52 protein-coding genes (1 of these 52 running past the window's edge) are annotated in these 57,671 nt (G+C 35.5%); 19 read left to right on the top strand and 33 right to left on the bottom strand.

Going from position 1 to position 57,671, the window contains the following annotated elements:
* A partial coding sequence (locus tag QXQ25_01480) for an APC family permease (protein MEM0160376.1) occupies positions 1 to 1,761 on the top strand: 1,761 nt, incomplete at its 5' end.
* A 17-nt stretch (positions 1,762 to 1,778) separates the two neighbouring features.
* On the opposite strand, the gene QXQ25_01485 is transcribed toward QXQ25_01480, so the two are convergent.
* Positions 1,779 to 2,006, bottom strand: coding sequence for a hypothetical protein (locus QXQ25_01485; protein ID MEM0160377.1), 228 nt, complete (start codon positions 2,004 to 2,006; stop codon positions 1,779 to 1,781).
* Positions 2,007 to 2,199: 193 nt separating this feature from the next.
* Between QXQ25_01485 and QXQ25_01490 the strand changes: the two genes are divergently transcribed.
* Together QXQ25_01490 and QXQ25_01495 are read left to right on the top strand one after the other, a co-directional pair.
* Positions 2,200 to 3,027: a zinc ribbon domain-containing protein gene (locus tag QXQ25_01490; GenBank protein MEM0160378.1), complete on the top strand. Its 828-nt coding sequence runs from the start codon at positions 2,200 to 2,202 to the stop codon at positions 3,025 to 3,027.
* The gene (locus QXQ25_01495; GenBank protein ID MEM0160379.1) at positions 3,024 to 3,401 is read left to right on the top strand and encodes a DUF131 domain-containing protein; all 378 of its coding nucleotides are present in this window, start codon (positions 3,024 to 3,026) and stop codon (positions 3,399 to 3,401) included. The genes QXQ25_01490 and QXQ25_01495 overlap by 4 nt, the downstream gene beginning before the upstream one ends.
* Here the strand turns inward: QXQ25_01495 and QXQ25_01500 are convergent.
* From QXQ25_01500 to QXQ25_01520, 5 genes are read right to left on the bottom strand one after another with little or no spacing between them, the layout of a single operon-like run.
* Positions 3,372 to 4,151 (bottom strand): hypothetical protein, encoded by a 780-nt coding sequence (locus QXQ25_01500; protein ID MEM0160380.1) that lies wholly within the window; start codon positions 4,149 to 4,151, stop codon positions 3,372 to 3,374. The two genes, QXQ25_01495 and QXQ25_01500, sit on opposite strands and share 30 nt — an antisense overlap.
* Positions 4,144 to 4,791 (bottom strand): 2-phosphosulfolactate phosphatase, encoded by a 648-nt coding sequence (locus tag QXQ25_01505; GenBank protein ID MEM0160381.1) that lies wholly within the window; start codon positions 4,789 to 4,791, stop codon positions 4,144 to 4,146. Before QXQ25_01505 ends, QXQ25_01500 begins: the two co-directional genes overlap by 8 nt.
* Positions 4,788 to 5,150, bottom strand: coding sequence for a Mov34/MPN/PAD-1 family protein (locus tag QXQ25_01510; GenBank protein ID MEM0160382.1), 363 nt, complete (start codon positions 5,148 to 5,150; stop codon positions 4,788 to 4,790). Before QXQ25_01510 ends, QXQ25_01505 begins: the two co-directional genes overlap by 4 nt.
* 2 nt (positions 5,151 to 5,152) lie before the next feature.
* Positions 5,153 to 5,956: an NAD(+)/NADH kinase gene (locus QXQ25_01515; GenBank protein MEM0160383.1), complete on the bottom strand. Its 804-nt coding sequence runs from the start codon at positions 5,954 to 5,956 to the stop codon at positions 5,153 to 5,155.
* A 4-nt stretch (positions 5,957 to 5,960) separates the two neighbouring features.
* Positions 5,961 to 6,755, bottom strand: a complete 795-nt coding sequence (locus QXQ25_01520) for an inositol monophosphatase family protein (GenBank protein ID MEM0160384.1) — start codon at positions 6,753 to 6,755, stop codon at positions 5,961 to 5,963.
* A 126-nt stretch (positions 6,756 to 6,881) separates the two neighbouring features.
* Between QXQ25_01520 and QXQ25_01525 the strand changes: the two genes are divergently transcribed.
* The gene (locus QXQ25_01525; protein ID MEM0160385.1) at positions 6,882 to 7,142 is read left to right on the top strand and encodes a PRC-barrel domain-containing protein; all 261 of its coding nucleotides are present in this window, start codon (positions 6,882 to 6,884) and stop codon (positions 7,140 to 7,142) included.
* Between the two features lie 5 nt (positions 7,143 to 7,147).
* On the opposite strand, the gene QXQ25_01530 is transcribed toward QXQ25_01525, so the two are convergent.
* From QXQ25_01530 to QXQ25_01540, 3 genes are read right to left on the bottom strand one after another with little or no spacing between them, the layout of a single operon-like run.
* Positions 7,148 to 8,821 carry a glutamate--tRNA ligase gene (locus QXQ25_01530; GenBank protein MEM0160386.1) on the bottom strand — a complete coding sequence of 558 codons (1,674 nt, stop codon included), beginning with the start codon at positions 8,819 to 8,821 and terminating at the stop codon, positions 7,148 to 7,150.
* Positions 8,814 to 9,782 carry a GTPase gene (locus tag QXQ25_01535; protein ID MEM0160387.1) on the bottom strand — a complete coding sequence of 323 codons (969 nt, stop codon included), beginning with the start codon at positions 9,780 to 9,782 and terminating at the stop codon, positions 8,814 to 8,816. Before QXQ25_01535 ends, QXQ25_01530 begins: the two co-directional genes overlap by 8 nt.
* A 48-nt stretch (positions 9,783 to 9,830) precedes the next feature.
* Complete coding sequence (locus QXQ25_01540; protein ID MEM0160388.1) at positions 9,831 to 11,165, bottom strand: glycerate kinase; 1,335 nt, start codon at positions 11,163 to 11,165, stop codon at positions 9,831 to 9,833.
* A gap of 167 nt (positions 11,166 to 11,332) precedes the next feature.
* On the opposite strand from QXQ25_01540, the gene pyk reads away from it, so the two are divergent.
* Positions 11,333 to 13,003, top strand: coding sequence for a pyruvate kinase (pyk, locus tag QXQ25_01545; protein ID MEM0160389.1), 1,671 nt, complete (start codon positions 11,333 to 11,335; stop codon positions 13,001 to 13,003).
* On the opposite strand, the gene QXQ25_01550 is transcribed toward pyk, so the two are convergent.
* The gene (locus QXQ25_01550) at positions 13,004 to 14,479 is read right to left on the bottom strand and encodes a D-glyceraldehyde dehydrogenase (protein ID MEM0160390.1); all 1,476 of its coding nucleotides are present in this window, start codon (positions 14,477 to 14,479) and stop codon (positions 13,004 to 13,006) included.
* 69 nt (positions 14,480 to 14,548) lie between these two features.
* Positions 14,549 to 16,447, bottom strand: a complete 1,899-nt coding sequence (locus tag QXQ25_01555; protein ID MEM0160391.1) for a glycoside hydrolase family 15 protein — start codon at positions 16,445 to 16,447, stop codon at positions 14,549 to 14,551.
* A gap of 103 nt (positions 16,448 to 16,550) precedes the next feature.
* Here QXQ25_01555 and QXQ25_01560 point away from each other — a divergent pair, with 103 nt between their 5' ends.
* From QXQ25_01560 to QXQ25_01575, 4 genes are read left to right on the top strand one after another with little or no spacing between them, the layout of a single operon-like run.
* Positions 16,551 to 18,353 carry an amylo-alpha-1,6-glucosidase gene (locus tag QXQ25_01560; protein ID MEM0160392.1) on the top strand — a complete coding sequence of 601 codons (1,803 nt, stop codon included), beginning with the start codon at positions 16,551 to 16,553 and terminating at the stop codon, positions 18,351 to 18,353.
* A 3-nt stretch (positions 18,354 to 18,356) separates the two neighbouring features.
* Positions 18,357 to 19,472 (top strand): glycosyltransferase family 4 protein, encoded by a 1,116-nt coding sequence (locus QXQ25_01565; protein ID MEM0160393.1) that lies wholly within the window; start codon positions 18,357 to 18,359, stop codon positions 19,470 to 19,472.
* Positions 19,469 to 20,599: a glycoside hydrolase family 57 protein gene (locus QXQ25_01570; GenBank protein MEM0160394.1), complete on the top strand. Its 1,131-nt coding sequence runs from the start codon at positions 19,469 to 19,471 to the stop codon at positions 20,597 to 20,599. The genes QXQ25_01565 and QXQ25_01570 overlap by 4 nt, the downstream gene beginning before the upstream one ends.
* A 50-nt stretch (positions 20,600 to 20,649) precedes the next feature.
* Entirely contained in the window at positions 20,650 to 21,840 is a 1,191-nt protein-coding gene (locus QXQ25_01575; protein ID MEM0160395.1) for a mandelate racemase/muconate lactonizing enzyme family protein, read from the top strand.
* On the opposite strand, the gene QXQ25_01580 is transcribed toward QXQ25_01575, so the two are convergent.
* Together QXQ25_01580 and QXQ25_01585 are read right to left on the bottom strand one after the other, a co-directional pair.
* Complete coding sequence (locus QXQ25_01580) at positions 21,821 to 22,900, bottom strand: glucose 1-dehydrogenase (GenBank protein ID MEM0160396.1); 1,080 nt, start codon at positions 22,898 to 22,900, stop codon at positions 21,821 to 21,823. The two genes, QXQ25_01575 and QXQ25_01580, sit on opposite strands and share 20 nt — an antisense overlap.
* Positions 22,897 to 23,529: a cyclase family protein gene (locus tag QXQ25_01585; protein MEM0160397.1), complete on the bottom strand. Its 633-nt coding sequence runs from the start codon at positions 23,527 to 23,529 to the stop codon at positions 22,897 to 22,899. The genes QXQ25_01580 and QXQ25_01585 overlap by 4 nt, the downstream gene beginning before the upstream one ends.
* A 93-nt stretch (positions 23,530 to 23,622) precedes the next feature.
* Here QXQ25_01585 and QXQ25_01590 point away from each other — a divergent pair, with 93 nt between their 5' ends.
* From QXQ25_01590 to QXQ25_01610, 5 genes are all read left to right on the top strand, one after another.
* Positions 23,623 to 25,458, top strand: a complete 1,836-nt coding sequence (locus tag QXQ25_01590) for a glycoside hydrolase family 15 protein (GenBank protein ID MEM0160398.1) — start codon at positions 23,623 to 23,625, stop codon at positions 25,456 to 25,458.
* 32 nt (positions 25,459 to 25,490) lie between these two features.
* Positions 25,491 to 26,354 carry a dihydrodipicolinate synthase family protein gene (locus QXQ25_01595; GenBank protein ID MEM0160399.1) on the top strand — a complete coding sequence of 288 codons (864 nt, stop codon included), beginning with the start codon at positions 25,491 to 25,493 and terminating at the stop codon, positions 26,352 to 26,354.
* Position 26,355: 1 nt separating this feature from the next.
* Positions 26,356 to 27,033: an HAD family hydrolase gene (locus QXQ25_01600; protein ID MEM0160400.1), complete on the top strand. Its 678-nt coding sequence runs from the start codon at positions 26,356 to 26,358 to the stop codon at positions 27,031 to 27,033.
* Positions 27,030 to 28,364, top strand: a complete 1,335-nt coding sequence (locus tag QXQ25_01605) for a glycosyltransferase family 4 protein (GenBank protein ID MEM0160401.1) — start codon at positions 27,030 to 27,032, stop codon at positions 28,362 to 28,364. The genes QXQ25_01600 and QXQ25_01605 overlap by 4 nt, the downstream gene beginning before the upstream one ends.
* 81 nt (positions 28,365 to 28,445) lie before the next feature.
* A complete protein-coding gene (locus QXQ25_01610) occupies positions 28,446 to 29,309 on the top strand; it encodes an A24 family peptidase C-terminal domain-containing protein (GenBank protein MEM0160402.1) in 864 nt (287 codons plus the stop codon).
* Here the strand turns inward: QXQ25_01610 and QXQ25_01615 are convergent.
* Both QXQ25_01615 and ftsZ read right to left on the bottom strand, forming a co-directional pair.
* Positions 29,306 to 30,757, bottom strand: a complete 1,452-nt coding sequence (locus QXQ25_01615) for an RtcB family protein (protein ID MEM0160403.1) — start codon at positions 30,755 to 30,757, stop codon at positions 29,306 to 29,308. The two genes, QXQ25_01610 and QXQ25_01615, sit on opposite strands and share 4 nt — an antisense overlap.
* 27 nt (positions 30,758 to 30,784) lie before the next feature.
* Complete coding sequence (gene ftsZ / locus QXQ25_01620; protein MEM0160404.1) at positions 30,785 to 31,909, bottom strand: cell division protein FtsZ; 1,125 nt, start codon at positions 31,907 to 31,909, stop codon at positions 30,785 to 30,787.
* 202 nt (positions 31,910 to 32,111) lie between these two features.
* Between ftsZ and QXQ25_01625 the strand changes: the two genes are divergently transcribed.
* Positions 32,112 to 36,491: a zinc ribbon domain-containing protein gene (locus tag QXQ25_01625; GenBank protein MEM0160405.1), complete on the top strand. Its 4,380-nt coding sequence runs from the start codon at positions 32,112 to 32,114 to the stop codon at positions 36,489 to 36,491.
* Between the two features lie 29 nt (positions 36,492 to 36,520).
* Here QXQ25_01625 and QXQ25_01630 read toward each other — a convergent pair whose 3' ends face one another.
* The 14 genes from QXQ25_01630 to QXQ25_01695 all read right to left on the bottom strand — a co-directional run bounded on the left by QXQ25_01630 (position 36,521) and on the right by QXQ25_01695 (position 52,473).
* A complete protein-coding gene (locus QXQ25_01630) occupies positions 36,521 to 38,149 on the bottom strand; it encodes a type II/IV secretion system ATPase subunit (GenBank protein MEM0160406.1) in 1,629 nt (542 codons plus the stop codon).
* Entirely contained in the window at positions 38,150 to 39,019 is an 870-nt protein-coding gene (locus QXQ25_01635) for a type II secretion system F family protein (protein MEM0160407.1), read from the bottom strand.
* On the bottom strand, positions 39,019 to 40,029 hold the full coding sequence (locus QXQ25_01640; GenBank protein ID MEM0160408.1) for a type II secretion system F family protein: 1,011 nt from the start codon (positions 40,027 to 40,029) through the stop codon (positions 39,019 to 39,021). The genes QXQ25_01635 and QXQ25_01640 overlap by 1 nt, the downstream gene beginning before the upstream one ends.
* A 1-nt stretch (position 40,030) precedes the next feature.
* The gene (locus QXQ25_01645; protein MEM0160409.1) at positions 40,031 to 41,680 is read right to left on the bottom strand and encodes a type II/IV secretion system ATPase subunit; all 1,650 of its coding nucleotides are present in this window, start codon (positions 41,678 to 41,680) and stop codon (positions 40,031 to 40,033) included.
* Positions 41,681 to 41,701: 21 nt separating this feature from the next.
* On the bottom strand, positions 41,702 to 42,541 hold the full coding sequence (locus tag QXQ25_01650) for a hypothetical protein (GenBank protein ID MEM0160410.1): 840 nt from the start codon (positions 42,539 to 42,541) through the stop codon (positions 41,702 to 41,704).
* A gap of 156 nt (positions 42,542 to 42,697) precedes the next feature.
* Positions 42,698 to 45,280 carry a valine--tRNA ligase gene (locus tag QXQ25_01655; GenBank protein MEM0160411.1) on the bottom strand — a complete coding sequence of 861 codons (2,583 nt, stop codon included), beginning with the start codon at positions 45,278 to 45,280 and terminating at the stop codon, positions 42,698 to 42,700.
* Between the two features lie 56 nt (positions 45,281 to 45,336).
* On the bottom strand, positions 45,337 to 45,651 hold the full coding sequence (gene rpsJ, locus QXQ25_01660; GenBank protein MEM0160412.1) for a 30S ribosomal protein S10: 315 nt from the start codon (positions 45,649 to 45,651) through the stop codon (positions 45,337 to 45,339).
* 32 nt (positions 45,652 to 45,683) lie between these two features.
* Positions 45,684 to 46,958 (bottom strand): translation elongation factor EF-1 subunit alpha, encoded by a 1,275-nt coding sequence (tuf, locus tag QXQ25_01665; protein ID MEM0160413.1) that lies wholly within the window; start codon positions 46,956 to 46,958, stop codon positions 45,684 to 45,686.
* Positions 46,959 to 47,041: 83 nt separating this feature from the next.
* Positions 47,042 to 49,246: an elongation factor EF-2 gene (locus tag QXQ25_01670; protein MEM0160414.1), complete on the bottom strand. Its 2,205-nt coding sequence runs from the start codon at positions 49,244 to 49,246 to the stop codon at positions 47,042 to 47,044.
* A 24-nt stretch (positions 49,247 to 49,270) separates the two neighbouring features.
* Entirely contained in the window at positions 49,271 to 49,834 is a 564-nt protein-coding gene (locus tag QXQ25_01675) for a 30S ribosomal protein S7 (protein MEM0160415.1), read from the bottom strand.
* An 8-nt stretch (positions 49,835 to 49,842) separates the two neighbouring features.
* Complete coding sequence (locus QXQ25_01680; GenBank protein ID MEM0160416.1) at positions 49,843 to 50,271, bottom strand: 30S ribosomal protein S12; 429 nt, start codon at positions 50,269 to 50,271, stop codon at positions 49,843 to 49,845.
* A 264-nt stretch (positions 50,272 to 50,535) separates the two neighbouring features.
* Entirely contained in the window at positions 50,536 to 51,546 is a 1,011-nt protein-coding gene (locus QXQ25_01685; protein ID MEM0160417.1) for an HDIG domain-containing protein, read from the bottom strand.
* Complete coding sequence (locus QXQ25_01690) at positions 51,543 to 51,971, bottom strand: hypothetical protein (protein MEM0160418.1); 429 nt, start codon at positions 51,969 to 51,971, stop codon at positions 51,543 to 51,545. Before QXQ25_01690 ends, QXQ25_01685 begins: the two co-directional genes overlap by 4 nt.
* A 7-nt stretch (positions 51,972 to 51,978) precedes the next feature.
* Positions 51,979 to 52,473: an ArsR family transcriptional regulator gene (locus QXQ25_01695; protein ID MEM0160419.1), complete on the bottom strand. Its 495-nt coding sequence runs from the start codon at positions 52,471 to 52,473 to the stop codon at positions 51,979 to 51,981.
* A gap of 207 nt (positions 52,474 to 52,680) precedes the next feature.
* On the opposite strand from QXQ25_01695, the gene QXQ25_01700 reads away from it, so the two are divergent.
* From QXQ25_01700 to QXQ25_01715, 4 genes are read left to right on the top strand one after another with little or no spacing between them, the layout of a single operon-like run.
* Positions 52,681 to 53,253: a CDP-2,3-bis-(O-geranylgeranyl)-sn-glycerol synthase gene (locus QXQ25_01700; GenBank protein ID MEM0160420.1), complete on the top strand. Its 573-nt coding sequence runs from the start codon at positions 52,681 to 52,683 to the stop codon at positions 53,251 to 53,253.
* Positions 53,253 to 53,939: a metallophosphoesterase family protein gene (locus QXQ25_01705; GenBank protein MEM0160421.1), complete on the top strand. Its 687-nt coding sequence runs from the start codon at positions 53,253 to 53,255 to the stop codon at positions 53,937 to 53,939. Before QXQ25_01700 ends, QXQ25_01705 begins: the two co-directional genes overlap by 1 nt.
* On the top strand, positions 53,929 to 54,450 hold the full coding sequence (gene pyrE / locus QXQ25_01710; protein MEM0160422.1) for an orotate phosphoribosyltransferase: 522 nt from the start codon (positions 53,929 to 53,931) through the stop codon (positions 54,448 to 54,450). Before QXQ25_01705 ends, pyrE begins: the two co-directional genes overlap by 11 nt.
* A gap of 5 nt (positions 54,451 to 54,455) precedes the next feature.
* Entirely contained in the window at positions 54,456 to 55,649 is a 1,194-nt protein-coding gene (locus QXQ25_01715; GenBank protein MEM0160423.1) for a serine hydroxymethyltransferase, read from the top strand.
* Between the two features lie 60 nt (positions 55,650 to 55,709).
* Here QXQ25_01715 and ftsY read toward each other — a convergent pair whose 3' ends face one another.
* The 4 genes in view from ftsY to QXQ25_01735 are tightly spaced (at most 2 nt apart) and all read right to left on the bottom strand, a layout consistent with a single transcriptional unit that may run on beyond the window.
* A complete protein-coding gene (ftsY, locus tag QXQ25_01720; GenBank protein MEM0160424.1) occupies positions 55,710 to 56,642 on the bottom strand; it encodes a signal recognition particle-docking protein FtsY in 933 nt (310 codons plus the stop codon).
* A gap of 2 nt (positions 56,643 to 56,644) precedes the next feature.
* The gene (gene pfdA, locus QXQ25_01725) at positions 56,645 to 57,058 is read right to left on the bottom strand and encodes a prefoldin subunit alpha (GenBank protein MEM0160425.1); all 414 of its coding nucleotides are present in this window, start codon (positions 57,056 to 57,058) and stop codon (positions 56,645 to 56,647) included.
* Positions 57,059 to 57,286: a 50S ribosomal protein L18Ae gene (rpl18a, locus tag QXQ25_01730; GenBank protein MEM0160426.1), complete on the bottom strand. Its 228-nt coding sequence runs from the start codon at positions 57,284 to 57,286 to the stop codon at positions 57,059 to 57,061.
* Positions 57,283 to 57,671: the final stretch of a phosphoglycerate kinase gene (locus QXQ25_01735; GenBank protein ID MEM0160427.1), read on the bottom strand. It continues 859 nt past the right edge of the window; the window shows 389 of its 1,248 coding nt (coding positions 860-1,248); its start codon lies beyond the right edge, outside the window; it ends in the stop codon at positions 57,283 to 57,285. The genes rpl18a and QXQ25_01735 overlap by 4 nt, the downstream gene beginning before the upstream one ends.

Genomic DNA, 57,671 nt, shown 5'->3' on the forward strand with positions numbered 1-57,671 from the left:
CTTCTTGGTGTTGCTGCAGGGGCATCATTAGCAGGTCCTGGCGCAATACTGTCTTGGATTATCGGCGGAGTAATAGTTTTGTTCATAGCTTTGACCTTTGCAGAAATTTCCAGCGCAGTTCCAAAAAGCGGTGCAATAGTAAGATATCCTCATCTTGCATTAGGTGGATATACAGGATACATAATGAGCTGGGGTTATTTTTTAGGTGCTGCAAGCGTACCCCCGGTTGAAGCAGAAGCAACGTTAACTTACGCATCTACATATATTCCAAACATATTTCATACAGTTGCCGGAGTATCGGTTCTGACCAGTTACGGAATTCTATATGCAATATTGCTCTTGATCGGGTTCTTCTTCCTGAATTATTTCGGGATCAGATTTTTAGGAAAATTTAACACTGTTGCTACATGGTGGAAATTCATCATACCATCATTGACATTTATACTATTGCTGTTTCTATTTAACGGCTCTAACTTTACAGCATACAATGGCTTCTTCCCAACTGGAATATCAAGCATTTTCTTTGCAATACCTGCTGCAGGCATATTATTTTCATATTTGGGATTCAGGCAGGCACTGGAATTTGGTGGTGAAGCTAAAAATCCTAAGAGAGATATCCCGAGAGCAACAGTTTACTCAGTTGTAGCCGCAATTGTTTTATATACTGCACTGCAGATCGTGTTTATCGGCGCTATTAGATGGAGCGCTGGAGGCGTAGCGCTAGGAGCATGGACTACAATAGGACCAGCTAATGCACTGGGCTCTGCCCCGTTCTTTACGGAATTAAAATACAGTGGTATTGCAGGAATCGTCGCATTTTCTTATTTCCTGCTAATCGATGCTTGGATCTCTCCGTCCGGAACAGGCTGGATATATGAAGGAAATGCACAGAGAGTTGCTTACGGTATAGCAGCAGACGGAATATTTCCAAAACTATTTCTGAGAGTAACCAATAAATACAGAATACCTCTCTTCGCTTTATTACTATCATTGTTTGTGGGAATGCTGTTTTTGTTGCCGTTTCCATCATGGTACCTTTTCGTCGGATTTATAACCAGTGCAACCGTGCTTACCTATGTAATTGGCCCACTAGCTTTATATGCGTTTAGAAAACACTCTCCAGAACTGAAAAGGCCATATCATCTGAAAGGTGCATCTATAATAGCTCCTATTGCATTTATTGGAGCTGCATTGATAGTTTACTGGTCTGGAATAAGAACTTTAACTCTCGTATTCTCCACGATATTTGTCGGTATACCTCTGTTCTATTTCTTGTACGGTTCTGCAAAACTGGGATTATCAAAAGCATACAGCTATGGAGTGGGAACAATAGGGTTAATTATAGCAATAATAACTGAAATATTTGCATACATCTATGTATTATATCCATCATCATCAATATCTCTATCCGCCAATACTGAATATTTTATAATAGTCTGGCTCATACAAATGATTCTTATAGTAAGCACAACATTAATTACGCAGAGTAAAGTAAAAGCAGAAGATAAGATCATGTTCAAATCATCATACTGGCTATTGGTACTTATATTTGGATCTTATCTCGTTTCGTACTTTGGAGCTTTCGGATATGCATTTGAGATGTATCCAACCGCAACACCGTTACTAGCATTTCCATATGATACGCTATTGATGATAGTAGTCTTTGTGATAGTGTATATAATTGGCTTAAGATCTACATATAAAACACTCGATATGACGGCTATAATAGAAGAACAGAAAGAACCTGAATTGTCTGGATAAACACTTTTTTCCTTTTTTTATTTTTTGAATATTATCTTATCATTTTCTGAAATCTTAAAATTTTCAGAGCGTATGTTTAATAGCATCTTGATCTTAGAAACCTGCTCTGTTATGTATCCGTTCAGATCATCTTTCTTCTCTTTGTACTCTGGAATTATTCTCTCTGCATAGTTTATGAGAGAGATATGCAGCTTTATCTCGAATTTTTTTTGAGGGTCTAGATCTGTAATATCTACCGTTTCCATTTTAAGAAATGTATAATATAATTGATATTTAACATTATCTGTTTTAGGCAGAAAGATCGCTTAGTATAGAAAAGCATATTAATAAAAAGGTTTTGAATATGAAATACAAAATAACAATTAAGCTCTTAACTTTCATAGAGGTAATTACCACAAAACATTTATTAATTAAGTTGATAATAATGTAAAGTATAGTATGAATACAGAATATCTGATAATATTGATAGTTGCGATATTAATTGCGGTCCCCATAATATCTTATGAAGCAATAATGATTATTAGGAAGATTAAGAAAAGAGAGCTTTCAGAAGATACAAATATTGAAGATAGAGCTTACAATTTACTAAAATCGACTGAAAGCCTCAATAATATCATGAAAGAACGGGGCTATGATGTAGCTTCAATTGAGAGTATACTTGACGAAGCCAGATCTGAATATTCGAATAAGAGTTACTCTAAGGTTATAGGATTATGCAGTGAAGCTCGCAGGCTCATAAGCAGATTAAATGCTGAAAATGTAGAACATGCTAAAAGCCAGCAGGTAAGTCCACAGGTAGAGGAAGAAATAAAAAAAGTGGCAGAAATCAAAGTGGAGCAGAAAGAAGTTCTTTCTCCAACATATGAGCTTAAAAAGAAATTTCCAGAAAACTATCTGTCTGCAAAATTTTCTATAAATATGGTCGAAAGCAAAATTGGCAATGTTGAAGATCAAAATACTAAAAATGCAGCATTGCAAATGCTGGAAATTGCCAAAAAAGATTTTATGGATCAGAACTATACAGAAGCACTAAAATATTCAGTTAAAGCAGACAAAATTTTAGAAAATGAAAAAGCACCTGCGGCAATAGACGATGCAGAGATATTAAGGTGCCCAGAATGTGGAAGCATCATAAACGAAAACGATAAATTTTGCTGGAACTGTGGCGCTAAGATTGTGTTTCAATATCTTTGTCCTGTATGTCAGAAAGAGGTAAAGCCTGATGATAAATTCTGCAGGAATTGTGGAGCAAAGCTGAGCCAATGAAAATAGTATCTAGATATCTTGGATTGTTGTTACTGGTTTTAGGTATAGTGATTCTTTTTATTGCAATAGCATCAGGCGCAGTTAACTTTGGTATCTTTTTGATCTTTCCTGTGCTGTGGGGCACCGGGGCGCTGGCGGCACTGAGCTTTATACTTATTTTTCTCGGAATTATTATTTTATTTATTTCAGTTCCTTATGAAAGCATGGAATTTGATAATAGTAAAAACAGGGTAAAGTCTAAATTTGGAGGGTTTGTATTGGTTGGGCCATTTCCCATTGTATTTGGCTCAGATAAGAAAATAGTGTATATTTCCATTGTGCTGTTGATCTTATTTATTATCTTATTAGAACTCTATCTTTTTTTTAGATTTTAAAATTTCGAGAGCATCATCATATTTTTCTTCAATCTCTTCTGGATTATCTTTTATGCTGTAATTATCACTATTTGTATCTCCTTTCAGTTCTATTATCTTATCCCTCATATTCTTAATTTCTAAACTTAATTTGTCTATCTTATCGCGTATAATGTTAAATTCTTCTTTTTTTCTGGCCAACATATCATTGATGCCCTCAATCTGCAATTTTACAACATCTATTTTTTTGTTTAACTCTTTTATGTTCTCAATACTTGCAAGCACGATCTTGTGCTCTTCATCAGCACTTTTCTTAAGCTCTTCAATATCCATTTTTTCAGGTATTTCAATGTTTTGTTCAGGAACAGTAGAATCCAGCATTTTACTCAGCGCTCTTATCTGCTCAATGATCCTGTTTTCTTCTGAAACAGAATGATAACTGGTTTGAAGCTCTAGCTCTAATTTTTCATACTCTTTTTTTAATGTTTCAAAGTTATTATCGAGGCTACTATTTTTCCTGTTTGACTGAATTTGATCCTTTACCTTTCTGTTAAAAAGATCTCTTCTGCTCTTGTGCAGATTAAGATTTGCATAAACTTCATCTTTTTGTTTTATAAGTTCATCGAATTTCTCAAATAATTCATCTTTCTTTGTATAAAACTCTTCGATCTCTTTTTTTATGAATTCTGATTTCTCAAAAAGCCGATCTCTTTTCTGTAGATTGGATCTGTAAATCTGCTCGGCGTTATGTAACTCTAAATCTTCACTCATTTTTATATATCACCCCTCCTTTATATATAGGCACAAAATCAATGATGTTGTTTTTCAAACAAAACAGCATGTCCTCTTCCGCATCAAGTTCTCTTAGCCGATCTGCACTTTCAGAGCTCAGAATATCATTTTTGATCTGGTCATAGTCTACATTATCTTTATTGATTAAAGATACAATATATTCTGCACACTTAAAGTCTTCAACAGAATAGAGATCTTTTCTATTTGCAGCAATTAACGCAACATCACTTTCATTTTTAAGTTTTTGAGAAACAGCATAGGCATTTAAAAAAGAGGCAAAATACACTTTTTCAGCCCTGATATTTTGCAGTACTCTTGTGCCATTGGTAGATACAAATATTATAATCTTATCTTTAAGGTCATGAGCATTATACTCTACTGGCGAATTTCCAAACTCAAACTCAGGCACCTTAATACCATCTTTCTCCCCTGCTAAAATTGCATTTTTATATTTTTGGGAAAGCGCATATGCCTCTTCCACAGTTGCTGCAGGAACTATGTAAGAGACTCCTTTTTTTAACATGACTAGTATACTTGAGGTAGCTCTAAAAACATCTATTAATACTGCGATATCATGAAATCTGGAATTTAGTTTATTTCCGTCAATGATCTCGATCATATCAGCTCAACCTCTATTCTGTTTCCATTTCTGTCATAGGCACTGAAATTTGTGATATCATATGGATAACCTACAATTATATGCAACTTTCCAGTTTTGGAAAACAGGTTTAAATCTGCTTCAGAAGGAAGTGTCACACCGGACGGATGCGAATGTACAGTACCTACAATCGTGAAATCGATAGGTTTCATATGCAGCTGATACATAGCGCTTCTAGAGCTTGATATAGTACCCGGCAACATAACAATTTCATATACAATATCGTATTTCATTCTCAAAAATGCCGCAAACTCATTTGGATATGTGTCTTTTGAAGCCTCGCATATCAGCCTCATCACATCTTTTTTTATTTTAAACATACTCAGATCATTTTCTCTCTAAATTTTCTAAAATAATCCCTGGAAAACCTTATGAATTCTGCTCGGTTTTCAGATACAGTTAACCGGATCTTATCTTTATCAGACACAACAATCTGTTGCTGGCCATCCAATACAAGCAGACTATTTTTGTTCATGTCCAGCAAATGTACATCAATAACCGCGTTGCTGGGCACAATATGCGATCTCGCACCCAGCTTAAATGGGGCAATATGTGTTATTTCAAACGCGTCCAGCCGCGGGTCTACAATAGGGCCTCCAGCACTTAATGCATATGATGTAGACCCTGTAGGAGTAGCTATGATAATTCCATCTGCTCTCAAATCTTCTGCAAGCTCATCATTTACGTAAATTGCATAAGATCTTATCTTGGCTATGTCCACTGTATGTAATACTACCTCATTAGTGCAATCTAATAGCCTTTTGTCATTTAGCATTACTTTTATCTTAGTTCTTGAATCAATCGTATAATTTCCAGATAGCAAGCGATCCATGCATCGTTCTAGATCTACAGGTATGGTTTCAGTCAAAAATCCAACTTTTCCAACATTGATCGAAAAAATTTTACCCTTCGCATTTTGCAGAGTTCTTAGTACGGTACCATCACCCCCTACAGTGATGATTATATCTGTATCTATCTTTTCTAGAGGAATTCCATCCAATTTTAATTTTTTTGCAGTATGTAATTCTAGTGTAACATCTGCCCGACTCTTTAAATAATCATATACTTCTTTTACCACCTCTACACTTTTTTCGAACTCTGGTTTGCCTACTATTACAAATTTCATCAGATCACCTGGCCCTGTTTTTAAATATCTCAAATTTATCTATAAATGTTGTGTTTGAAACCGCTATGGCATTTTTTCGCTCTTTCAGGTCAAAGTTCATGTTCATTATATTACCCATTCCATCAAATACTTCTCCACCAGATTCTCTCACTATCAATGAGCTTGCGGCAATATCTATTATTCTCAGAATCTGATAAGGATAGTTATCATATATAAACATATCTGCAGTCCCTTCTGCTACCATTATCATCTCAAGCGAGGAACAACCCATGGCTCTTACTCTTCTGCCATATTTTATTATGTTGTATATCTCTTCAGATACCTGATTTCCTATGTTTGCAACAAATAACAGTTCTCCGTTGTTTTTCTTAACACTAAGTTTTCTTTTTTCAAAATAAGCACCTTTTCCCTTTTCTGCCCAGTATGATTTTCCAGTAACTATATTCATTACTACTGCTTCTGTCGCAGATATGAGATCATTTTTGGCTATTGCCATAGATATAGAAAAATAAGGAATATTATGTTCAGCATTGTAGGTTCCATCCACAGGATCTACGACCAGTGTCTCAGCATACCCTCTATCTAGATATCCATACTCTTCACTTAATATATTAATAGGCAAATTTTTTTCTTGAACATACTTAAATACTTCCTGTTCTGCCACAAGGTCTATTCTGGAAGTTGGCGTTCCGTCTGCACCCATTTTTACAATATCCCCAGAATGCTCATAGTTTTTTTCTAAAAACTCCAGAGTTGCACTGCGTGCTTCATTAGCAATGTTTATGAGATCTTTAATCATTATTTGGTCACAGACCTTATAAGCAAAATCTTATTATTTAATTTTTCCAGAATATTTTTGAAAAAGCCGAAATATTTCAAAATTTTTAAATAATAGTAATCAAATACCCTCCATAAAGGGATACCTATGATGACTGAAGTTACTGAACTTGTGGGATTGGAAATTTATACAGATAAAGGATATTTACTGGGAACTATTGAAGATGTATCTATGGACGTGGATATTCAGAGTGTCGCAGGATTATATGTGAGCAAGACAAATCCATTACTGGTAGAAGATGGAGTGCCAGTTCTTGTACCTTATAGATGGGTAAAATCGGTAGGAGACGTAATATTGTTAAAAAAGTTTCCTTCTTATGTACCATTAACCTCTTCTGAAAAAGCATAATATTTCTATCTATGTGCAAAATAAGCACTATACTTTCTCTCTTTTTTTAGATTTACAAATCCAAACCTTTCAAACTGCACTACTGAGTTAATGCAGGTGCTTGCTAAAGGTTCTAATAATCCATCAAGAACTGTGCCGTCAGGCATGTAAACTTTGCATTTTTCTGAGTTTTCAGGAACCCAGTGCACAATTTTTGCACTTTTTCTGATAATAGATAGATCATTGCCCGAATATTCTGCATGGTTGGCATCAAGCTTTGTAACATTGCATAAATCCTTGAGCCTGAAAATTTTGCCAGGCTCAATAGCGTTCCAGTCATCGCTCGTTAAATACAGTTTAAAATCGTCAGCAAAGCTGTACTCTCTGTTTCCAAGCTCTTTTCTGCTTGGGTGATATGGCGCTATAGATCTCAGAACTCCTTCGTGTTTGACAGTGATCTGCACAGGGTTCCATACATAAAATAATCTTCTCGCATCTTTTTCAATAATATCCCGATCATATGCGTAAAGGTTTTCCCATGAAAATTCAATATCTACATCTTTAATGCCCACATCGATCCAGTACCTGCGTATTGAATTTGGATCTATGCCTCGGGTTGCAATAGCTTTTAAAGTGCCTAACCTCGGATCGTCCCAGCCTCGAAACTGCTTTTCTTTTATTCCTTTTTTTATAAGCGAAGTTTTTAAGAAAGTGTCTTTAATTCTTACTTTGCCGTAATGTATATACTCTGGTACCGGCCAATCAAAATATCGAAATATATACAATTGCCTGTAAGTGTTATTTAAATGATCTTTGCCCCTCAACACATGCGTGAGATTCAAAAGATAGTCATCTACCGCAACTGAAAAGTTCATGAGAGGGTATACAATATACCTGTTTTTCAGCAGTGGGTGATTTGCATGCTTGATAATCCTTAACGCTGCCCAGTCTCTTATAGCAGGGTTGGGATGTTCAAGATCTGTTTTAACTACAAATACCGCCTCACCATTTTCATAGTCTCCCGCTAGCATTTTGTCCCAGCGCTCTAATTGCAGTTCTGGCTCTAAATCTCGATCTGGGCATGCTTTTTTTGAAATCTTTAGTGCGCGCCACTCTTTCTCTTTGCAAAGCGTAATGTATGCTTTGTTCATCTCTAACAATTTTCTGGCAAACTCATAATATTTATCAAATCTCGCAGACTGTATAACCACTTCATCATATTTTACCTGCAACCAGGTTAGATCATCCTGAATCATCTGGTAAGCTTCTTTTTCTATATTATGTGGATTTGTATCTTCTAATCTCAAAGTTAATTTTCCACCATATCTCTTTACATATTCATCATTTAAGATTGCCATTCTCGAATGCCCAATGTGAAGAGGCCCAGAAGGTGATGGTGCCAATCTCATTCTGACCGGTCCTGTGACATTTGGCAAATTTTCAAGTGTTCTATGCTCAACAATTTTCTTTTTTATCAATAATTCTGGCGCAATTGCCTCTAACTTATCTCTTTGCTCAGAAATAGAAAGCGCATTTACTTTCTCTATTATCTCGGTTATTATTGGAGCCCACTCTCGCATCTCTTTTTTTATAGCTGGCTCTGAGGCTATGATGTGTCCTAAAAGTGCATTAAAACTAGCCTTTCCATTGTGCTCAATAGCATTTAACAACGCTAATTTTAATATTATGTCATTATTCATATTTTTCACTCTCCAAAGCTTTCTCCTCGATCAATGCTATCAGTTTATCTAGCTTATAACCTGTTTTTGCAGAGATTTTTATGTTTTTGCTCTCTGTTTCTACCAGATCTGCTTTATTCTCTATCGGTATTATGCTGATCTCTAAATTAGATTTTATGCTTGAAAGTAACAATAACTGCTTTTCCATCGTATAACCACAAGTTTCAGAAGGATCCATTAAAAATAATACCAGATCTGCAAGATGCCTTAAAGCTAAAATTGCCTGCTTTTCCATAACGTTACTATCTTCAACAGGCCGGTCTAGCAAACCTGGTGTGTCTATTATCTGAACTTTAAATCTTTTGAAATTTAAATATCCGACAAGTATGCCTTTCGTTGTAAATGGATATGTCGCTATCTCTGGCTTGGCTGATGAAATCTTGGAAACTAGCTCAGACTTCCCAACATTTGGATATCCTGCTACCACTACTGTAAACATATCCAGATTTAGGTCCGGAATCTCTCTAAACTTGTCTCTCGCATTTTTTAAAAAATTAAGGTCTTTATCTATTCCCTTTATTACTGATCCAACCCTCCCAAAATACTGGTTCATGATACTTTTCATCTTTGGCAGGTCTCTTGTCTTCTCTAGCTCTTTCACAGTTTTGGTACTTAATTCAACAACCTTGTTTTTAGCCCAGTTGAGCGAACTTAAAGAGATCTTGTATTGGTCGGTACCTACCAGTGTATCTAATAAAGACAGATGAAATATATTTAAATCCTCTGTTTCAGGAAAGCTGCTAAGGTACTTTTTTAGGGTTTTTACTAAACTGTCCTCTATTACCTTTACTTTGCTAATGTCCCAGTTTCTAGTTTTTGTAGCCTTGTCTGGATGATAAGCAATGCTAATGCTCTTTGCTTTCTTAAAAGCAGTGTCTATCAACTCTCCAGACGTACGAACAGCCTCAAGTTTTAAAAACATAGATGAATGTAATACATACTTGATATATTATATTTTTTAGATTATCATCTAAGTTATCATTATAATCCTCAGATCGCTCACATTCGTGTTTGTTTTACCTGTGTATATAGCATCTTTCAACTGCTCAAAAAAAGAGGAAGTATCATGCGTGGTCAAAAACTTTTCTGGATTCAAACCAATCTCGATCGCATTTTTAATAGTGCTTTCATCTCCTATGCTTCCAGCAAATCTTGAAGTTCCATCTATTCCATCAGTCCCTACTGAGGCGATCACTATCCCAGGATCATGGACCAATTTTAATAATGCTCCAAGCACAAACTCTAGATTTCTGCCACCAATACCTTTTTCTTTGCCAATGTTTACAGTCGTTTCTCCGCCAATGATCAATGCGCATGGTGGCTTTAAAGGAATATGTTTCTGTTTACATTCGTTTGCAATGTTTGCGATCATCGCACCAAGTTCTCTGCTCTCTCCTTCCATGCTGGTTGATAGTATCAACGCTTTATACCCCATTTTTTTTGCAGTTACCGCTGCAGTTTTGCAGGCAGTGTAATTTGTACCTATTAAAATATTCAATGTTTTGCCATTTTTTAATTTTGAAATTTTTGTTTTTTTAAGATAGTTCGTTATCGCCTCAGGAACTTTCTCTATAAGTCCATATTTTTTAAGGATATTATATGCATCTGCATTTGTAGTATTATCAAAAACAGTAGGTCCTGATCCTATCATTGCAGGATCATTGCTTGGTACATCTGAAAGGATCAAAGATACACATTTTGCAGGTTGGATAAGCTCTGCTAATTTACCGCCTTTGACAAGTGATACATGTTTTCTCACAGTATTAAATTCCATTATGTCTGCACCGCTGTCCAGTAAAATAGTGTTTAATTGCTGGAGATCTGTAAGCGAAATATTCTCAGGCAACAGTTCTAAAAGCGAAGATGCACCACCGGAAATGAGGCATATTACCAGATCATCACTATTGAGATCCTTTAAAAGATCTAGAATCTTAGCTGTGCCTTTTAAACTGTTGTTGTCCAGAACCGGATGAGACGCCTGAAAAATATCGATTTTTGATAATTTTGCATAATCTCCATAAGGAACATTGATTGCCCCCTTGTCTATCCTATCTCCCAGTATCTGCTCTAAAGCATAAGCCATATTATAAGTAGCTTTTCCCGCGCCTATTATAATAACTCTCTTAATCTCCCTCATTTTGAGATTTCCGATTTTTATTGTGCCATCAAAAAGAGAAACATATTTTTTTATTAGATTTTCAGGTATTACAGAATTAATGCTAGCCTCTATTATATCCAAAACCTTGCTTCTGAGTTCTTTATTGCCATGATCCAGAATCTCAGTTCTGTTTTTGACTGTTATCAATAATGCTCACCAGAACTATATAAGATACATAATTATTTAAGTTTTCCAGAAAATTGCAAAAAAAGATTTTAACATTTTATTTTTGTGTATCATAGTGAATCTCACTATTATAATTTTCAGGGGAGGATAAGAAAAGATTAAGTATTATAAAGATAATAGATTTTGACATGAGCGATACAAAAATTGTAGTTACTGTTGGACCAGCTTGCGATGAAGAAATAATCTTGAAAAAATTATTTGTTAACGGATTGTCAGCAGTAAGAATAAATACGGCACATGCAGAAAAAGGATATATAACAAAAATTAAAAACAGGGTAGAAAAACTTAATAGAGAGCTTAATACGTTCGTGGGAGTGATGGTTGATTTAAAAGGGCCAGAGCTGAGAACAGTTGATACAGATGAGTTTTTGATCAGGTCTGGGGCCACGTATGAACTATCCAATAAAACAAAAAAAGGAGAATCTATCCAGATCAATTTCCCAAATATACTTGAGACCCTTGATGCCGGAGACAATATACTTATGAGTGATGGAAAATTCAGGTTTCAGGTAGTGTCAAAAAGCAATAATGGTATTATCGTAAAAGCTCTGGATAGTGGAACGATCAGAGATAAAAGCAGGGTAAATGTGCCAGGAAAGTATCTGGATCTAGGTGTAATTACAAATAAGGATGAAATGTTCTTAAAAGAAAGCATAAAAGCAAACGTAGACTTTTTTGCTTTGTCATTTGTCCAGAAAAGAGAGAATGTAGAAGAACTTCAAAAAATAGTAATGGAGAATCATGGCGATCAAGCTATAATTTCAAAGATAGAGACAAAAAGTGGGTTAAGAAATCTTAACGACATTGTGAAAGTTTCAGATTTTATAATGGTGGCAAGAGGAGACCTGGGTGTTGAGCTGCCACTGGAAGAGATCGGATTGATTCAGAAAAAGATAATTAATGAATCACACAAATATGGGGTGCCTACAATAGTGGCAACACAAATGCTTGAATCGATGGTTAATGCGAGCTCTCCTACAAGGGCTGAAGTTTCGGATATTACCAATGCTATACTCGATAATGCTGATGCAGTAATGCTGTCTGAAGAAACAGCAATAGGAAAGTTTCCAGAGCAGGCAGTATTATATCTCAAAAAAATATTAAATTTTGTAGAGACAAAAACATTAAATTTTAATGAACCTGCAGAATTTCTGGGAAATCGTGTTGCATATTCTATAAGTAAAGCGTCAAAAGTAATAGCTGAAGAAATTGAAGCAGACGGGATAGTCGCGTTTACCAGATCTGGAAACACCGCCAGAATGATTTCGGCGGTCAGACCGGGAGTGCCTATTTATTCTGTTATTTCTGATCAGGGTTTGGCAAGAAGAATAAATTTGTTGAGAGGCATAAAACCACTGTTAGTGTCAGATAAGCAGAATCTTGAGAGCTCTGAATATATTGCAGAGTTAGAACGAATGTACGGAATAAAAAGAGGATCAAGATTGGTAGTAACCTCCGGAGCACCATATTTTAAATTTGGAGGAACTAATGACGTAATGATCATAACTGCAGGCGAGTTTTTAGGGCGTGGCTATCCTTCTGGAAAATCTGTAAGAGGTTTAGTTTCAACAAATAAAAAAACTGGAGACATACTTTTTTTAGACTATGAAATTGACAAGATTCAAGAACATTTTAAGAATTTTAAAGGTATAATATTTACCAAGCCTGTTAATCACAAAATTATGGATGAGATTGAAAAGCTAGGAATAACGGGTGTGTATAATACTAAAATGCTTAAAAAAATTAAAGAAAAAGATACAGTTTTCATTGACGGCTATACTGGGATTATAACTAAATGATCAGTTGAAAACATCGTCTCTTATCGTATTTATTTTGAGCTCTGAGCCTGAATAATCTACATACACATTTTTCAGTTTCAAATACTCTTCAATACCCTGTCTGCTCCCTTCTCCTGCCTGCCCGGTCATCCTGAATCCAGTATGGTATCCCTGTGAAGCTTCTGGACCAGGCATGTTCACATACAACTCTCCAAACCTTACTTTTTCAGCAGCTGTAAATATGAAATCAGGGTCTTTTGTAAATAGATAAGAAGCAAGCCCATATTTAGAGTCGTTAGCTTTTTTTAAGGTTTCTTGAATGTTTGAAACTCTGGCTGAGCCTATAACAGGGCCAAAAATCTCTTCCTGAAACAGTGGAGAATTCTGTGCAACGTTTTCTATTATTGTTGGCTCGAAGAAAAAGCCATATTTGAATTTGCCTTTTAAATCTGGTTTTTTGCCACCTGTCAGGATGTTTAAACCATCCTCTTTTGCTTTTTCTACAAAGTTTTGAGTAGTTTTAAGAGCAGAATCATTTATCAGTGGCCCCACATCTGAAACTCTCGGATCCCCGATCCTGAGCTTCTTTACTATATTTTTGAATTTATTCATGAAAGAATCATATATTTCCTCATGAACGTAAAGTCTTTCTGCAGCTATGCAGGATTGCCCGGCATTAAGAAATTTGGCCCATATTAAGGTTTTCAAAGCGTTTTTTATGTCTGCATCTTTCCATACTATAAACGGAGCTTTGCCGCCAAGTTCCAGAATGAGTTTTGCCATGTTTTTTGAGGCGTTCTGCATAATTCTCTGACCGGTAGCTGTAGAACCGGTCATTGTAACCAATGCAACTTTTTGATGTGATACTATATAATCTCCAATTTCACTGCCTTTTCCAGTTACAAGATTGATGACACCTCTTGGAATGCCAGCCTCTTCAAATTTCTTTACGAGCCATTCTGCAGTAAACGGAGTATCACTGCTCGGCTTCAAGACAACAGTATTTCCAGTGAGCAGTGCAGGTGCCAGTTTCCTGACCACCATCGCTGCTGGAAAATTCCATGGAGTAAGGGCTACAACCACTCCGTACGGAACTTTATATTGAAAAATCTTGCGCCTGCTGTTCTCTCCTTCTACCACGTATCCATTTAACTTTCTTGCAAATTCTGCATAATACTGGATCTGATCTAATACTCCATTAACCTCATCTTCTGCTTCTCTGAGAATCTTGCCATTTTCAGCAACTAATAGCTCTTTCAGTTCCTCTCTTTCAGCAGAAATCAAGCGATGAACAGAATATAATATTTTAGATCGGTCGACAGAAGTCAAATCTGACCATTTATAAAAACTTTCTTCAGCAGCGTCTATAGCAGCATCTACATCTTTTTTTGAGCCTGCAGGAAAAGTGCCTAATACCTCGCCTGTGCTGGGATTTATTTTTTTTATAGACTCCCCGGTTTCTGACAAAACCCATTCTCCATTTATAAACATTTTCATAATTATATTATAATAGTTCTCATACTTAAATTTGTTCTTGAAAAAATATTAGAAATGATAATCAAAATTTCATTTTGCTTCAGTATACTCTAAAACCGTAAGTATAAATTCAGCATGGCTCCAGATCAAAGGAGATACTGATAATACTGTATTATCATATGGATTGATCTGTTCTGATAAGACCCCAGAGTTCTGCTTGTGATTCAGTACCCATCTTATTAGTTCTACTGCTTTATCTATCTCTTTCATTCTTATAAAATATCTTGCAGCCCATAAAGTTGTAATAATCCATGGATTTCCAGGAATATGAGAATCTTCTTTCGTTTTCTGATACGTATCATTTTCATATCTTGCAAGGCCACCTACATTTTTTACCCATAATTTCTGTAATATTATGTTCATATTTGACTGCATTCTCGTGTCTTTGACATCTTTCATATCAAAAAGAAATAAGGCCATATTCTGAGAATCTACAGTGAAATCTGGAACATTGTTAATAAGCGCTCTTGCATAGTACCCTTTCTCCTCAGAATAAAAATATTTTTCGAAAGATTCAGACATCTTTTTAGCCGCAGCATTGTATTTTTCAACAAGCTCGAAATCTCCAAAAGTTCTCGCAAAATTAGCTGCAGCTTTTAATCCAGCATAAGTAGTGGCCACAGTAAAAGTATGCACCCCGTACCTTTCCTCCCATAGATCATAAGAGCTCTTTGGCAGCCCGTTTTCATCTGTGAACTTTACTAAAAAATCAGCACTTTTTTTTATCAGAGCATCATAAAACGGAAAGAAATATTCTATATCCAGAGATTGCAAATAGTATTGCCATAATGCCCATATCACCAGTGCAGTTTCATCTTCCTGAATCGGTATGATGGGTTCATTGTTAATGATTCTTGGAATCCAGCTGCTCGCTATTTTTCCGTCTGCAGTGTATTTATGATAAAAATACCCATCTTTCGATACAGTTCCTAAAGCAAAATCAAAGAATCTTCTTGAGGCGCTGAAATGCAACGTTTTAGTAAGCGCATATGCTGCCAAGGCTGCATCTCTGGGCCAGACATAGTAATATCCATCCCTACTGTCTTTAAGTATGTCACTATCTGACGAAGCCATAATTCCGCCCTTATTATTTATATGCGTTCTGATTATAAACTGCGATTTTTTAAATAGAGACGCAATGTCAGAGTTAACAGCAATCTTCTTTTTTGCGCTCCAAACCTCCCAGTAATTATTTGTTCTTCTATACATTTCTCTCAACTGATCAATGCTGAGATTGCTCTTATCTTTTATGATCTCGTCCATATTTTCGCCACATATTAAAAAATAATAGAATGTTCTCGTTTCTCCTGGCTGTATGATTATCGTATTACTTATCACTGAATCTACGGATCCTATAGCTACAGGATTAAACGATAGCTTGCTATCTTCAGCATCTTTCCATGTGCCTTCAAATCCCCTAAAAGCCTTGATGCCTATTGCATACTGATCATTGGTATTGTTAAGATCGTCCAGTGTAGCTGCTAAAAAATATCTGCTACCTTTATAGTGGATCACTGAGTTCAATTCAGGATAGTAAAATGCAGTGTCACCTATATCATTTCCATATATGTAGAAATCATGATGGAAAAAGAACTTTATTTCTTGAGGTGCATTGCTTTGATTAAAGATGTTAACCTTTCTGACATAAATATTCTGGTATATATCCACAAAATCCAGGTTCTCAAATTTTAACTGGTCAATCTGATACTTTACATTACCTATCATCGTATCATCCAGATAATCCATGGAAGTAATGAGAGAGTGGTCAATCCATCTAAAATGATCATTGATGGATACACCGAACCTGAAAGGGTGGCCCACAGCATGATTATCAGACTGGTCATGAGCATAGTAAAAATCTACAATTCTATAATCTTTATCAAAGCTTACTAAAACTCTGCCATTTCCAATAGGCAAGTACCTTACCATAAAATAGTATCTGTATTCTTAAATTTAAAGCTTTTGATAAACAGCCTATTTTTATAATCAATAAAACAAAGATTTATTAATTACATTATGCTAAATCAGTAATATGAACTATGATGAAGAATGGTTAATAAGCAACAGAAATGGAAGTTATGCCTCTTCCTCAGCATCGTTTTCAAATCTCCGTACCTATCATGGCTTGTATGTTAAAAATATGAACGCACAGTTTGACAGATATGTGCTATTATCAAAGTTATTTGAAGAGCTGGAATTTGAAAATAAGAAGATAAATCTGGATACCAATTACTATCCGGACGTGATTTATCCTGAGGGCTATAAATATCTTCAGAATTTTGAGCCTGCACCAATTCCCACTTTTTATTATGATTTAGAAGACACCAAACTTGTAAAAAAGATAATAATAGACCCAGAAAAAGATATAGTAATGATAAAATACAAAGTTACAGGCAAACTACCAAAATATTTCAGGTTATTTCCTCTGTTAGCGTTCAGAAATTATCACAACACAATGAAACGAGATGACAGAAAAATTGAATTTGCAGAAGAACAGCTTGCTTACAAATTTTTTTCAGACAACCTGTTTTTGAAAATTGCCAAAATTGGAAGCTTTAAAGAAGATAAGCTGTGGTACTACAATTTTCAGTATATTAGAGATAGAGAGCGTGGCTGCAATTACGAAGATGACCTGTATTTACCAGGGTACATAGAACTGGAAAATATCGAAGATACAGTGACAGTTTCCATTTACACGGATGAAGCTCCAGATTACACATTTGAAGAAGTTGAAAAGAGATATTTATCGTCTCTATCTTCCATTCGCCTTAAAAATGAAAATATTAGAAAAATAGTTAGAAATTCAACATATTTTTTGACAAGAGATAACATAATTGCAGGATATTACTGGTTTACACCTTGGGCTAGGGACACGTTTATATCATTGCCAGGGCTTGTGCTGATCCCTAAAAGGTATCAGCTGGCTAAGGAGATATTATTAAATTACACACAAAGGATAAAAAATGGATTGACACCAAAAACTATATCTGAACCTGATAATTACAGCACTGCAGACTCATCATTATGGTACATATATGCAGTGTATAAGTATTATAAATATACACAGGACCTGAGCATTATAAAATTGGTGTATCCTAAGATCCTTGAAATAATTGAAAGCTACAGGAAAGGTAACGCTTATTTTGAGATGATAGATTCTCTGATAAAAGTTAAAAAACCACAGTTAACATGGATGGATGCCAGCATAGGGGATATGATAATTACTCCCAGAGTTGGCTATCCTGTAGAAATTAATGCACTATGGTATAACGCTCTGGAAATTGTCAGGTTTATGGCTAAAAAGCAGAAAGTTGAATATCCACAATATCTCGATCTCCTGATCCCAGAAGTCAGGGAAAAGTTTAAAGCTAAATTTGTAAAAGATGACATCATTCTGGATGTGGCAGAGCCTGATGACTATAGCATCCGCCCAAACTTCATATTTGCATTTTCACTGCCTTATCCAGTTCTGGATAACTTTTCAAAATATTTGGAACTGGTAAAATCTAAATTATTAACTCCTTTAGGGTTGAGAACTCTTATTCAGGATGATAAACGATACATAGGTACCTATGAAGGAGATCAGTACCATAGAGATTCTGCATATCATAATGGATCAATATGGCCGTGGCTTGCAGGGCCATATATCACTGCATCAGTAAATGCAGGCACTAATCCTACTGAGCTCTTAGAATATTTCAAAGAGCTGTATTCATTGTCGAAAATACCAGAGCTATTTGATGGTGATGAGCCACATAAGCCACGAGGATGCATTATTCAGGCTTGGAGTTATGGTGAGTTGATAAGGGCATATTATGAAGACTTAAAGAGATAAACTATGAAAATCACGGTTATAGGATGGGAACTACCACCAGCATTTTCAGGTGGACTTGGAATACATACAATTAACCTGTTCAGCATAATAAGCAAGTTTGCGGAAGTAGAGATATATATCCCAAATATGGCAAGATTATATCCTGTTTATCCGTTTTCTGTAAAAACTATCCCTCTGACATCGCAGGGATTTAAAAGTGGTTATGAACCTATTATTACAAACTTTTACGAAGCGGTTGAAGAGTATAATCAGAAAGTTGTGAAAGCTTTTAATCCTAAAAATACAGCGGTAATTCACTGCCATGACTGGATCACGTTTAAAGCGGGCATAGAGCTTAAAGAAAAATATGGCATACCTCTCGTGGTGACTGTTCACAGCACTGAAATAGACAGGTCAGGAAACTTTTATCCGCAAAGGGCAATAATGGACATAGAGGAGCAAGGGCTAAAAAAAGCGGATCATATAATTGCAGTGTCAGATTATACTAAAAAAATAATAACAGATACTTATGATATTCCAGATTCTAAAATCACCACAATATACAATGGATTGGGCAAACATTTCTCTTCAATTCCGCCAAAAAACTATGATTTATCGGGATATGTATTATATTTTGGCAGGGTCACTATGCAAAAAGGCCCCATATTCTTCGTAGAAGCCGCTAAAAAAGTTATTGATAAGATTCATGATGTAAAATTCATAATGGCTGGAACTGGAGAGCAATTAGAGGAAATGAAAGCTCTATCAAAAACGCTTTTCATTAATAAAAATATGATATTTACTGGCTTTGTAGAATTTAATAAAGCGATGCAATATTATCGAAATAGTGACTTATTCATCTTGCCTGCCGTTTCAGAGCCATTTGGCATAACTGTTCTTGAGGCCATGAGTTCAGGGACACCTGCTATAATAAGCAAAACTACAGGCGTAGGAGAAGTATTGAAAAATATACTTAAGGCAGATTTTTGGGATACAGATCTCATTGCAGAGTATATAATAGGAGCAATAAAGTACAGAAGCCTTAGAAGCACTTTAGGCTCGATGGGGCAGATGGAGGCAAAGAAGTTTACTTGGGAAAAAGCAGCAATAAAAACAATGGAGGTGTATCTATCTTTATGAAAAACGTGGTGTTTTATTTTGAAGTACACCAGCCCAGGAGGCTGAGAATCTACAGAATGAAGGAGATCGGCATCAATCATGACTATTTTTGGGAAGAGAAAAACAGAGATATTTTTATGAGAGCGGCAAAAAAATGTTATATACCGACCACTAGATTGTTTATAGAACATGGTATAAAAGCCAGTTTCTCCCTGTCTGGAACTTTTTTAGAGCAGGCAATTGAATATGAGCCGGAAGTTATAGAAACTTTCAAAGAATATTTTAAAACAGGGCTTGGAGAACTGTTAAGTGAAACATATTACCACAGTCTTGCATCTTTATGGGATCGAGATGAGTTTATGGCACAGGTAAAGGAACAAGAAGAGATGATATGGAAACTTTTCAAGATAAAACCAAAGACTTTTAGAAATACAGAATTGCTTTATAATGACGATATTTCAAGATATGTATCTTCCATGGGCTATGCCAATATAATTGCAGAAGGCACAGATTCGTTGATATCCGCGCATAATCCAAACTATATTTACAGATCCGTATCAAACTTAAACTTGTTTTTAAGAAACTATCGGCTGAGCGATGACATATCTTTCAGGTTCTCAACATGGAACTGGCCTGAGTATCCTCTTACAGCGGATAAGTACGCAAGATGGATAGACAGTGCCCCAGGAGACATGGCAAATCTGTTTATGGACTATGAAACTTTTGGAGAGCATCAGGTTTCAGATACTGGTATATTTGAGTTTCTTAAATACCTGCCAATAGAATTTAAAAACAGAGGAATTAAAATGCTCACGATAAACGAAGCAGCACAATCTTTTGAAAGAAGAGAGATGATAAAAGTTTCAGAGGCAATTTCTTGGGCAGATGTGAATAGAGATGTATCTCCATGGCTAGGGAACGATATGCAGAAAGAAGCATTTAAAGAGCTTCAAAAATTGAAAAGCAGTAACAATAAGCAGATATGGAGACATCTGCAGACTTCAGATCTACTCTATTATATGTCTACAGGAACTTCTCCTGATCAGATTGTACATGAATATTTTAATCCTTACAAGTCACCATACTATGCATTTTTAACATATATGGCAATACTTGAAGATTTCAGGAGGAACACTGGCATAGATTAAAAATAACATATGATAAATATTTAAATATGATAAAAAGTACATGAGCTATCATGACAAAAATTAAAAATATAGATATTTATGAATTAGGTCAGGAAAAAGGTAGTGCTACATGGGCTTCTACAATGATACTTGTAAAGATTACAACAGATGATGGGTATGTTGGATATGGTGAAGCAGTTCCAACTTTGAGAGTGTTGCCAGTGATAGAGTCCATTAAAGAGATATCGAGAGTATATATCGGAAAAGATCCATTCAACGTCGAGAAGAACAGGAGAGAATGGTACAAACACGATTTTTACAATGCACAATCTTTTGAATCCACTACTGCATTAAGTGCAGTGGATATTGCAAGCTGGGACATAATAGGCAAAATACTAAAAACGCCAGTATATAAGATACTCGGCGGAGAATACAGAAACAGGATCAGAGCTTATGCAAACGGCTGGTATGACAACTGTGTAACACCAGATCAATTTGCTGCAAAAGCGAAAGAATGGATATCTAAAGGATATACTGCATTGAAATTTGATCCTTTTGGATCTTACTTTGACTACATTGATGAGAAGGGCTTGACAGAGGCAGAAGCTAGGGTGAAAGCAGTCAGAGAGGCTGTTGGCGATAAAATAGAGCTGTTGATTGAACATCATGGCAGATTCAATGTTAATTCAGCAATAATGATTGCAAAAAAACTGGAAGCTCTGAATATTCTGTTTGCAGAAGAGCCTGTTCATCCTGAAGATCTTGAAGGCCTGAAAAAATACAGGAAAGCCACGTCTTTGAAAGTTGCACTCGGAGAAAGAATAATAAATAAGGTTCAGGCACTGCAATATATGAAAGAGAACGTGGTGGATTTTTTGCAGTTGGACATCACTAACTCTGGCGGGGTAACAGAAGCGAGGAAGATAGTGGGCATGGCTGAAGCATTTGGCATAGAAATGGCGTTTCACAATGCTTTCGGGCCTGTGCAAAACGCCGTAACATTGCAGATGGATGCGTCAATACCTCTATTCTTAGTACAAGAATCATTCTATGATGTTTTTCCACAGTGGAAAAGAGATCTGATATTTAACAGCACACCTCTAGAAAACGGGCATTTTTCTCTGCCATCCAGACCTGGAATCGGAGTGGAGATAAACGAGAAAATAATAGAAAAGTACAGTGTTAAAGGCCAGGAATACTTCAATCCAGAAGAACCCGTATGGGTCGTAAATGGAACTTGGGTCAATAAGTCCAATCTATAACTGTTTTTATTTCTCCTTCTTGTTTTTTAGCTATTGCAGCTAATGAATTTTCAGGCTTGAATCTATCAGTGATAAGAGTATTGAGCAGAGATCCATACTTTGTGTTCCAGAGCTCTATATATTTTGCAGCGTCTTCAAAATGAGTTTTTATGGCATTTACACTGCCAAATAAAAGTATATTATTTTCAACAATATATGTGATCATCTCTCCCGAGATAGGGTATGAAGTGCCGCTGGTAGTGCCAAAAAATGTGACAGCACTGTTTTTTTTCAATTTGTTAAGCAGGGGAAACACTGCGGAAGGGACTCCACTAGTGTCCAGCAATACATCCAAATCTGGTAAAGTTTCAAGGTATTTTTCAGAGTCAACATACTCTACTTCAATCCGGTCCAGAAAATTCATTTCTCGCTCGGTTGCCTCTCTCCTGTTTATAACAGATACATTAAATCCAATGGTTTTGAATAGCAGAGCGGTTAACAATCCCGTTGCGCCAGTACCTATAACCGCTGCGTTTCGGCAGTGGTAGGTGTAATCTTTACAGTTCCAAATGGTACGTTTTTGCAGGGCTTGGATCTCATCAACTGCTTTGATCATATTCGTAAGCGGTTCAATTAAAACAGCGGTATCTCTGATATAATCTGGAACTTTTACAAGGTTTGTCTCATCATCAGTGAATTCTTCTCTCATAAATCCGTGCAATCCACGTATCCCTGCCTCTGTAAATTCTCCAGTCTCACAAAAATCCTGCCTGCCATTAAGGCAGTTAGAGCATTTACCACACCCTCTTCTCACAATCGGAACAACCAGGTCACCTCTCTTTAGAATTTTACTTGACCCCGGATCTTTTACAACTCCCAGAGCTTCGTGTCCTAGTATTAGATACTCTGAATTGACAGGAGCTCTAGCAAATTTAATTTTGTCAGTGACGATTCCTCTATCAGTACCACATATGCCATTATACAGTGTTTTCACTACTACTTTATCTTTTTCTGTCTGGTTATCAGGTAAATCTTTAACGTAGACCCCCTCTTTGCCAGGATATACTATAATAGCTTTCATTCAATCACTCCAATAACTCTTGCAGGAGCTCCGTCTCCATCCTTTACAAGCAGTGGTAAACAGAGCACGTAAAATTTTTTGTTAAAAAGCTCTTTAATGTTATTTGATATGTTTTCTATGATCAGAATATTATTGGATAATAGTGTTTTATGAACTATTCCATCGCTGGAAAGAGGTGATTCAACGCTTGGAGAATCAATGCCTACTGCTTTTACCTTATAATTTGCAAGTTTTCTGACTGCATCAACATTAAAATATGAAAATTCTTGCATTTTCCAGTTTAGTTTCCACAATTCACTAGTGCCAGTATAAAAAAGTGCAATCTTGTCTTTTACAGAGTCATTAATATCTTCTTCTCCAATCTCTTTTTTACCAGCAACGTTTATGACAATACCTTCACCAGAATATGACAAGAGGTCAAGCTCATTGACATGCTTTCCGTTTTCCAGAAAATGAGCGGGTGCGTCTACATGTGTGCCTGTATGAGTTCCCATCTGTAGTTTTTTAATATTCACACCATCTTTAGATATTGATTTATAGATTTCTATTTTTGGTTCTGGGTCTCCAGGATAATAGGGCATATTATTTTCAATAGTATGACTAAGTTCAATTATTTTTTTGAAGTTCATAATGAGAACAGAAACGTTCATAATATAAGTATATTTTCATAAAAATTGAATAAAAATAAATATGAAGTCCCAATCTATGTATGATGAATTAATATGTTTGGAAATGGCATAATAAATTTTAAGGATATAGCAGTGAAAGGCTATACAAAAATAGGTAACCACGGCATGATAGCAAATAATAGGACTGCGGCACTGGTTAGTCTCAATGGAACAATTGACTGGGCATGCTTTCCGAACTTTAACTCTCTCCCACTGTTTAGCTCTATATTAGACAAGGACAAAGGTGGCTATTTTTCAATCAAGCCTGCAGATACCGATAGACTATCAGTGTACCAGTATTATGAAGGATATACAAACATCTTAGCCACTGAATTCATAAAAAATAAGCGGTTAGTATTAAAACTTATAGATTTTATGCCTGCTTCAGAGTATTCTACAATTTATTTCCCTGAGGTTCACAGATTAATTGAATCCCCTTCCTCCGATACAGAAATAGAGATCAAATTCAAGCCTGTATTCAACTATGGTCGTAATAAACCACTACTGATAAAAAATGAGAACGGTTATCTTTTTAAGTCCGGTAATGAAAATGCAGGAATAGTCTCTGACATTAACTTTGAAGAATCTGAGTTGATGGTGTCAAAAACCCTGAAAATGAGTAAGAACGATGCAAAATGGATAGTGATGGTCTATGGTGAGAAAAATCTTCATAAGTTGAAAGATTATAAATCGTATGACAGGTTAGAAGAAACGATGCTTTACTGGAAAAAATGGGTTAATCAGGGTACCTACAATGGTCTTTACAGCAAATATATAGCGAGATCTGCGCTCGTTTTAAAAGCATTATTTTTCGAGCCTACAGGGATGATTGTTGCGGCTCCAACATCTAGCTTACCAGAATCAATTGGCGGAGAGAGAAATTGGGATTATAGGTTTATGTGGATTCGTGATTCATCATATGTAATAGAATCTCTTTCTTTGCTTGGATATAAGACAGAAGCGACCAAGTTTTTGTATGATTTTATTGATAAAGTAAACGGCCAAAAATCACTCAGGACAATTTATTCAATTAACAATTACAAAAATATGGACGAGGTGGAAATAACAGAATATGAAGGATACATGGGATCAAAACCGGTCAGGTTTGGAAATAGAGCATATAAACAATTACAGCTTGACCAATATGGTGCAATTATAAATGCTATTTATCATTTTCATAAAATAGGGGGGCTGGTAAATGCATATTTATGGGATTTTATAATCGGGTTGTTAGCTGAACTAACTGAAAAGTGGCATCTTCCAGATTCTTCAATATGGGAGTTCAGGACCAGAAAAGAGCATTATGTTTATTCAAAAGTGATGGCATGGGTAGGCTTTGAAAGAGCCATAGAAATCGGGAAAGAGCTACAATATTCTGCACCCTATGAAAGATGGGAAAATACCGCAAAAAAAATAAAAGAGGATATATTATTAAGAGGATACAATGAATCTATCGATTCATTTGTGCAGTTTTATGGTAGCAACGATGTGGATGGAGCATTATTAAGGTTACCAATTCTCGGTTTTCTGCCAGCAAGCGATAAAAGAATAAAAAACACGATTAAGAAGATAGAAAAAGATTTAATGTATGAAAATTCATTTTTTAGGAGATACAACAATGATGATGGACTGAAAGGAAAGGATAATCTATTTTTGCTGCTTTCATTCTGGTATACTTTGGATTTAATATTACTTGGCGAAATAGAAAAGGCTAAAAGCGTGTTTGAGGCGGTTCTTGAGAAAGCGAACCATCTCGCACTTTTTTCAGAGGAACTGGACATCAAGACTGGTGAACTAATCGGTAATTATCCGCAGGCTTTAACGCATCTAGGGGTCATAAGCGCTGCTTATCAAATCAACAAGATACTAAAGAATAGATTGGAACAGTAACTTATAAAAAGGATGAAGTATATTGTAACAGTATGAAATATAATGGAATTGTAACCCCGATGATTACTCCATTCAAAAAGACTGGAGAAGTTGATTATAGCAGTATAGATATCTTAGTAGATTTTCTTAAATCTATTGGCGTATCAGGAATATTTCCATCAAGTTCTACTGGACTGTTTCCTTTTCTCAGCATTGATGAGAGAAAAAAAATGCTAGAGCAGGTTTTAAAAAATTCAGAGAATTTGAAAATATTTGAAGGAATAGGTGCTGTGGACACGGATAGTGCAATTGAACTTGCCAGGCATGCCAAGGATGTTGGTGCAGATGCAGTAGTGCTAATGCCATCTTACTACATAAAATCAGATCAAAGCTGGATAATTAATCATTTTGAAAAAGTATTAGAAAAAGTGGATATTGATTTTATGATCTACAATATTCCACAATTTACTGGAAGTACTGTGGAATTGAAAACTATTGAATATTTAAAAACTAATTTTTCTCAGATTTCCGGGATAAAAGACAGCTCTGGAGATATGCGCTATTTTTCAAAATTAATGCGGTTTAAAGATTCTAATTTTTCAGTGTTTCAGGGTCAAGATGACCTAATGTTAATCTCTCTCACTCTTGGAGCTGATGGAGGCGTGTGCGGCACTACTAATTTCATAAAATACATTGTGGATCTCTATGAACATTATCGCGATGGGGATATTGATAAAGCCAGAATATTGCAGATAGAAAAAATAAACAATATTATGGATGTTCTTGCGAGCTCAAATTTCCCGGCAGGCTACTATTCTGCATTTTACAATAAATTTAAAGTTAATGGAGGATATCGCAATCCTATGCTAGCTCCTTCAAAAGAAGCATCTGAATCTATCTTAAAGTGGATTAAATAAGATGGCAGAAATTGAGTTTAATAAGCTTAACTTAATAGTTTTAGATTATGACAGGACAGTTACAGATTCAAGCTTGAATTTTGATAAAAGAATAGTAGCACCAATTACAAAACTGAGAGAAAGTGGTGTTAAAGTTGCTTTAGTTACAGGCAGAGAATGGGATAGCATTTCTTCATTAAAAGACTGGTTTGATGCCATTGCTTTTGAAAATGGTGCGCTGGTATATGCAAAAAACAAGAAATATAAATATTATGCAGAAAAAAATGATGAGATAAAAGAGCTGTTGATCGGACAAGGCATAAAATATACTGCCGGCGAAGTAATATTTTCAATATCTTTACAGGATTTTAATAGACATCGGCAGTTATTTGAAAAATTTAATAATGTTGAATACATTAAAAATATCGGAAGTGTCATGATACTGCCAAATGGAATAAATAAAGGTTCTGCGGTTCAAAAAATTCTGAAACTTCTGAACATACAAGAAAACTACAGTTTAGCAATAGGTGATGGAGAAAACGATGTCGAAATGTTCAATGCAGTTAGATATAGAGTAAGCATAGAAAATTCAGTTAAGGAATTAAAAGATATTTCAGATCTATGCATACACAAAGAAGCATCTGAGGGCGTTTTAGAATTTCTGAACATCATAATATATGAAAGGGGTGAAAACAAATGAATATCGGGATAGTTTCGCAGACTCCGCTGATAAAGTTTAACGAAAACGCAGAAAAAGAGCATATAATTAAATTATCTGACCTTGACAAGAAAGCATATAATTATACGATTGGCGGGGTAAGTATAATGGTCAATAATCTAATTAGAAAAATGCAGGATAGCAAGTTTGCTACTAAAGTGTACTGGTTTGCCTTAAATCCAAAAGCTCCATATAAGATAATTGTTAGAGACAATTTCGAATTATATAACATAAGCCAGCAGCCAAAAATGCTTAAGGCATATACCAATTTTAAAGAGATTTTATGGAACAATATCCACGGATTTAAGCATGAAGAATTCGATAGAGAAGAGTATCTTGGGTTTTTAAATTATAATTGGCTTGTTGCAAAGGGTGTGTTGGAAATGAAAGAAAACATAGATTTACTGATGATTCATGATTTTCAACAGCTGATGGTAGGTTCGATGATCGGGCCTGCCAAACCTGCAGTATTAAGGTGGCATATACCATTCATTCCAGAAAACTTTACTTTTCAGATTCGAAAATTCATAGTTAATGGTTTAGAGGGATTTGATTCAATAATAGTAAGCACAAAAAGAGATCTAGAAGGATTAATAAGAGCAGGGTATAGAGGCATAGCATATCAGATTTATCCAAACATAGATCCAGAAAAATGGGGCAGAGAATCAAAGAAAGCCGCAGTAAGCTTTGGTGAAACTTACGGAATAAAAGAAGATGATTTTTTGGTACTGAATGTTGCAAGAATGGATCCTATGAAATCTCAGGACATTTTGATAAAGGCGGTAGCAAGATTAAAAAAATCTATACCTAACATCAAGTTGATGCTCGTTGGCAACGGTAGCTTTACGAGCAGCTCTAATGGATTGGGATCCAGCAAAGGAGAGTTACATAAACAATATCTGAAAGAACTTGTGAAAAAACTGAGCATTGAAGATAGGATTATATTTACAGGATATCTGCCAGATAGTGTTCTTTCTAAAGCATATGAACGCGCAGATCTGTTTGTTTTACCATCAAAAATTGAGGGGTTCGGGTTAAGTGTCGTAGAAGCATGGATATATGAAAATGTAACCATAGTGAGCAGAGGTGCGGGTGTGTCTGAACTCATTACCGATGGCGTTAACGGTTTTAAATTTAATCCGGGGGAGTACATAGAACTTGCTAATATCATTCTAAAAGTATATAAAGAGGAACAAGAAAGAAGTGAGATAGGAAAGAATGCGCATCGGATGGCAAAGCAATGTTACATCTCAAACGTGTACAAGCAAACTGAAAGAGTCTTAAGGATTACGCTTGATAATTTTGGAGTATAGATCTTACAGTAAAATATAAAAAAGATTGAATAAAGAAAACAGAAGCAATTATATATAGGTATAGCAATTATAAAAACCAGCATGTCAGATTCAATAAGCGTGATCAGATTCATCATCGGTGCAATAATATTACTGATTGCAGCCTATCAGGATTATAAAAGTAGGCTGGTATCTTCAATACTTTGGGTTTTAATGGCTATTGCTGGCATCTCAATACTCTCTTATCAGCTGATATTTGTATTTGATAACAGTTTTGCACTATATTTTATTCCTGTTATCCTACTCCTGTTTTTTGAGTGGTATGTAGAGCTCAGCAAAAATGTGAGGATCTTAATAAATGGAATTGGATTCGTTTTATCGATCATGCTGTTATCTCTTTCATTTAATTTGAGCACATTTTCGGTATTCTTGATAATTTTGATAATACTTGTAGCAAAGCTATTTTATATTAAAAAGATACTAAAAGGTAAGGCTGATGCAAAAGCCCTTATGAGTATTGCAATACTTGTTCCGTATTATCCCGCATTATTTACAATTTATTCACTACCGTCCATAAACAGAAATATCGCTCAGGTAACTTTCCCATTTGCTATAGAAGTGTTAATGAACGCTGCAGTTACAGCAGTTTTGTATGTGTTATATCTGTTTTTTTTCAATGTTTCAAAGAGAGACATTGGGTTTCCAGAAATGTTTTTAGGATACAAATTGAAAATAGGAGATTTTAAAAAGAAACATGTCTGGCTGTTAGAGAGAATTGATGATGGTGGAACACATTATCTATCTCTGACACCTGATGAAAGCGCTGAAAACTCGGAACTTGAAAAATTCAGGGTAAGAAACATAGAAAAGGTCTGGGTTCAGCCGCAAATTCCATTTGTAGTATTCATGCTAATAGGTTTCATACTAGCATTTCTATTTGATGATCTGTATCTATTTATACACTAACCTTTTACTACACCTATAGGTCTCATTCTGGCAACAATATTGCTGATTCCAGCTCCTGCAACAGCATTTACAACATCGTCCACATTTTTATAAGATTCTGGTGCTTCTTCAGCAGCGCCGTCAGAGGTTGCTGATTTCACATATATCCCTTTATCATATAGCACTTTTTTCACTGATTCACCTTTAAATCTGCGCAGTGATTCCGTTCTAGACATTGCTCTTCCTGCACCATGGCATGTAGAGCCAAAAGTCTCAGACATAGCAATATCAGTGCCCACCAACAAATATGATGCTCTTCCCATGTCTCCAGGAATCAGAACAGGTTGCCCGATTTCCTTGTATTTTTCAGGTAGCTCATCATTGTTTTTGTTGAAAGATCTCGTAGCACCCTTACGATGCACAACCACTTTTTTTCTAGTGCCATCTATCACATACTCTTCAACCTTTGCAATGTTATGTGCTACACCATAGATCAGTTCCATTTCCAGCTCTTCCGGTGTTCTTTTTAAAACGTTAGAAAAAGAGTTGCGGATCCAGTGCACGATCATTTGCCTATTTGCAAATCCAAAATTTGCAGCTGAGTTCATTGCTTTAAAATAGTTATTTGCCTCAGCACTATGAATCGGAGCGCAAGCTAATTGTTTGTCTGGCAACTCTATTTTGTATTTATAAGCAGCCTGTTCCATTACCTTAATATAATCTGTAGCAACCTGGTGCCCTAATCCTCTGGATCCAGTATGAATCATCACAGTAACCTGCCCTTCTCTGTCAATGCCCATTTTTCTGGCGATATCGGGTAAAAAAATCTTGTCTACAACTTGTACTTCCACAAAATGATTTCCAGCTCCTAACGTTCCAATCTGTGAAAATCCGCGATCTTTAGCTTTGTCAGATACTTTTGAGGTATCTGTATCAGGCAACTTTCCAGATGCTTCTGTGGATCCTAGATCTTTTTCCCAACCATAGCCATTAGACACGGCCCAATGCGATCCTGAATGCAAAATATCATCTAATTTTGATTTGTTTAATTTCAATTTTCCCTCAGAACCTACTCCTGAAGGTACTTCTTTAAAAATAGTATTTACTATATCTTTAATGTTTAATCTGATAGTATCTAAATTCAGGTTGGTCCTTAGCATGTTCACTCCACAGTTTATATCGTATCCTACCCCACCAGGTGAGATTATACCCGTTTCATAATCAAATGCTGCAACTCCCCCGATCGGAAATCCATAACCCCAGTGTATATCCGGCATAGCATAGGATGCTCTTATAATACCCGGCAACGTTGCTACATTTGCTACCTGTTCAGGAGCCTGATCTTTTTTAATCTGCTCTATAAGAGAATCAGAAGCAAAAATTATGCCTGGTACTCTCATCCCTTTTTTGTAAGTTTGAGGAATTTTCCATCTAAAACTATCTATTTTTTCTAGTGTACCGGTCCACATAGCATATCATCTCGTTAATTATAAAAATTATTTGACTACATCCACTCCATACGCTGCTTTTAGTTCTGATTCAGTCATTTTCCCCAAAATCTGCTTTGATTTTACACCCGTAGCTACAATCATGACTGATATTTTTCCTTCAAAATCAGGGTTGATTGCTGCTCCCCATATGATTCTCGCTTTGTCACCTACTCGCGTATGTACGTTTTCAACAATCTGCTGTGCCTCAGATATAGTCATCTCTGGCCCACCGGTTACATGAATAAGAATGCCTAAAGCCGTGCTTATATCTACTTCTAACAACGGAGAATTAATTGCATCTTCCAGTGCTTCTTTCGCTCTTTCATCACCCGGAGACTCACTTTCTCCAACGCCAATCATGGCAACGCCACCACTTTTCATAATTGTTTTCAGATCATTGAAATCCAGGTTCACTAATCCTGGTCTGGTAATCAGCTCTGTTAATCCTTTAATAGCTCGCATTAAGACAGTATCTGCCAGCTTAAAAGCATCGTTTAATGGGAGTCTAGGTACTATCGCCAGAAGTTTGTCATTTGGAATTGTTATCACTGTATCCGCTAAGTCCCTCAATTTTTCCAGACCCCACAAAGCATTATCTAATCTAACCCTTCCTTCTGCTGAAAAAGGTAACGTACATACCGCAATTGTGAGAGCCCCCAGTTCTTTCGCGATTTTTGCAACATACGGGGCACTGCCTGTTCCTGTTCCACCGCCTAATCCAGAGGTTATAAATACAATATCCGCACCCTGCAGTGCTTCTTTAATATTATCTTCTGCCTCTTTCGCAGCTTCTTCTCCAACACTAGGTTCTGCACCCGCACCTAATCCTCTAGTGATACGCTTTCCCAATAATATCTTTTTTTGAGATTTTGTAATTAATAAATGCTGTGCATCGGTATTAGCTGCTATAAGTTCAGCACCGACTATTCCCTCTTCAGTAATTCTCGTGATGGTATTTGATCCAGACCCGCCACAACCAATGATTTTAATATTAGTTTTTAAACCTTTTAAAATTTCAATTAGCTCAGCATCTTCTTGATTATCTTGGCTCACAGCTGCCTGTGTTTGTTGACTTGATGTAGGAGTATATGCAGAATATTTTGCTAACGCATCTTTAACCAAAGATTTCATAACCACACACCTTTATTTAATAGTAATTTTTTGAAAGTATATGAATTTATCCATTTTATATCAGAGTATACGAGTGAAATATTCAATTTTTTTTAAATATTGAATAAAGAAAGTAGTCTTAAGTACATATAAAAGTATGAAAAATATTATATATAGCATAAATTATACATGTACAATAGTATCATAGGTGAGGTGGATAAATTTGAATTACCATAAGATAATGGTTTTACTTATTGTCTTGGTTATAGTGCTATCCGGATTTAGCATTATCATGAATTCTACTCAGCAAACGTCTCAAAAAAGTTATACAATAAATCCTCTTGCGCAAACTACAAATACCTTATATATTAATAACACTTTTTACATAAATGACACAATAAAAGATCCTCTGACAGGTAACTATGGTATGTATGGATTTGATAGCAATGTTGTGATTGGAACTACAGGGGCTCTCATAGTTACAAATGCTACTGTATACTTTTTAGAAGATAGTTTACATCCTATCACGCTTACTGTAGATGGGAGTTTGATATTAAATAAAGCCACACTTACCTCAGTGCCTGACAGGCTATATCCTTATGTGAATTTTACACTAAGTGCTTATAATAACGCTTTATTAGATTTTAATAACTCTAAACTTATTTACCCAGGCTGGTTTAATGTTACTAATGATGTCAATGTATTCGCAAGTAATACAATATTTGATAAGTTATCAGATCAGAATTTGAGTCTGCTGACAAATTATGGTTTTACAGGGGATATTAATGCAGTTAATAGCGGACCTACTCCTTATTTTTATTACTCTACTGTTCATTTTACAAATGTCTCATTTCCACATTTATTTGAACATCCAGCAGGTTCTATAGCTACATTTGCTCATGGTGTGTCTAGTACTATAAACGGTACATCGATCCCAGCAACAGGATTGGTAATAAAACCAACTAACGGTGCCACTATTATTGCTAATAAATTTAGCAGCATATTGCCCAATTATGTTTCAGACCTCACACTAACAAACGCGACAATTAATATTGTTTATAATGCTACCGGATACAATGGAACATCGTATATAACTGCGGCAATAAACAATTCTCAAGAACCGGTGCAATCCTATATGTTACCATCTTATCCAAGTGGATCAAAAAGCACGTTTTCTGCATCTATTCCGTTTAATGGCGTTAATACAATACCTGTAAGCTTAAATTTTTTAAATAAAATAAATAACCTAATAATAAAAATAACCCCACCAAAGACAGGTACTATAAAAATATATAGTTTAACTTTAAATTTAAGCACTGATACTAATCTCTTGACTTATGGCTTCTATAAATATAATTTCAATCTAATCCATTCAATTTTATATGGTAAAGATATCTTCATATCTGCCAATTATAATTCTAATACGGGTAACACGCTATATAATGCTATTTATCTAAATCAAAGCTCTACCGCATACTTTTTGAATTTGTCTGTTACCAATACTCCAACAAAACTTGATCCACCTTATGTTATAGATTCATCATCAAATATATATATATTCAGATATGCAAACATAAAAGTCCAAAACTTTGATGGAACACCTATCTCAAATGCAATAATTAGTTATAACCCTTATGAAGATTCTCAGGCTTTGAATAGTTTAGTCAATAGCTTAGATCTCAATATACCAAGCTATTTTCGTTATAATCCAAGTAACATTACCAATAATTATGGAAGAGCATCAATCCCATTGTTGTCTGATATTATTCAGCTTTCATATTGGCCTAACTCAGAGTATTTAGGAAATTACAATTTTACTGTATGGACTTCAAACTATACGAAAGTTCTAATCAGGTTCGGTGCATCGCTGTCATACTTCCCCTATTTAACAGTATCATCTAATAATGTAAACCGAACTGTAACAGTTACTATACCTAACATAAAGGGAATAGCTATCTATACTAATCCCTATTTTGTGCAATATAGCAAATATACCATCTCTGCAACGTTTAACATAACTGGTTCGAGTGTGTATAATGTACCGGTAACATTTTTTATAAATACACCCAGTCCAACATATTTATACACAACGGTAAATATGATAGTTGGAGAAATAAATACTGCTAATGTTTATTGGTCAGTTCCAGGGAACGTTTATGGAAATTTTACAATCACAGCTACAGCGAATCCTAACAAATCGATATTTGAGACTAATTACACTGATAATAGTGTTTCATCTTTAATTGAAATTTATCCCAAAATAGATATAGGAGTATCTCAAATCAAAGCCTCTAGTACTTTATTGTATCAGAACACAACATTATCATTCAATATTTTTAATAATGGATGGGATAATGCAAATAATGTTTTAGTAACAGAACAGTTGTATTATCCAAATGGATCCTCCATGCAGAAGAATATAGTAATTAACGTACCGGCTAATACGACGCTTCCCGAGACCATGGTGTTTTATGCGGGTATGTCAGGCAGCTATACAGTACAAATTGATGCACATTATTATTGGGATTATAATCAATTGAATAATATAGCTAATATAACTTTAGTATATGGTCTAGATTATTATCCAATAAGCTTTAACTATTCTATAATATCAAATATTTCAGCGTCTAATAATATTATGACACTGAATATTTCAAGCATAATCGGTTTAAATGGAGCAAATATAGACAATGCACCTCCCATTACCGTCGAATTTTATGATTATACAAACAATATTACAATAGGGTATAGTACCACCTCTGTAATCAATGGTAAGTTGGTCAGCTACTTGATAACTAGCTATTTTGTATATGGACAAAATTATAGAGTCGAAGTGATAGTGAACCCTACACATACTGTCACAGAAACAAATTATAATAACAATTATCTATTTTATAATATAAGAGTGCCTGCTTTTATTGTTTATTCGATACCTTCTAGAACAGTAATTGTAAATGGCACTACTGATACAATATTTGTAAATACCACACTAATGCAAGGCCCGGCGAATAATGTAACAATCTCTCTATTATTTATTGGTTATCCTGCTTTAACATTTACAAATTATACAGCTATAATTAATACAGGACAAACTTATAACATTATGTTTATATTGAACACTTCAAAAATACCTGATTTAATGAACAACAGAACAAAAACTACTTTAAATTATGAAGTTCTATTGACATATAGCCAATTATCTGGATATTATTATATAGTTACTACTGGCTATATTACGATTCTGGAGAAACCCATGCTCTCTATTTCATATTTTAATGTGGTCACAAACACTTATGTATCTAATATCTCAAAAATTGCGCAAGGATTAAGCTTTGATATATTTGTTAACATATATAATATTGGCGGGTCTACAGCATATGGGCCAATATTTTTAAATATTACAGATGGTTCAGCTGTACTTTATAACTCAAATATAACCACAAATCTTGTTGCTGGGGGCAATGTATCGGTATATATAAATTACATGGCCAGCTTGATAGGACCGCACACATTAAATGCGGCAATAGTATATGCAGGAGTGCAAAAGTCTACGATTTATAATACTAAAACTTTAAATTTCATAGTTATTCCCCCAAAAATAAGGTTGATAGTAACTTCTCTTTCCACAGCTACTGTCGTACAAAAACAGACTCTGTCATTTATTGTGTATGCAGTAAATGAAAATGCATCTGCACAAAAAGGATACACTGTTTACACTCCGGGAGTAACAGTCTATGCCACAGTCGCCGGCATTTCACAGTTTTTAACAACTAACAATCTTGGATATGGGACATTCAAATTTGTACCTGAAAAAACAGGTACCTATCCATTATTAGTAAAATATAGTTATGCTGGCGTCACTTCCTCATATATACAGACTGCTTTAATTACGGTAAAATCACCTCCATTAGTAATACCTTGGCTCTTGATTATAATTATAGTTATTATAGCAGCAGTTGGTGCGTTTTTAGGATATACTTATTATTCATACAAAAAAGTTGAGAAAAATGTTATGGTATGTGGAAACTGTGGTGCAGTAATCAAGGCAGATGCAGAGAAATGTCCAGTTTGCGGCGTAGTGTTTGAAAAAGACAAAGTAAAGTGCAGTGAATGTGGAGAATGGATCAAGGTAGATGATAAATACTGTCCAAACTGTGGGGCTCTATTTATTAAAAAAGAAGAACCGGAATACGAGCATTTATCAGCTATGAAGCAGAAATATGATGCATATGTGCAGAGATTTAAAGATGAGGCTAAACGAGATCTCGGAGAAAAATACACGCCAGAAGAATTCACAAAGTGGTGGCAGGCAAAAAATGAATATATCTCTTTTGAGACCTGGTTAAAGCAACAGGAAGAAGAAAACAAAAAAGAAACAATCAAATGCCCAGTCTGTGGCTCATTAAATCCAAAGACTGCAAAGGTATGCAGTGTCTGTGGTGCATCGCTTGTAGCTGAGACGAAAGAAGAATCACCTCCAGAAAAACCGCCTAAAACACCGCCATCTGAGCCAGCTAAACCATCGGAAGAGAAAAAAGAAGAACAGGTTGTAAAGAAAAGAATACTAAAGAGAATTATTCCTGGAGAAGAAAAAAATAAATAATTTTCTTTTTTATTTTTGTAATATAATATTTAATCAGATACTACACTTTTTACACGTTCCATAAGTCCTTCAGGATTCTTGTAATATGCAGAAACTATTCTTGCAACATCTGTATAGTTTCTAGCTCCTATCTTTTCCATATACGTGAGAATTTGTTCTCTACGCTTTACTTCAATTTCCATTCTCCTCGGGTTCCAGTTCCTGATATTTCCAATTTTTTCATAAACATAGCTATGTCCGCTAAAACTGAACACATCATCTGCCGGGTTCCAGGTATATGCATTGTTTGTTACTAGTTCTCCTGTTTCAGGGTCAATAGTAACAATTTCAGTGATATTTTTTACTCTTCTGGTCATTTTTGTACCAACTTTTACCTGAGCTTGAAGTAGCACAATGTCCAGTGAGGTAAGCAGAGACCTTGGCAGATTTATAGGATCGTTTTCGAGCCTGTGAACCATTTTCTTCACATCTTCTGCATGAAATGTAGAATAGCAAGTCTTACCGGTAGCCATTGCCTGAAATACAGTATATGCCTCGGCGCCTCGCACTTCTCCAACCATTATATATTGTGGTCTCTGTCTTAATGCTGCTGCCAGCAGATCAAACATATCTATTTCTCCTGCCCTTTTGCCAGATACTACATTAAATTCACCAAATCCCTCTCTTACGAGGCTGGGAATCCAGTTTTCTTGAGGTAAATTCAGCTCTCTGGTATCTTCAATGCTTACAATCTTTTGTTGTGGTGGAATAAACAATAATATCGCGTTCAAGGTTGTAGTTTTTCCAGAGGCAGTACCTCCTACTACGATCATGCTCATCCCGTTTTCGACAGCAAGCCATACATAAGCCATCATCTCTCTGGACATAGTTTTAAAGTTTATAAGATCCAGAGGGGTAAACGGATTGGGTTTGAACCTTCTTATTGTGAATGAAGAGCCTCTCTGTGTCACGTGCTTTCCAAGTGTAGTCTGCAATCTGGAACCATCAGGTAATGTTGCATCTATCATTGGATTAGCCACTGATATATGCTTCCCGCTTTTCTGGACGATCCATATTACAAAACTGTTTAATTCTGACTCGTGTTCAAATTTTATGTTTGAGCGAATTGAGCCATAACGTCTGTGATATATGTATATAGGGATATTTAATCCATCACAAGAAATATCCTCAACGTTAGGATCGTGCATAGGGACCTGAATGAGTCCAAAACCAATAAAATCACGAATAATATAATATTTTATTTTTTCAGCGGACATAGCAGAAAGTTTTAAATTAAGATCTCTAACTGTCTGTTCGATGAGAGAGTAGATATATTTTATGCGTTCAGCGTCTATTTCATAATCTTTAAATTCTACAAGTGCAATCAAATGCTCTTTGATCTTTGAGATAGTTACCTCTTCTTCGCTGCTTAGCGGAGGTTCGATTATTTCGTAAGTATATTCATTATATTGATTATTAAATAATATTCGCACATAAGAGTACGGTTTTTCTATAACGTTGACTTCAATCTCACTGATATTCTTATCTGTGATCTTTGGAATGATAGTAATATTATCAATTTCTCTCTGTTCCTGAAACTTTATTTTGTGAGGTTCGTTACTATTAAGTTTTGGTTTAAATATATTAAATCCCTTCGTTTTTTCTTTGTCTGATATCATTTAAATCAACCCCAAAATCTTGAAAAACATATAGCCACCAAAAAACAGAGCAAAAGCAGTAATTAATCCGCTTCCATATTTTCCATCTTTCAACACTCCTGCTAGTATACCATCTCCTAGAGCACTTATCAGTGCTGAGATTACAAGCAAAAACTCTATCACAGGAATGTAAGTATAAGCAATGCCCTGGAAACTACCAGATACTGGAACACCTTTCAGACCCGCAGCGAGAGAAGTACCAGCTTTTAACATTTCTGGCAAAAATGAGGTGGCAAGTATTACGATTGTTACAATAAATACTCCAAAGGCGATGATCATTACAAATGTATATGTTTGCATATCTATAACTCTTTCTTTCTCAACAAGCTGTGCCTCTTTCGCAGCATGTGCAACCATGGTAAGCACATCTGCAACGTTTCCTCCAGCCTCGTTAGCTTTTATTATGATAGATACCATCCTGTTAACCAGTGGTGTGTCTACACGAGCTCTAAAATACTCTAATGCTTGATTTACTGGAACACCAATCTGTATCTGGCCAGCCATCTTTTTTATCTCGTCAGTTAATAAACCGTATCTACCCGTAGAAGCAACCATGATAGCATCTGATAAGGTCATGCCGAACCTGCCAGCTTCTGCAACATCTCTTAGGAAATCAGGAAGGCGATCTTCGATCTTCTTTATTCTGCGCTGAGCATAATAAAAGTAAATCCCATAGGGCAATAAAAACACGGATATACCATACACAACGAGATCAATAGGTCCTATAGGTCCTATCTTTATAGAGCGCACATAAAACAATAATGCTAAAGAAACCAATGCAACAGTCCCTATAATCGAGAGAGTCAAAATTAAGATCTCTATTTTCTTCATTATTTGGTCACCTCGGCACTAGTGGAATGTATGAAAAACGCAAACATACCTATAAGAACAGGCAACATCAAAAATACGATTACATAAAGAACCATCACTGAAACCGGAGCCATAGACTGATTGATAAGAGCCATTATAGCGATGATAATTATTAAGAACAAAGGAAATGCTACACCTACTGTAACAAAGGTCTCTGCAAATAAAGATAGTGTTTCCATAGTTTTTTTCATCTGCAATCTAAGCTCTTTTTCGTATTCGTCCGATTTTAAAATAAAGTACGGTTTTAGAGCACCGCCAGATGTGGAGGTGGTAACTACCCCCTGTAAAAATTCTGTCCATTTCAAGCTTGGAGAGCGTTTAGATGCATCTTTTAGTGAGGTTAAAATATCCTTTCCCAGCAATTCGGTATCTCTGGTAATCCACTCTGCCTCGTTTGCGATTTCTCCATACTCTTTTCTTCGCGCCAGTTCTTTAAATATTATATCAGGTGTAACATTCGCAGAAGCTAAGGCAGAGATAAAATTCATTGCAGGTGAAATTTTGTTATCTATATCCTTTCCTCTCTTTTTAGCAACTGAAGCAGGCTGGGAAATAATAAGCTGATAGACTATGAACGGCACTATTACTGCTAAAACAATGGATAATACACTTAAAATTACTATTCCGATTATAGAGAAAAATATGGCGATTGCTATGAGCGGTAATACTGGAATAATGCTGACAAATATGCTGTATGCTATATATTCTTCAGGTCTCAACAAGATATGCGATTTAGATAGATCTTCTTCCAGCTTCACTTTATTTTTAAAATTGTGGGTTAATATATATTTGGACAGAAGTTTCCAGGCTATTTTCTGCGTGGCATTGAACTTGATATATTGTGGAACTGATCCTTTTGGCAGTTTTATTTTATATGACCCTGTAGTTTTCTGAACAGTTCTCTTAATTTTAAAAAAATCTTTTCTCTGAACTTCGAATTTTTGAAACTCATCCTCCGGCAACTCTGTCATTTTACCTAACCTCCGCCAACTCTTTAGAAATTGCATCGTAAAGTGCGAGTGGATCTTTATAATAGTTGGTAATGACAGCCCAAATATCCCTATAATCGTCTATATCTTTCTTATATATATACTCAAGTACTTTTGTTCTTCTCGCAAATTCTTGTTCCATTTCATCATAAGTCCAGTTTTTTAGAGCCATAATCTTATCAAAAAGATAACTGTGACCTTTGTATATATATGTATCATCTTTCTGGTTCCACTCAAATACCACGTTGGTAATTAGTTCTTCAGTTTCAGGTTCAAATCCTACGATTTCTACAACCTCTTTAATTCTTCTAACTACATTATCTTTAACTTTTGTATGTGTTAAAATAATTACATTATTAAGTGCAGTCATCAATATTCTGGGGCAACTTATGGGCGGATTTTCGAGCCTGTGAATCATCGCCTTGACAGATTCAGCGTGCATGGTAGAATAAGTAGTATGTCCGGTAGCCATCGCTTGAAACATTGTATATGTTTCTTTGCCTCGCACTTCTCCTACTATAATATAATTTGGTCTCTGCCTTAATGAAGCACGAACAAGATCATACATATCTATTTCTCCCGCTGATTTGCCTGCAAGACTGCGTTCTCCAGTACCGCTTCTTGTGGTCCCTGGTATCCAGTTTTGATGTGGCAAGTTAATTTCTCTAGTGTCTTCTATACTCACTATTTTTGCAGAGGGAGGTATAAACATCGTGACAACATTCAGCGTGGAAGTTTTACCAGCTGCAGGACCTCCAACTATAATCATAGACTCTCCGATCTCTACACCCAACCATAAATATGCTAATAAATCAGGTGAAGCTGTGCCAAATTTCAATAAGTCAGTAGGTGTAAAAGGTCTCTCTTTATATCTGCGAATTGTAAAAGTACCGCCACGGGTAGTGACCTCTCGACTGTATGTTGCTTGAACCCTGTGCCCTTCTATTGTAGTGCCATCTAATATAGGTTCAGAGACAGAAATTTGCTTACTGCAACGCTGCCCTAAATATACAATAAATGAATTCAATTCATTATCATCTTTAAACATTAATGAAGTTTTAATAGATCCGTATTTCTTGTGAAATATATATATCGGAACTTTGACCCCATCACAAGATATATCTTCTATCTCTTCATCCATAATCAAGGGATCTATCTTCTGATAATTGATAAAGTTTCTAACTATATAATACATAAGCTTTTGCTTGCTGAGAGCATCTATTTTTATGTCTCTCGACTCTAAAAACGTGGATACAGAATCTTTTAAATATCTCTCTTTGTCTTTTATGGAGGTAATAAACCATTCGTATTTAATGGTCTTTTCAAGAGTTTCACTGACATCTTTCACTAATTTTGCAGTAGCGTCATTGAGAGGTGGTTCAATAGGTTCATAAATATATTCATACTCTTTTTTGTTATATAATATTCTTGCAAAAGTAAATGGTCTTATGATAGGATATATTTCAATTATATCAAATACTTCTGGATCTACAGGCTGAATTGGTGTAATCACGCTACCTTCCTCTAAACTTCCTGCAGATTCTTTAACTCTTAATTTACTTTTGTTTATATTTCCGAATATCCGTGATCCAATGTTTTCGAAGAGATTTTCTTTTTCGCTCGCTTTTTGCATATAGATTATGTCCCCCCTAACTTATTGAGTAATTGTAACATACAAATAAACGTTTAACACTGTAACCGATACTACATTTGTAAATTCTAACTTGTTTGAATTTAAGGTATTTGTATTAACCTGATTGCTACTAGCGATACTTTTATAGTATTGTAACATTGCAGCATTAAAAGTAGTGTTGAAAGTAACATTTAAATCTTGGTTTGACAAAGAATATACATTTTTCTGGGTTCCGAAGAGTGTGATCTCTATACCCCTCGTATCTGTGCCAGTCACGACATTTGAAACACCATAAATATGCTGCATTACAAAGCTCAAATGCACACCACCATTACTATTTGTCGCACTGAAATCACTGCCAACCAAAATCACAGATGCATTGTTCTGAGCGAGATTGGTGCGCACTAATGCACCGTTAAAGTAAATAAATGACTCAGGAACATAGTATCTGTTTGGTGCTATAAATTCAATAGAGCCACCGGCATATAGATTGACAACTCCTATATTTGAGTAGTAGAAAGAAATGTTCATAAACTGAGTTGAAAGATTTTGAGCATAAGGATTTATTTCAAGTTCTCCCACAGTCTGCTGTGCAAAAAGCGGAATACCAGGAGCTCCCATGGTAACTGGAGCATAGGTAGAGTAATTTAGGTCGTTTGTAATCGTAAGCATGTCTACTTCAGTTCTGATCTGCGAGAATTGACTAAGTACTTGCATATCATGCTGTTCTTCATTGGTTTTCATATACACAGGTACATACTGTGTAACAAATGTAGATAAAAGTGTTATAAATAATAATAATGAAAACAGCGTACCTACAACCGATGCAATACCCTCTTCTTTATCATATACAATCTTCATTAATAAATCATCTGCCTCATCTTTGTACAGCAATAAATATAGCTAATCTCTATATAAACTTTATTGAGCAAGATACTTATTTTTGTCAGATTGTTTATATTCATTATTTGAGAAACTTCTCGATTTTGTATAGGTCAAGGATTATATTAAATTTCTTCAATCTTCTATATAAATTATGCCTTTTGAAAACTCAATCGTTGCTACAGCTTTCCCAAGGTATGTTTTCTTTGCAGTCACTGAAATATCAGAGACTGAAATTAAATGATCATAAAACATATATCCATTCTTAATCTTTTGATAATATAATGCAGGATCAGAATTTATTAAAGATACAAATTCTTGAGTGCGATCTTTCAAGATGGGTCCCAACAATTTAAGATTTGGCAAAATCTGTGTGATCTCCTCTTTTAAATCTGCATTTTTCACCATGTCTAAATTTTTAATGTGCAAAGTTTCTCTTAATACATGGATAATATCTGGGTGGAGAGGTTCAGATATTATATGCACAGATTCTATGGACTTGGATAACGGATATCCATTGTCGCTTTTCCAGTGCCTCAGTTTTGATACTAGTTCTTTGGCAAGCTCTCCATCTTCTCGCGCATTGAGATCTTCAAACACAGGGTCAGGCCACCTGCTTTTGTGAATAGATTCCTTATTTTCAAATTCTCTGTATAATTCTTGATATATCTCTTCTGTAACATGCGGTAAAATTGGAGCAAGCATTTTTAAAGTACCTAAAAACACGTTGTAAATGGTGTCTTGTGTATTTTTATCATTTCTGATCCTGAATTTTATCATTTCTATATACTGATCAGCAAGTTCATGCCATAAAAAATTCTCTAATATTCTGATAGCTTTGTCATAACGATACTGATCCATGAATTCTGTAACGCTCTTTACTAAACTGCTGTACTTATCTATGATCCAGTTGTTAATCAAATCGGATTTTGTAACTGGTGACGGATCTGAGACATTCAGTTTTACAAAGTTGGCAATATTGAATAATTTTAAAATGAGCCTATTTCCATGCGTTATCTCTTTAAGCCTGAATGGAGTATCTTCACCTAGAGTACATTGAGCAGTAAAATACCTGAACGTGTCTGCTCCGCTTTCTTTAATTATTTCCAATGGATTTACTACATTACCCCAAGAAGTATGCATAGGTCTGCCGTCAGGAGCTAGAATATGACCATCTATGAAAATATCAGACCATGGCTCTTTTCCGGTCAAAATTTTGCATCTATATAAGCTGTAAAAAGCCCAGGTTCTTATAATGTCATGTGCCTGTGGTCTGAGGCTCATCGGATACATATAATCGAAATTTTGAGATCTGAACCATTCTGTATTGTAGAGTGGGGATATCGACGAATCCATCCAAGTATCAAAAACGTCTTCCACGCCTTTTAAAGGCGCATTGCATATCGGGCAATTTTCAACAGTGTATGGTTCTACGGTCGGATCAATATTAGACTCTCTCTTTTTCAATTCTTCAATATCAGGGAAGAAATAGTGCCCGTTTTCACATTCCCATGCTGGTATCGGTGTTGCAAAATACCTATGCCTGGAAATGACCCAGTCCCAGTCTAGGCTATTGATCCACTCTATCAGGCGTACTTTCATAAAGTTAGGGTACCAGTTCAGTTTCTCTACGCTTTCAAGCATCTCTTTTTTGAAACTGAGAGTTTTTAAGAACCACTGTTTTTTTTGTATGATCTCTATCGCAGTGCCACATCTCCAGCAAGTGCCAACAGTCTGTTTTATATTCTCCTGTTTTAGTATTAACCCTTGTTTTGATAGATCTGATATAATCTGAGCTCGAGCCTGTTCTATAGTCAATCCTTTATATCCAGAAAGTTCATTCATTATGCCTCGATCATCAAAAACCTCAATTAATTCAATCTTATATTTTCTCACAAATTCCAGATCTGATTTGTCTCCAATAGTGCAGATCATCATTGCCCCAGTGCCAAACTTTGGGTCTACAGAAGAATCTGCCACCACCGGAACTTTCTTATTATACAGGGGAGTAACAACATTTTTTCCTATAATGTCTTTATATCTTCCATCCTCAGGATTTACGGCAATAAGTACGCATGCAGATATGAGCTCAGGTCTAGTCGTGGCAATCAACAGGTCACGATCATCAATCTTGAATTTTATATAATTTAATTTTGAATCTCTCTCAAAATAGTCTATTTCTGACTCAGCAATGGCAGTATTGCATCTGGGGCACCATGTTATAGGATACTCTTTTCTATAGACCAGATCTTTTTGAGCCATCTCTAAAAATGTAAGCTGGGTAATCTTGCGATAGTAAGGCGCGTCAGTCTGATAATAAATGCTAGAATCCATCGATTCTCCTAATATTTCAAACTGCTCTATCATAGAGTCAATCATTGAATTTGCAAAGTTTTCACATAATTTTATAAATTCATGGCGGTCTGTTTCTGTCATCTTAATATTATATTTTTTTTCTACATTTACTTCTATCGGCATACCGTTTACATCAAAACATAATGGAAAAAATACATTAAACCCTCTCATTCTTTTGTATCTTGCAATAAAGTCTATGTGTGTATAATGCACTGCGTGGCCTATATGCAGCGAGCCGCTTGCATATCTGGGTGGAGTATCTATACTGTAAACATTCTTGTCTGTTCTGTCAAATTGATAAATATTATGCTCTTTCCAGTATTTTTGCCACTTCTTCTCGATAATGTGCAGATCAGTATTCATAAATCTGGATAATGCACATAATTTAAAAACTTTTTTATTACGGTAATTAAAAAAGCTTACGATTTAAGTTCGATCTCTATATGTATTCCATCCGGGATCTGAATTCTCATTAACTGCCTCAATGCTCGCTCATCTGCATCGATGTCCATCATTCTCTTGTGAATCCTCATTTCCCAGCGTTCCCAAGTTGCAGAACCTTCACCATCAGGAGATTTTCTAACAGGCACAGCCATTCTCTTTGTGGGCAGAGGTATAGGTCCAAAAAACTCAACACCAGTCCTCTGTGCAATTAATTTAATCTGTTCACATACATCTTCTACTTTTTTATATTCTGTTCCAGACAAAAGAATTCTTGCTTTATATAAAACCATCTAAATCACCAAAAAAATTAAAAAAAAAGTTTTTATAACTCTTTTTTAACAAAATCCAAACAGAGTCCTGCAGCAATGGTCATACCCATATCCCTGATTGCAAATCTTCCAAGCTGCGGGAATTCAGAAGATTTTTCAATAACCATAGGTCTCGTTGGTGTGACTTTTACTATTGCAACATCTCCTGCTTTTATAGTATCTGGATGCTCTGCCTTAGCAGCACCAGTTCTTGGATCTAAAGTCTTTACTAACTCGGAAATTACACAAGCTACCTGTGCAGTATGCGCATGAAATACTGGTGTATATCCTGCTGCTATAACGCTAGGATGTGTCAATACAACAATCTGCGCAGTAAACTCAGACACCACAGTTGGTGGATGATCTGTCTTTCCGGCAACATCTCCTCTTCTGATATCTTTTGAGGCTATGTTTTTTACATTGAATCCTATATTATCTCCAGGCTCAGCTTTCTGCATTGGTTGATGATGCATTTCAATACTCTTGACTTCTCCTACTTTGTTGGATGGTAAGAATATTAAGGTATCATTCACTTTCAATACTCCTGTTTCTACCCTACCAACAGGTACAGTTCCATGACCAGTTATAGAATAAACATCCTGTATAGGTATTCTTAAGGGTTTATCTATAGGCTTTTCAGGAGGTTTCAAAGCATCAAAAGCATCTACTAAAGTAGGTCCTTTCCACCATGTTATTTTGTCAGAGTGCTTCACTACATTATCTCCATAAAAACCACTGATAGGCAAGAATGGTATATCTTTGTATCCTACTGATTTTAATAATTTTTCAAGCTCTCCTTTTACCTCATTGAATCTTGCTTCACTGTATGGTGGGGTTGTTGCATCTATCTTGTTTATTGCCACAATTAAATTAGGCACACCAAGTGCACGAGCCAAAAATATGTGCTCTTTAGTCTGTTCCTGCACTCCTTCTTTGGCAGAAACGATCAATACTGCAGCATCTGCCTGAGAAGTACCTGTAATCATGTTCTTTACGAAGTCTCTATGCCCCGGTGCATCTATGATCGTAATGTAATAGTTCTTAGACTCAAATTCTCGATGAGCTACATCTATAGTAACTCCTCTCTCTCGTTCTTCTTTGAGCCTGTCCATTACCCAGGCAAACTCAAATGTAGCTTTTCCTTTTTCTTCAGCTTCTTTTCTATATTGTTCAATAATCCTGCTGTCAATTGCTCCCGAATCTAATAGTAATCTTCCAACAGTTGTAGATTTTCCGTGATCTACATGTCCGATGAATACTATATTTAAATGTGTCTTGTTTGATACCATTTTTTTCCCTCCAAGGGTTTTATTTTTTATTTATTTTTTAATTTATTAATTTACCAATATACAGTCGTTATATATATTCTTTTTTACAGCCCTGCATAATATGCTTCGTCATAAGGCTCGGGCTTTAGCCCTTTTCTCTCTCTGATCTTCCTTACAACCTCATTCATCAGTTCTCTGGGTACTTTTTCATAGCCGAAATTCTCTGTGGACCATAAAACTCTGCCACTCGTAGCTGATCTTATAGCCGAGGCAAATCCGAACATGTCTGCAACTGGTACTTTCGCTACTACCGACGTTTCATAATCCAGCTGCTGAATATCCAAAATTACACCTCTTCTCTGCTGTAATTCTCTAGTCACATTGCCGATCACTTCTGTGGGCGCATTGATAAATACCTTTTGAATAGGTTCTAACAGTACTCTTTCTCCCTGTACAATGGCTCCGTAAATTGCATTTCTTATTGCTGGTATTACCTGCGCAGGACCTCTATGTATACTGTCTTCATGTAACTTTGCATCCACTAACTTTAATTTGACACCATATAGTTTCTCGTTTGCCAACGGTCCTTTGACAACAGATTCAAGATATGACTGCTTGATCAGCTCCATTGTTTCATTTAAGTACTGAATACCCCAGGTCATGTCCAGTAATACCGTTGACTCTTTTATAGCTTCTATTCTTTTTGACTCTTCTTTGTCAAAGCCAAGGTCCTCGAATTTTTTGGCTAGAGCTTTTTTGTCTTTGAATCTATCTCCCTGCGGTAAATCTCCTTCAATCAATGCTTCTGTGATCTTTTCTTCTAAAGGTTCTGCAGTGATGTAAAACTTGTTGTGCTTGTTTGGAGACTTTCCCTCAAATGGTCCTCCTTTATGAGCTAAACTCTCTCTGTAAACTACAATCGGTTCTGATGTGTTTACCTCTACTTTGTAATCATTAATAATACGATAAAGCGTAATTTCTAAATGCAATTCACCCATACCTGATATCAGATGCTCTCCAGTCTCCTGATTTATTTCGATCTGTATTGAAGGATCTGCTTTACCAACCATTCTTAATACTTCTATCAATTTTGGAAGATCTTTAGTATGCTTTGCCTCAATTGCAATAGTAACTACTGGTTCAGAATAATGTTTCATTGCTTCAAAAGGTTCTAAATCACTCACTGAACTAACTGTAGAACCAGCAATGGCATCTTTCAATCCTATCAATGCTACAATATTTCCAGCAGTGATTTCTTCGATTGGTATACGATCTGCACCTACCATCAGTGATAATTGCTGAATTCTATACTGTTTACTGCCTAAACCACTTATATATAGTTCGTCACCTTTCTTTACAGTGCCAGAGAATACTCGGGCAACTGCAATCTCTCCCGCATGCAAATCTATTATTATTTTTGTGATCATCAATACGGCTGGCCCTTTCGAATTTGCACTTAACATGCTTTTAGCCACATCCGAGTTCAGATCGCCTTTCCAGATCTGCGGAATTCTGTATTTTTGAGCTTCTAAGGGTGTTGGCAAATGATAAATTACCATATCCAAAACTACCTTGTGCAGTGGCGATTTTTTAGCCAATGCATCCTGCTCTCCTTTCTGTACATAGTCATATATATCCTTGAAACTGATATTCGATTTTTTCATGTAAGGAATGCTTATTGCCCAATTGTTAAATGCAGATCCGAAAGCTACAGTTCCCTCTTCCACTTTTAATGTCCACACATTTTTAAACTCTGGCGGACAGTACATCTTTATTAACCTGTTTACATCCGTAATAATCTTTGCGAATCTTTTTTGCATGTCTTCCGGTCCTAGCTTTAGTTCATTGATCAATCGATCTACTTTGTTTATAAATAAAACAGGTTTTACTTTTTCTCTCAATGCCTGACGCAAAACTGTTTCAGTTTGCGGCATAACACCTTCTACAGAGTCAACAACCAAAATTGCGCCGTCTAAAGCTCTTAATGCTCTCGTTACATCTCCACCAAAATCTACGTGACCAGGTGTATCTATGAGATTTATCAAATACTCTTTACCTTCAAAATCATGGACCATTGATGCTGCAGCTGCATTAATGGTTATACCTCTTGCCTGCTCTTGCTCATCATAATCTAATACTAGCTGTTTCCCAGCAAGCTCTTCACTCATCATTCCTGCTCCGGCTATAAGATTATCACTGAGCGTGGTCTTTCCATGGTCTATGTGCGCTATTGTGCCTATGTTTCTTATCCTGTCAAGACTATTAATAATAGTCATTGCTTTCTTAATATTCTCTTCTTTACGTCCCAATATAATCACCTTTCTTAAAAAAATTTATCGTGCTGATGCGGCTACTCTCTCAATTTCCTCTTTTTTATTTATAGCAAAACTGCCCATTTCACGATTTGAAGCTTTCAAGATCTCGTCTGCTAAACAGTTTTCAATGCTTTTTGCATTTTTGAAAGAAGCATTAGTAGCGCCTATGGCTATGTTTCTTATGGCAAGATCCAATCTTCTGGAAGGGGATACATCCACAGCTTTAGGAATCGCGGCTCCGCCCATCTTAAGTCTCGTGATCTCTTCTCTCGGTGCTGAGTTTTGCAAAGCATCAATATATATCTGCAATGGATTCTTTTTTGTTTTTTCATGAATAATATCAAAAGCAGTTTTTACAACTCTGTACGCGCTCATCTTCTTACCGTTATATTTACCAGTTCTCATCATATCGTTTATCAGCCTCTCTACAATGTTCATGTCTTTCTTTCCTAAATGCTTTCTACCATACACTCCATGCGAATGCAGCACAAGCATGGGCCTGAGGCTGATATACTTTATTAAGCCTGGATCTGTAACAATAACATCTGAAGTGCTGTATTTTCCAAATATTAAAAATTCTATCATCAAGATCACCTTACAGGTTTCTCCTTTCTGCCTTTAACAAGCTCTAGCAGTGATATACCATTTACTTTAGAAACTTTAAATCTGACGCCCGGGATATCTCCTTTAGATCTGCCTAATCTGCCACCTATCCCTTCAATTACCACTTCATCATGCTCATCAATATAGTTTATTGCACCATCTCCTGGTGTAAAAGCGGTAACAATACGGCCATTTTTGATAAGCTGTACCTTTACAGCTTTTCTTATGGCTGAGTTAGGCTGCTTTGCCTCTATTCCAATCTTTTCGACGACAATAGCTTTCGCCTGCGGAGATCCTTCTAACGGATCACTTTTCTCTTTCAATCTGAGAACTCTTTTTTTGTAATATCTATTACTCCATTTTAGAGATTGACGACTTTTTTTCAATTTTCTGGCTGTATTATATCCATTGGCCAATAACATCACCTTTCTATTAAAGTAGTTGAGCCTAATTAGATACTAATATAAATACATTTTCTTATCCGGATGCGGTCAATCTTTCGTTGATAATTTAAAATTCATAAGTTGCCTGATAAATTATTTAAATAGGAAAACACAAGGATCTGACACGATTTTTGCACAAGGTAAAAGACCAAATAAGAGATAAACCAGCCAAAAGATATGTAACAGATAAGATCAATCAAATTGATGAAGATACTTATCAAGTTCTTAGATTTACACCTATTTTAAAGTGTCTATGTCTACACCTGTGATATCGCAGAGTTCTTTATGCAATTTTTCTATTCTTAAAGCCTCTGTAACCAGATTTTTAGAAATGTACGAATCTATGACCTTTTTTAAAGGCACTCTTTTCTGGCCACTAATAAGATTATCTGCATGCGCTACAATTTTTTCTTCTATGGTCTCAGGTATTAGAGAATAAGATACGCCTAACGTTAACGAACTATCGACATCTAAACCTGCCCCTATATGTCTCTCTACAATTTTTGCAACATCCTCCGGATAACCTAATTTCCTTACTATATTTGCGCCTATTATACCATGGTCCAGTCCGTTTGATTTAACACGCCCTATATCATGTAACATTGCCCCGATCTCAATTAACTTCAGATCGGCATTACACATTGCCCCGATCTTAACAGCTAGTTCTGTCACGGCCTCAGAATGTTTTATAATAGAATCAGAGGCACTCATAGCAATCAACACTTTTAAACCCTCACTTTTATTGTATATTTTTAAATTTTTACCTTTTTTTGTGGGAATTACCCTGTATTCTCCGTTAAACTTAAAATTTAGTTCTGCACCATTATGATATCTATCTAAAAATATTGCTAATGCCGATACCTCGCTGTGCGGCTGATTTGTGACAGCAACATTAAAATCTGCTTTTTCATATACTTCTCTAGGAACCTTCTCACTGCCTACTACCACTAATAGATCTCTCTCTTTTGGAACCTGATCAATTACCTTATCTAAAGGCAGTCCATACATTGTCAAATGCACAATTGTTCCATCAAATTCATCAAGTACTCTCCTCCAGTTCAATCCTGTGTAAATTTTAAAATTCCCACCAAATCTGGAAATCACACTATTTACAGATTTTTCAAGGCTAAGGTCTTTTGTAGAAACTAGTATTTTATCCGCTCCGAAGGTCCTTGATACTAAAGCAACATGCGTGGTGATTCTTTTATCTCTTTCTATTCTGTGGCCTAATCTGAGTATAGTGATCATAAATTATCATATTTAAAATGTTCTTCATGTTTCTTGAATTCAGTATCTCTTAATACAGAAAATAGGAGCATTAATGTTGCTAAAAAAGTTAAAATAGCAATGATAGCCGTATAAATAACAGATATTATGTCAAATTTTTGAAACATTAATATTAATATAAACAGATCCATTGTAATCAAAAGTCCAGATATGGTGTTTGCTATGCCGGCAGACAATTTCAGAATATTTTTCAATCTGAGTTCATGCCACACTAGAAATAGAGTTGCTAGTACCGTTATTATGAAAATAGAGGCAATGTAAATGAAATTGTCATAATGTGCCAATGGATAGACTATAAAGTAAAAAAATAATATGATTACACCATAAAGTATACCGGCACTTAATCCCAGATATTCTTCAGCAACCAATTTTAATCGATTGAACATAATAAACTCACTTTAGTTTTTCTATATTATGACCTTTTAGAACAAGTTTATTTGATCTCTGGATAACACCTTTTAAAAAGTTAGGCGATATTTTTAAGCTATCTGTTACAGACCCAATATACAATGTAGATTTTTCATCCATTAAATCAATCACTTTTTTCTCATATTTTTCTATTTCCTTATCAGAAATATTTGCTACGTACAAAACGTCGGCAAGATCGTTAATAGCAAGGGTTAATGTAATCTGCACATGGTTATAATAACATTTATAACTTTTTACTGGACCCTGTGGAGTGTTTACCCACTGTACCTCTGCAATTTTGATCTTTTCTAAAAATAATACTGCATCCTTTCCTTCTTCACCATACTTTTTCTCAATCTCTTCTATGGTTCTCCAGTCTGTAGAAAGCTCTTGAAATACCTCTTTTTTTATGTAAGTATTCGCAAGATTCAATATAGATACTAGATCTGAAGGATCATCTATTACTTTTATCCTGTTCATAACTAACTGTATTGTCAATCATTGATATATATTTTTATCTTTTATCGCTGAAATCATGAATAAAATTACGCGCTATACTATCTGATTTGCAGATAAAAATTGGAGATATCTATGGCTATAGTATAAAGTACAGAAATTTGAGTAGATCATAATATTGAAATTGCTTACAAAAACATAATATATTATTTTAAATTATACTTTTTTGTAATGAGCGCATTGATAAACGCCTTGATCATAATATTGAGGTCTATATGGTTTATACTTCCTGCATATGTAGCTAATCCAATGGCAGTGTTGGCACACGGCACTAAACCTATCGATTTTAATAAACTTTTTATTGATGGCCAAAGAATATTTGGAAAAGGAAAGACATGGGCCGGATTTTTTGTTGGAGCAATTTCAGGTATTGTGTTTGGGCTGATACAGAATACGGCAGGAATGTTGTTTCCAAATCCAGTATTTCCAGCATTTAGCCAGGATATTGTGACTGCGATAATTATAGTTACGCTGTTATCTGTGGGGTCTATGACAGGAGATCTTACAGGCTCATTTATAAAGAGAAGACTAAAAATGGAGAGTGGCGCAGAGGTTATTGGAATGGATCAATATCCTTTTCTGCTTTTAAGCCTTTTATTTTTATATCTGGGCAGCACCTATTTTTTCATGCACTATCTATTTAATATCATAGCGTTATTAACGCTTTTTATTTTTACGCCACTCATTCACAGATTGGTGAATATATTGGGATATAAAATCGGAAAAAAGGAGGTACCTTGGTGATGAATAATAGAATATTAGTAATATCGGATATACACGCAAATTTAGAAGCTTTAAATGCAGTTTTGGAAGAAGAGTTTGACCACTTAATAGTACTTGGAGATCTTACTGATTATGGGCCTAGCCCAAACGAAGTGATAGAAAAAGTCAGAGAAAACGCAGATTTTGTAATTATGGGTAATCATGATTATGCTAATGCATTTAATTATGATTGTTTCTGTTCTTACCAGTTTAAAGAGCTTAGCACTAAATCTAGGGCATACTTCAAGCCACTTATTACCTCAGAAAATTTAGAATACCTGAAATCTCTAAAATTAGAGATATATGCAGAAAATATATACATGGTGCACGCATCCCCAGAAGACAAACTTTACAAGTACCTTAAGCCAGAAATCTCTGATGCAGATCTGAAAAATGAAATGATGAAAGTAAATAGAAATCTAATTTTATTGGGACATACACATCTTCCCATGCTCCGGCATATAGAAGGAAAGACAGTGCTGAATCCGGGCAGTGTTGGGCAGCCCAGAGATTCAGATTGGAGAGCATCTTATGCTATAATAACTGACAAGATAGAATTAAAAAGAGTTAAATATGATATAGATACTACAATAAATAAATTAAAAAGCACAAAATTAGAAGAACCAATAAAAATGAGGTTGATAGAGGTGCTAAAAAATGGAAAGTGATCTAAAAAAGCTGCTAGTAGCCTGCAATGCAGTACAGTTTGGAGATTTTACACTTACATCCGGAAAAAAGAGTAATTATTATATTAACATAAAAAAAGCTACTACAGATCCAGTTATTTTAAGTATCATAGCTAAAGAGCTCGCCAAATTCGTAGATTCTGATAAAATAGCAGGAATAGAGTTGGGTTCGGTACCCATAGCTGTGGCGGTGGCGCTTGAAACTGGTAAAAAATTTTTGATAGTTAGAAAAGAACCTAAAGGACATGGCACTAATTCTATGATCGAGGGGGATTTTGAGAAAGGAGAAAGAATTACAGTAATTGAAGATGTTACTACCACTGCAAATTCTGCACTTCGGGCAGCTAAAATTCTGAGAGATGCTGGAGCTGTTGTTGACACAATATTAACGGTCGTAGACAGAGAAGAAGGAGGAGAGCAAAATTTAGAACCTGAAAAGCTGAAATTAATGCCATTGATCAGAGCGAAGGATCTGTTGAAATTAAGGAAATGATAGGTATGAATAATATATTAAGTATAGTTAGAAAAAATGATGAATGGCGCAGGAGTTCTATAAACTTATTGCCATCTGAAAACATGGTGAGCCCGAAGGTACTGGAAATATTGGGATCAGATCTGGCAGGTCGTTATTCTTATAAGATAAATGATTATGTCCATAATGTTTACATTGAAAATGCATATAGAGGCACTGGTTATTTTGAACAGATTTTAGAATATGGAACAAAGCTGGCAAAAGAGCTCTATGATTCAAAGTATATAGAAATCAGATCTATTGGAGGCCATATTGCGGCAATGAACATGCTGCTTTCTACGACAAAGAAAGGTGACCTTATTTACACAATCAGTTCTGAAAATGGTGGCTATGATGGATATATGCCCAATTACATGCCAGATATGTTTGGATTGAAAGTCAGGTTTATACCTTACGATTCAAAAAGTGCAAAGATAGATTATGACCGCTTTGAAAAAGAGCTCAAAAAGCACAAGCCAAAACTTGTAATATTGGGAGCAAGTTATTTTCTGTTCAGCTATGATCTAAAAAGAGTGAGGGAAATATGCGACAAAATAGATTGTACTATTGGTTATGATGGTTCACATGTGATGGGATTAATTGCAGGAAAATCATTTCAGCCAGAGGTTTTGAAATATGCAGACATACTTATCGGATCGACGCACAAAAGTCTATTTGGGCCACAGGGAGGAATAATCGCCACAAACAACGAATCGATATTTCATAATGTAGAGAATAACATAGTGTGGAGAACCATGGACAACTATCATTTGAATCGTGTGGCGGCACTATCGCAGACACTGTTTGAGTTCAAAAAATTTGGGAAAGAGTACGCGGCTCAGGTAGTTAAAAACAGTAAAAGACTGGCAAAAATACTGGATGAACAAGGCTTTAATATTGATTTTGCGCCAGAATACACAGAGTCTCATCAGATCAGTTACAGCCAGAATTTCGTGAATGAACAATTAAAGTTGAGCATAGACGACTTTTCAAAAAAATTAGAACGCTCAAACATAATCATTGATTCAGTAGGAAGGCTAGGTACTAACGAGATCACAAGAATTGGAATTAATGAGAGAAACCTTGATGAGCTGGCAAATCTCTTTATCTCTTCCATATCTAAAAATGTAAAAAAAGAGGTTATCGAGTTCAGGTCAAAGTTCAAGATCAAGTATTGTTGACCTCTTCACTATTTAACTGGTACTTTCATACTATTTCTTGTGAAAGTAGGACTTTCCGCATTAAGTGTTAAAAATATGGTTGATAATCCATTTAGGGTCAAATTCAATCAGGTCCTCATAGTTCTGGCCAGTTCCTAAAAACAAGATTGGCTTATTTAGAGTCAACACAATGCTGATTGCGCTGCCACCTTTAGCATCAGTATCGATCTTTGACAATATTATGCCATCTATCCCAATCTCTTCATTGAACAGTTTTGCCTGGTTGATTGCATCGTTGCCTGCCAGAGCATCACCTACAAAAATAGTAAAATCAGGCTTAGCAACTCTTTTAAGTTTTTTCATTTCATTCATCAGATTTTTATTGGTCTGCATTCTGCCGGCAGTATCTATCAATACAACATCTCGAGATCGAGAGACTGCGTGTGAAATAGCGTCAAATGCAACAGCTGCAGAATCACTACCATGCTGATGCTTGATCAATCTAATGTTCAATTTTTCAGAATGAATCTCTAGCTGTTCTATAGCTCCTGCCCTAAACGTATCGCTTGCTGCTATCACTACACTGTACCCCTGCAAAGACAACCATTTTGCCAGCTTTGCGATAGAAGTAGTTTTTCCCGTACCATTTACACCCACAAATAAAATCTTTAAAGGTTTGGTTGAAGACTTAACATACTCTTTAAAATTGAACTTGTTTTCATTAAAAATGTCAAAGATAGTCTGCTTCAACAGTTCTGTAAAAGTGCTTTCCAGATCTAATCCTCTCTTAAATTTCTTATTGGCTATGTTTTCCATAAGCTTCTTTTTAAGCGCTTCAGCAGCGTCATAAGCAACATCTGCATCTATTAGGCCAAGTTCCAAATTATCAAGATATGAGTTCAACTTATTTCCGGTTATCTTTTTCCCAAATCCATCTGTAAAGGCATCTTCTGGAAGCTCTTCTTTAGCTTTCTTGCTAAATAACCCTAATTTCTCTTTTAGTTTTTCAAACATTTTCAATCATTTTTCTGTGCAGATTTATAATATTTATTAACCTTATCTGACAAAGCAAGATATTGATCCCTGCTGTTAATATATTCTTCCTGCAATTGAGAATTAATGGCGGTTAGATCTTTTATTCTCTGGTCCAGTATTTCTATTGTCTTCTCATAGTTATTTTCTGTTAAAACATTTGAGCCGATGCTTGTAATCGCTTTTTTATACTCACTCTTATTGCAAAATATAAATGTATTTGCACCTATTGTGATCAAAAGATTATTTTCATCTGTTTTTAACAATGTCTGAATGGTCTCTTTCGCTTTAGTATGTTCTTGCATGTTGAGATTCAGATACTCCATCTCTCTTTCTATGTCTTCAAGATGCTTTTTCAATAATTCTAATGTGTTTATGCTCTCTTCTATGTTTTCCATTTATTTTTCACCATGCTTAATATCGTATAATACTTTGGGGTCTTTAGACTCCGATACATTGGTAACTTCTTCTATTTTCATAGCTCTTCTCTTCACATTGTGGTAACTGCCCATAATTGCAAATACTTTATCTATTGCCTTATTTTTAGAGTCTGCTACCACATCTTTTTTAAAGTTTACTAATTTTCCTTTTGCAGTATATGTTCCAAATACTCTATATATTTTCATTTACCGATCACCTTTTTTTCAAATATCAATTTTGATTTTTTCAAAGCTTCGATCACAGGCAAATCATCTCCAGCTAAAAAGCTGATTAAAGCTCCGCCACCTACGCTTATATGATCAAATTTTCGGTTCAATCCCATCTTTGATATTGCGGATATAGTATGCCCTCCACCTGCTACCTTAAATGCGTTAAGTTCAGATATAGCCTTGAAAACCTCTTCAGTACCATCCGAAAATTCAGGAAGCTCATAGACACCTAATGGGCCGTTTAATATAATACTTTTTGCATCTTTAATTATATTCTTATAATTATCAATGGTTTCTATACCAATATCCATGATCTGTTTTGAATCTTCAAGCTCTGAGACATTTATTTCCAATCTTTTAC

The organism is Thermoplasmata archaeon (assembly GCA_038729465.1).
Classification (GTDB): Archaea; Thermoplasmatota; Thermoplasmata; order Thermoplasmatales; family ARK-15; genus JAVRLB01.

Coding starts and splice junctions, on each gene's coding strand:
- QXQ25_01485 (MEM0160377.1), bottom strand. CDS start 2,006: ATGGAAACGGTAGATATTACAGATCTAGACCCTCAAAAAAAATTCGAG.
- QXQ25_01490 (MEM0160378.1), top strand. CDS start 2,200: ATGAATACAGAATATCTGATAATATTGATAGTTGCGATATTAATTGCG.
- QXQ25_01495 (MEM0160379.1), top strand. CDS start 3,024: ATGAAAATAGTATCTAGATATCTTGGATTGTTGTTACTGGTTTTAGGT.
- QXQ25_01500 (MEM0160380.1), bottom strand. CDS start 4,151: ATGAGTGAAGATTTAGAGTTACATAACGCCGAGCAGATTTACAGATCC.
- QXQ25_01505 (MEM0160381.1), bottom strand. CDS start 4,791: ATGATCGAGATCATTGACGGAAATAAACTAAATTCCAGATTTCATGAT.
- QXQ25_01510 (MEM0160382.1), bottom strand. CDS start 5,150: ATGTTTAAAATAAAAAAAGATGTGATGAGGCTGATATGCGAGGCTTCA.
- QXQ25_01515 (MEM0160383.1), bottom strand. CDS start 5,956: ATGAAATTTGTAATAGTAGGCAAACCAGAGTTCGAAAAAAGTGTAGAG.
- QXQ25_01520 (MEM0160384.1), bottom strand. CDS start 6,755: ATGATTAAAGATCTCATAAACATTGCTAATGAAGCACGCAGTGCAACT.
- QXQ25_01525 (MEM0160385.1), top strand. CDS start 6,882: ATGATGACTGAAGTTACTGAACTTGTGGGATTGGAAATTTATACAGAT.
- QXQ25_01530 (MEM0160386.1), bottom strand. CDS start 8,821: ATGAATAATGACATAATATTAAAATTAGCGTTGTTAAATGCTATTGAG.
- QXQ25_01535 (MEM0160387.1), bottom strand. CDS start 9,782: ATGTTTTTAAAACTTGAGGCTGTTCGTACGTCTGGAGAGTTGATAGAC.
- pyk (MEM0160389.1), top strand. CDS start 11,333: ATGAGCGATACAAAAATTGTAGTTACTGTTGGACCAGCTTGCGATGAA.
- QXQ25_01550 (MEM0160390.1), bottom strand. CDS start 14,479: ATGAAAATGTTTATAAATGGAGAATGGGTTTTGTCAGAAACCGGGGAG.
- QXQ25_01555 (MEM0160391.1), bottom strand. CDS start 16,447: ATGGTAAGGTACTTGCCTATTGGAAATGGCAGAGTTTTAGTAAGCTTT.
- QXQ25_01560 (MEM0160392.1), top strand. CDS start 16,551: ATGAACTATGATGAAGAATGGTTAATAAGCAACAGAAATGGAAGTTAT.
- QXQ25_01565 (MEM0160393.1), top strand. CDS start 18,357: ATGAAAATCACGGTTATAGGATGGGAACTACCACCAGCATTTTCAGGT.
- QXQ25_01570 (MEM0160394.1), top strand. CDS start 19,469: ATGAAAAACGTGGTGTTTTATTTTGAAGTACACCAGCCCAGGAGGCTG.
- QXQ25_01575 (MEM0160395.1), top strand. CDS start 20,650: ATGACAAAAATTAAAAATATAGATATTTATGAATTAGGTCAGGAAAAA.
- QXQ25_01580 (MEM0160396.1), bottom strand. CDS start 22,900: ATGAAAGCTATTATAGTATATCCTGGCAAAGAGGGGGTCTACGTTAAA.
- QXQ25_01585 (MEM0160397.1), bottom strand. CDS start 23,529: ATGAACTTCAAAAAAATAATTGAACTTAGTCATACTATTGAAAATAAT.
- QXQ25_01590 (MEM0160398.1), top strand. CDS start 23,623: ATGTTTGGAAATGGCATAATAAATTTTAAGGATATAGCAGTGAAAGGC.
- QXQ25_01595 (MEM0160399.1), top strand. CDS start 25,491: ATGAAATATAATGGAATTGTAACCCCGATGATTACTCCATTCAAAAAG.
- QXQ25_01600 (MEM0160400.1), top strand. CDS start 26,356: ATGGCAGAAATTGAGTTTAATAAGCTTAACTTAATAGTTTTAGATTAT.
- QXQ25_01605 (MEM0160401.1), top strand. CDS start 27,030: ATGAATATCGGGATAGTTTCGCAGACTCCGCTGATAAAGTTTAACGAA.
- QXQ25_01610 (MEM0160402.1), top strand. CDS start 28,446: ATGTCAGATTCAATAAGCGTGATCAGATTCATCATCGGTGCAATAATA.
- QXQ25_01615 (MEM0160403.1), bottom strand. CDS start 30,757: ATGTGGACCGGTACACTAGAAAAAATAGATAGTTTTAGATGGAAAATT.
- ftsZ (MEM0160404.1), bottom strand. CDS start 31,909: ATGAAATCTTTGGTTAAAGATGCGTTAGCAAAATATTCTGCATATACT.
- QXQ25_01630 (MEM0160406.1), bottom strand. CDS start 38,149: ATGATATCAGACAAAGAAAAAACGAAGGGATTTAATATATTTAAACCA.
- QXQ25_01635 (MEM0160407.1), bottom strand. CDS start 39,019: ATGAAGAAAATAGAGATCTTAATTTTGACTCTCTCGATTATAGGGACT.
- QXQ25_01640 (MEM0160408.1), bottom strand. CDS start 40,029: ATGACAGAGTTGCCGGAGGATGAGTTTCAAAAATTCGAAGTTCAGAGA.
- QXQ25_01645 (MEM0160409.1), bottom strand. CDS start 41,680: ATGCAAAAAGCGAGCGAAAAAGAAAATCTCTTCGAAAACATTGGATCA.
- QXQ25_01650 (MEM0160410.1), bottom strand. CDS start 42,541: ATGAAGATTGTATATGATAAAGAAGAGGGTATTGCATCGGTTGTAGGT.
- QXQ25_01655 (MEM0160411.1), bottom strand. CDS start 45,280: ATGAATACTGATCTGCACATTATCGAGAAGAAGTGGCAAAAATACTGG.
- rpsJ (MEM0160412.1), bottom strand. CDS start 45,651: ATGGTTTTATATAAAGCAAGAATTCTTTTGTCTGGAACAGAATATAAA.
- tuf (MEM0160413.1), bottom strand. CDS start 46,958: ATGGTATCAAACAAGACACATTTAAATATAGTATTCATCGGACATGTA.
- QXQ25_01685 (MEM0160417.1), bottom strand. CDS start 51,546: ATGATCACTATACTCAGATTAGGCCACAGAATAGAAAGAGATAAAAGA.
- QXQ25_01690 (MEM0160418.1), bottom strand. CDS start 51,971: ATGTTCAATCGATTAAAATTGGTTGCTGAAGAATATCTGGGATTAAGT.
- QXQ25_01695 (MEM0160419.1), bottom strand. CDS start 52,473: ATGAACAGGATAAAAGTAATAGATGATCCTTCAGATCTAGTATCTATA.
- QXQ25_01700 (MEM0160420.1), top strand. CDS start 52,681: ATGAGCGCATTGATAAACGCCTTGATCATAATATTGAGGTCTATATGG.
- QXQ25_01705 (MEM0160421.1), top strand. CDS start 53,253: ATGAATAATAGAATATTAGTAATATCGGATATACACGCAAATTTAGAA.
- pyrE (MEM0160422.1), top strand. CDS start 53,929: ATGGAAAGTGATCTAAAAAAGCTGCTAGTAGCCTGCAATGCAGTACAG.
- QXQ25_01715 (MEM0160423.1), top strand. CDS start 54,456: ATGAATAATATATTAAGTATAGTTAGAAAAAATGATGAATGGCGCAGG.
- ftsY (MEM0160424.1), bottom strand. CDS start 56,642: ATGTTTGAAAAACTAAAAGAGAAATTAGGGTTATTTAGCAAGAAAGCT.
- pfdA (MEM0160425.1), bottom strand. CDS start 57,058: ATGGAAAACATAGAAGAGAGCATAAACACATTAGAATTATTGAAAAAG.
- rpl18a (MEM0160426.1), bottom strand. CDS start 57,286: ATGAAAATATATAGAGTATTTGGAACATATACTGCAAAAGGAAAATTA.